General features: G+C 41.1%; 45 protein-coding genes, 8 tRNA genes, 3 rRNA genes and 1 pseudogene (2 of these 57 running past the window's edge). 14 read left to right on the forward strand and 43 right to left on the reverse strand.

Annotation, left to right across the window (positions count from 1 at the left end; genetic code table 11):
* The 14 genes and pseudogenes from KG708_RS06040 to KG708_RS06105 form a co-directional block, all read right to left on the reverse strand.
* On the reverse strand, window positions 1–181 hold the 5' portion of the coding sequence (locus tag KG708_RS06040) for a DUF1315 family protein (RefSeq protein ID WP_013464607.1). 101 nt of this gene lie to the left of the window's left edge; 181 of the gene's 282 nt are visible here — the first part of the coding sequence; the start codon lies at window positions 179–181; its stop codon lies beyond the left edge, outside the window.
* A 1-nt stretch (window position 182) separates the two neighbouring features.
* Window positions 183–509, reverse strand: a complete 327-nt coding sequence (locus tag KG708_RS06045; RefSeq protein WP_013464606.1) for a hypothetical protein — start codon at window positions 507–509, stop codon at window positions 183–185.
* A 123-nt stretch (window positions 510–632) separates the two neighbouring features.
* The gene (locus KG708_RS06050) at window positions 633–2135 is read right to left on the reverse strand and encodes an alanine/glycine:cation symporter family protein (protein WP_138563219.1); all 1503 of its coding nucleotides are present in this window, start codon (window positions 2133–2135) and stop codon (window positions 633–635) included.
* A 375-nt stretch (window positions 2136–2510) separates the two neighbouring features.
* The gene (locus KG708_RS06055; RefSeq protein ID WP_213608569.1) at window positions 2511–3638 is read right to left on the reverse strand and encodes a M14-type cytosolic carboxypeptidase; all 1128 of its coding nucleotides are present in this window, start codon (window positions 3636–3638) and stop codon (window positions 2511–2513) included.
* 192 nt (window positions 3639–3830) lie between these two features.
* Window positions 3831–5273 (reverse strand): glyceraldehyde-3-phosphate dehydrogenase, encoded by a 1443-nt coding sequence (locus tag KG708_RS06060; RefSeq protein WP_013464603.1) that lies wholly within the window; start codon window positions 5271–5273, stop codon window positions 3831–3833.
* A 330-nt stretch (window positions 5274–5603) separates the two neighbouring features.
* The gene (gene ihfA, locus KG708_RS06065; RefSeq protein WP_213608570.1) at window positions 5604–5900 is read right to left on the reverse strand and encodes an integration host factor subunit alpha; all 297 of its coding nucleotides are present in this window, start codon (window positions 5898–5900) and stop codon (window positions 5604–5606) included.
* Window positions 5901–5902: 2 nt separating this feature from the next.
* A complete protein-coding gene (pheT, locus tag KG708_RS06070; protein ID WP_213608571.1) occupies window positions 5903–8290 on the reverse strand; it encodes a phenylalanine--tRNA ligase subunit beta in 2388 nt (795 codons plus the stop codon).
* 15 nt (window positions 8291–8305) lie between these two features.
* On the reverse strand, window positions 8306–9286 hold the full coding sequence (gene pheS / locus KG708_RS06075) for a phenylalanine--tRNA ligase subunit alpha (protein WP_013464600.1): 981 nt from the start codon (window positions 9284–9286) through the stop codon (window positions 8306–8308).
* A gap of 82 nt (window positions 9287–9368) precedes the next feature.
* Complete coding sequence (gene hda, locus KG708_RS06080) at window positions 9369–10079, reverse strand: DnaA inactivator Hda (protein ID WP_213609312.1); 711 nt, start codon at window positions 10077–10079, stop codon at window positions 9369–9371.
* The gene (locus tag KG708_RS06085) at window positions 10079–11134 is read right to left on the reverse strand and encodes a DUF2066 domain-containing protein (RefSeq protein WP_213608572.1); all 1056 of its coding nucleotides are present in this window, start codon (window positions 11132–11134) and stop codon (window positions 10079–10081) included. The genes hda and KG708_RS06085 overlap by 1 nt, the downstream gene beginning before the upstream one ends.
* 570 nt (window positions 11135–11704) lie before the next feature.
* Window positions 11705–12862, reverse strand: a pseudogene (locus KG708_RS06090) (IS3 family transposase).
* Window positions 12863–13075: 213 nt separating this feature from the next.
* A 5S ribosomal RNA gene (gene rrf / locus KG708_RS06095) occupies window positions 13076–13190 on the reverse strand.
* A gap of 136 nt (window positions 13191–13326) precedes the next feature.
* Window positions 13327–16214, reverse strand: a 23S ribosomal RNA gene (locus KG708_RS06100).
* 295 nt (window positions 16215–16509) lie between these two features.
* Window positions 16510–18044 (reverse strand): 16S ribosomal RNA (locus tag KG708_RS06105).
* The 16S, 23S and 5S rRNA genes sit together here, the layout of an rRNA operon.
* 665 nt (window positions 18045–18709) lie before the next feature.
* On the opposite strand from KG708_RS06105, the gene KG708_RS06110 reads away from it, so the two are divergent.
* Window positions 18710–20128, forward strand: a complete 1419-nt coding sequence (locus KG708_RS06110; protein WP_213608573.1) for a sodium:alanine symporter family protein — start codon at window positions 18710–18712, stop codon at window positions 20126–20128.
* A gap of 511 nt (window positions 20129–20639) precedes the next feature.
* On the opposite strand, the gene KG708_RS06115 is transcribed toward KG708_RS06110, so the two are convergent.
* The 7 genes from KG708_RS06115 to KG708_RS06145 all read right to left on the reverse strand — a co-directional run bounded on the left by KG708_RS06115 (window position 20640) and on the right by KG708_RS06145 (window position 25470).
* Window positions 20640–20726: transfer RNA gene (locus KG708_RS06115), tRNA-Leu, on the reverse strand.
* A 36-nt stretch (window positions 20727–20762) separates the two neighbouring features.
* Window positions 20763–20836: transfer RNA gene (locus KG708_RS06120), tRNA-Cys, on the reverse strand.
* A 28-nt stretch (window positions 20837–20864) separates the two neighbouring features.
* Window positions 20865–20940 (reverse strand) — tRNA-Gly (locus tag KG708_RS06125).
* 139 nt (window positions 20941–21079) lie between these two features.
* The gene (pgsA, locus tag KG708_RS06130; protein WP_033103909.1) at window positions 21080–21625 is read right to left on the reverse strand and encodes a CDP-diacylglycerol--glycerol-3-phosphate 3-phosphatidyltransferase; all 546 of its coding nucleotides are present in this window, start codon (window positions 21623–21625) and stop codon (window positions 21080–21082) included.
* 42 nt (window positions 21626–21667) lie between these two features.
* On the reverse strand, window positions 21668–23491 hold the full coding sequence (gene uvrC / locus KG708_RS06135; protein ID WP_213608574.1) for an excinuclease ABC subunit UvrC: 1824 nt from the start codon (window positions 23489–23491) through the stop codon (window positions 21668–21670).
* A gap of 9 nt (window positions 23492–23500) precedes the next feature.
* Entirely contained in the window at window positions 23501–24151 is a 651-nt protein-coding gene (gene uvrY / locus KG708_RS06140; protein WP_213608575.1) for a UvrY/SirA/GacA family response regulator transcription factor, read from the reverse strand.
* A 167-nt stretch (window positions 24152–24318) separates the two neighbouring features.
* On the reverse strand, window positions 24319–25470 hold the full coding sequence (locus KG708_RS06145; RefSeq protein ID WP_213608576.1) for a dicarboxylate/amino acid:cation symporter: 1152 nt from the start codon (window positions 25468–25470) through the stop codon (window positions 24319–24321).
* 376 nt (window positions 25471–25846) lie between these two features.
* Here KG708_RS06145 and cysK point away from each other — a divergent pair, with 376 nt between their 5' ends.
* Window positions 25847–26815, forward strand: a complete 969-nt coding sequence (cysK, locus tag KG708_RS06150; RefSeq protein ID WP_213608577.1) for a cysteine synthase A — start codon at window positions 25847–25849, stop codon at window positions 26813–26815.
* 146 nt (window positions 26816–26961) lie between these two features.
* Window positions 26962–27411 carry a hypothetical protein gene (locus tag KG708_RS06155; RefSeq protein WP_213608578.1) on the forward strand — a complete coding sequence of 150 codons (450 nt, stop codon included), beginning with the start codon at window positions 26962–26964 and terminating at the stop codon, window positions 27409–27411.
* Window positions 27412–27532: 121 nt separating this feature from the next.
* Here the strand turns inward: KG708_RS06155 and KG708_RS06160 are convergent, their stop codons facing one another.
* The 8 genes from KG708_RS06160 to KG708_RS06195 form a co-directional block, all read right to left on the reverse strand.
* Window positions 27533–29809, reverse strand: a complete 2277-nt coding sequence (locus KG708_RS06160) for an acyl-CoA dehydrogenase (protein ID WP_213608579.1) — start codon at window positions 29807–29809, stop codon at window positions 27533–27535.
* 226 nt (window positions 29810–30035) lie between these two features.
* Window positions 30036–30824 carry a putative porin gene (locus tag KG708_RS06165; protein ID WP_213608580.1) on the reverse strand — a complete coding sequence of 263 codons (789 nt, stop codon included), beginning with the start codon at window positions 30822–30824 and terminating at the stop codon, window positions 30036–30038.
* Between the two features lie 209 nt (window positions 30825–31033).
* Window positions 31034–31408, reverse strand: a complete 375-nt coding sequence (locus tag KG708_RS06170; RefSeq protein ID WP_013464587.1) for a PH domain-containing protein — start codon at window positions 31406–31408, stop codon at window positions 31034–31036.
* Window positions 31408–32316: an ABC transporter ATP-binding protein gene (locus KG708_RS06175; RefSeq protein ID WP_213608581.1), complete on the reverse strand. Its 909-nt coding sequence runs from the start codon at window positions 32314–32316 to the stop codon at window positions 31408–31410. The genes KG708_RS06170 and KG708_RS06175 overlap by 1 nt, the downstream gene beginning before the upstream one ends.
* Complete coding sequence (locus tag KG708_RS06180) at window positions 32313–33140, reverse strand: ABC transporter permease subunit (RefSeq protein ID WP_213608582.1); 828 nt, start codon at window positions 33138–33140, stop codon at window positions 32313–32315. The genes KG708_RS06175 and KG708_RS06180 overlap by 4 nt, the downstream gene beginning before the upstream one ends.
* 143 nt (window positions 33141–33283) lie before the next feature.
* Window positions 33284–34462 carry a cystathionine beta-lyase gene (locus KG708_RS06185; protein WP_213608583.1) on the reverse strand — a complete coding sequence of 393 codons (1179 nt, stop codon included), beginning with the start codon at window positions 34460–34462 and terminating at the stop codon, window positions 33284–33286.
* A gap of 3 nt (window positions 34463–34465) precedes the next feature.
* On the reverse strand, window positions 34466–35392 hold the full coding sequence (gene nudC / locus KG708_RS06190; RefSeq protein WP_213608584.1) for an NAD(+) diphosphatase: 927 nt from the start codon (window positions 35390–35392) through the stop codon (window positions 34466–34468).
* 184 nt (window positions 35393–35576) lie between these two features.
* The gene (locus KG708_RS06195) at window positions 35577–36071 is read right to left on the reverse strand and encodes an NYN domain-containing protein (RefSeq protein ID WP_213608585.1); all 495 of its coding nucleotides are present in this window, start codon (window positions 36069–36071) and stop codon (window positions 35577–35579) included.
* Window positions 36072–36210: 139 nt separating this feature from the next.
* On the opposite strand from KG708_RS06195, the gene KG708_RS06200 reads away from it, so the two are divergent.
* A complete protein-coding gene (locus KG708_RS06200; RefSeq protein WP_213608586.1) occupies window positions 36211–36834 on the forward strand; it encodes a hypothetical protein in 624 nt (207 codons plus the stop codon).
* Complete coding sequence (locus KG708_RS06205) at window positions 36834–37580, forward strand: DUF3307 domain-containing protein (RefSeq protein WP_213608587.1); 747 nt, start codon at window positions 36834–36836, stop codon at window positions 37578–37580. Before KG708_RS06200 ends, KG708_RS06205 begins: the two co-directional genes overlap by 1 nt.
* A 56-nt stretch (window positions 37581–37636) precedes the next feature.
* Here the strand turns inward: KG708_RS06205 and KG708_RS06210 are convergent, their stop codons facing one another.
* Window positions 37637–39034, reverse strand: coding sequence for a DEAD/DEAH box helicase (locus KG708_RS06210; protein ID WP_213608588.1), 1398 nt, complete (start codon window positions 39032–39034; stop codon window positions 37637–37639).
* Between the two features lie 159 nt (window positions 39035–39193).
* On the reverse strand, window positions 39194–40033 hold the full coding sequence (locus KG708_RS06215; protein WP_213608589.1) for a 2OG-Fe(II) oxygenase family protein: 840 nt from the start codon (window positions 40031–40033) through the stop codon (window positions 39194–39196).
* Between the two features lie 312 nt (window positions 40034–40345).
* Here KG708_RS06215 and KG708_RS06220 point away from each other — a divergent pair, with 312 nt between their 5' ends.
* On the forward strand, window positions 40346–40669 hold the full coding sequence (locus KG708_RS06220) for a hypothetical protein (protein WP_213608590.1): 324 nt from the start codon (window positions 40346–40348) through the stop codon (window positions 40667–40669).
* 38 nt (window positions 40670–40707) lie between these two features.
* Here the strand turns inward: KG708_RS06220 and KG708_RS06225 are convergent, their stop codons facing one another.
* Complete coding sequence (locus KG708_RS06225) at window positions 40708–41307, reverse strand: pentapeptide repeat-containing protein (protein WP_213608591.1); 600 nt, start codon at window positions 41305–41307, stop codon at window positions 40708–40710.
* Window positions 41308–41396: 89 nt separating this feature from the next.
* On the reverse strand, window positions 41397–43175 hold the full coding sequence (gene aspS / locus KG708_RS06230) for an aspartate--tRNA ligase (RefSeq protein ID WP_213608592.1): 1779 nt from the start codon (window positions 43173–43175) through the stop codon (window positions 41397–41399).
* 237 nt (window positions 43176–43412) lie between these two features.
* Between aspS and KG708_RS06235 the strand changes: the two genes are divergently transcribed.
* A complete protein-coding gene (locus KG708_RS06235; protein ID WP_213608593.1) occupies window positions 43413–44261 on the forward strand; it encodes a DUF72 domain-containing protein in 849 nt (282 codons plus the stop codon).
* A 27-nt stretch (window positions 44262–44288) separates the two neighbouring features.
* Window positions 44289–44786 (forward strand): YgjP-like metallopeptidase domain-containing protein, encoded by a 498-nt coding sequence (locus KG708_RS06240; RefSeq protein ID WP_213608594.1) that lies wholly within the window; start codon window positions 44289–44291, stop codon window positions 44784–44786.
* A 208-nt stretch (window positions 44787–44994) separates the two neighbouring features.
* Here the strand turns inward: KG708_RS06240 and KG708_RS06245 are convergent, their stop codons facing one another.
* Entirely contained in the window at window positions 44995–45678 is a 684-nt protein-coding gene (locus KG708_RS06245; RefSeq protein ID WP_213608595.1) for a DUF3334 family protein, read from the reverse strand.
* 116 nt (window positions 45679–45794) lie between these two features.
* Here KG708_RS06245 and cmoA point away from each other — a divergent pair, with 116 nt between their 5' ends.
* The 5 genes from cmoA (at window position 45795) to KG708_RS06270 (ending at window position 50151) form a co-directional block, all read left to right on the forward strand.
* The gene (gene cmoA, locus KG708_RS06250; RefSeq protein ID WP_213608596.1) at window positions 45795–46520 is read left to right on the forward strand and encodes a carboxy-S-adenosyl-L-methionine synthase CmoA; all 726 of its coding nucleotides are present in this window, start codon (window positions 45795–45797) and stop codon (window positions 46518–46520) included.
* A 15-nt stretch (window positions 46521–46535) separates the two neighbouring features.
* On the forward strand, window positions 46536–47504 hold the full coding sequence (cmoB, locus tag KG708_RS06255) for a tRNA 5-methoxyuridine(34)/uridine 5-oxyacetic acid(34) synthase CmoB (RefSeq protein ID WP_213608597.1): 969 nt from the start codon (window positions 46536–46538) through the stop codon (window positions 47502–47504).
* A 196-nt stretch (window positions 47505–47700) separates the two neighbouring features.
* Window positions 47701–48753, forward strand: coding sequence for a phosphoribosylformylglycinamidine cyclo-ligase (purM, locus tag KG708_RS06260; RefSeq protein WP_213608598.1), 1053 nt, complete (start codon window positions 47701–47703; stop codon window positions 48751–48753).
* On the forward strand, window positions 48753–49400 hold the full coding sequence (gene purN, locus KG708_RS06265; RefSeq protein ID WP_213608599.1) for a phosphoribosylglycinamide formyltransferase: 648 nt from the start codon (window positions 48753–48755) through the stop codon (window positions 49398–49400). The genes purM and purN overlap by 1 nt, the downstream gene beginning before the upstream one ends.
* Window positions 49354–50151, forward strand: coding sequence for a DUF3108 domain-containing protein (locus KG708_RS06270; protein ID WP_301003350.1), 798 nt, complete (start codon window positions 49354–49356; stop codon window positions 50149–50151). The genes purN and KG708_RS06270 overlap by 47 nt, the downstream gene beginning before the upstream one ends.
* A gap of 125 nt (window positions 50152–50276) precedes the next feature.
* On the opposite strand, the gene KG708_RS06275 is transcribed toward KG708_RS06270, so the two are convergent.
* On the reverse strand, window positions 50277–51041 hold the full coding sequence (locus KG708_RS06275) for a class II glutamine amidotransferase (RefSeq protein WP_013464565.1): 765 nt from the start codon (window positions 51039–51041) through the stop codon (window positions 50277–50279).
* A gap of 309 nt (window positions 51042–51350) precedes the next feature.
* Here KG708_RS06275 and fadE point away from each other — a divergent pair, with 309 nt between their 5' ends.
* Entirely contained in the window at window positions 51351–53807 is a 2457-nt protein-coding gene (fadE, locus tag KG708_RS06280; protein ID WP_213608600.1) for an acyl-CoA dehydrogenase FadE, read from the forward strand.
* A gap of 39 nt (window positions 53808–53846) precedes the next feature.
* Here fadE and KG708_RS06285 read toward each other — a convergent pair whose 3' ends face one another.
* The 8 genes from KG708_RS06285 to KG708_RS06320 form a co-directional block, all read right to left on the reverse strand.
* Entirely contained in the window at window positions 53847–54926 is a 1080-nt protein-coding gene (locus KG708_RS06285) for a DUF6136 family protein (RefSeq protein WP_301003324.1), read from the reverse strand.
* Complete coding sequence (locus KG708_RS06290; RefSeq protein ID WP_213608601.1) at window positions 54923–55513, reverse strand: ATP-binding cassette domain-containing protein; 591 nt, start codon at window positions 55511–55513, stop codon at window positions 54923–54925. The genes KG708_RS06285 and KG708_RS06290 overlap by 4 nt, the downstream gene beginning before the upstream one ends.
* 605 nt (window positions 55514–56118) lie before the next feature.
* Window positions 56119–56195, reverse strand: a tRNA-Asp gene (locus tag KG708_RS06295).
* Between the two features lie 37 nt (window positions 56196–56232).
* A tRNA-Asp gene (locus tag KG708_RS06300) sits at window positions 56233–56309 on the reverse strand.
* 30 nt (window positions 56310–56339) lie between these two features.
* Window positions 56340–56416: transfer RNA gene (locus tag KG708_RS06305), tRNA-Asp, on the reverse strand.
* 41 nt (window positions 56417–56457) lie between these two features.
* Window positions 56458–56534 (reverse strand) — tRNA-Asp (locus KG708_RS06310).
* 26 nt (window positions 56535–56560) lie between these two features.
* Window positions 56561–56637 (reverse strand) — tRNA-Asp (locus KG708_RS06315).
* A 98-nt stretch (window positions 56638–56735) separates the two neighbouring features.
* Window positions 56736–57671: the 3' portion of a TIGR03503 family protein gene (locus KG708_RS06320; protein WP_213608602.1), read on the reverse strand. Its footprint extends 435 nt past the window's final position; only the last 936 of its 1371 coding nucleotides appear in the window; its start codon lies off the right edge, out of view — the gene reads right to left on this strand; it ends in the stop codon at window positions 56736–56738.

Genomic DNA, 57671 nt, shown 5'->3' on the forward strand with positions numbered 1-57671 from the left:
TGGTAAACTGCTCGTTTGATTGTGCTACTTTTGCTTGGTACAACATCACTAGTTGCACTGTTTGTTGCTTTTGCTCATCTGATAAAGGCGTGCCATCTGGCCACTTTCCCGTTGCCGCGCCATACTGTAAGCGCTCAAATAATTCTGGAGTAATATTCTGTACTAGGTTGTCAATATTCATGTCATTTTTTCTTTTTCAGAGTCACTAAAATAATACGGTTAATAAGATACCAAATACAGCCAATCCCAATGGCCGAGGTATACGCATACCACTGAAGTGTTTTTTCTTGAGGTTGTAGGAAGTACAAACAAAAGAAGCCACCTAAAAATAAGATCAGCGCTAAAAAGGAGTGGTTCATAAACATTTGCTGCTTTTTAATTCGCTGTTCACGTTGAAGTTGTTGAACTTGCTCGGCATTTAATTCAGCAACGTTACTTTGGCAATGTGGACACTGCGAATGTTTATCTGAAATTGATTTTGCACATTTGGGGCAACGAATAATCGCCATACATCTCTCTCCATACTACGCATAAAAAAAGCGCCTTTCGGCGCTTTTCATTGTACTTGTTTTATTGCTCTTTGTCTTTTTTGAATTTAACCCAATAGATGATATTAGGTTATTGGGAACTGTTTATTCAGCGTCTTTTGATTGCTTTTCAAGGCGTTTTTCCCAGAAGGTAGCATTTTTAATCCCTAACTTAACGGGATCAAATATGATTTTGCCACCTTTTTTCTTTTGTTCTTCATAATCACTCAAACATGTTAAGGCCGGTTTAGCGACAAAGAAAATGGCTAATATACCCAATATGTTGATCCACGCCATTAAGCCAACGCCTATGTCGCCAATAGTCCATATATAACCAGAACTGTTAACCATGCCGTAGGCTACCATAAACATAATCATAAGTTTTACCACTACAAGCGGAATACTTCCTTTAAAGTAGCGATTTAAGTACGCGATATTCGTCTCAGCAATGAAGTAATAGGCCAGTATGGTGGTAAAAGCAAAGAAGAATAAAGCGATACCTACAAACGCTTCTCCAAAGCTACCAAATACACTAAACAACGCCATTTGGGTAAATGCTGCTGACCCCACTTCAGTTGCCGCATCCACATTTTGGATTATAAACTGCCCTTCTGGCAAAGTACCGACTACATTGTATTGCTGCGTCATTAAAATCATTAATGCCGTTGCTGTACATACAAAAAGCGTATCAACATAAACAGAAAAAGCTTGCACTAAACCTTGCTGTGCAGGGTGATCAACTTCTGCCGCCGCCGCCGCATGAGGACCTGTACCTTGACCGGCTTCATTAGAATAGATACCACGCTTAACACCCCAGCCAATTGCAGCGCCAAAGCCTGCTTGAGCTGTAAATGCATCACCAATAATGAGCGAGAAAATGCCTGGTACTTTGTCTATATTTAAAAATACGATAATTAAGGCCAATACGATGTAACCAAGCGCCATAAATGGCACTACAATTTGCGTAAAATTAGCAATGCGCTTTATACCACCAAAGATAATAAACGCTAAAACGATTAGAATAATGGCCAACGCAACCAGTTTAAAACTGCCTACGTCACCAAAACTTGTAGACACCATAGTGCCATCACCAAATACTTGAGTGAATGCATTGCCCACAGCATTTGCTTGCACGCCCGGCAGGAAAACCCCACACGCTATAATTGCCGACACAGCAAATAATACAGCTAGCCACTTTTGCCCTAAACAACGATCAAAATAATAGGCTGGGCCACCGCGGTATTGGCCGTCTTCTTCTAACTTATAAATTTGACCTAATGTTGACTCCGCGTATGCAGTACTTGCACCTAAAAAAGCAACAACCCACATCCAAAAAATAGCGCCAGGGCCACCAAAACCAATTGCGGCTGCCACACCGGCAATATTACCAACCCCTACTCGGCCAGATAATGAAACAGCAAGAGCTTGAAAAGATGAGATCCCTTTTTCTGAGGTGTTAGGGCTAAATAATAGCTTACACATTTCTTTAAAATGTCTAACTTGAGCAAATCGAGTTAGTACGGAGTAAAATAAGCCTGCGCCTAGGCATAAATAGATGAGTGCATCACTCCAAACAACATCATTAACGGCGCTTACAAAAGCTTCCATGAACATCCTCACAGTTATATTTATTATTATTAATTACCATACTCTGCCACTCAGAATACCTGTCATAAGCTTTACGAAATAAAGGGTTAATCTTTTCCGTTTTTCTTATTGCTCAATCGATATTAACTTAAGTACCCAATGTTGTTAACAGTTAATTTTCAAAACAACTCATTGTTGATTTATATTGAGCCTGCTAAGACAACGTTTAACTAAGTGCAAATTGATTTAGACTATATGGTATTAAATCTGTCGAGAAGGTGTATTGAAACGTTTTAGTACTGTGGTGGGTAAATGATTTTTATTTTTTGGTACGGTTGGTTTAGCTAAAAGTAAAAAGGGTATCAATATTTATTGATACCCTTTGAAACAAACGTTTTATCTTAAGTTGTCAACTACATTAACAATGGCTGCTAAAGTATCTTGACCAAATTGATATGAACGACGATCTGACCAACCATAATCTGGATCGGGTAAGTCATTATTATCTTTAAATGGCATTTCTACTGTGTAAGTAAGTGCTTTAAATTCTTCCGCTGTCGCTGATGAACCTACTGTTAAATTAGCTTGACCTGGTTCGTCTTTATCGTAGCCATGGGTATCTTGAAACTCTGGAGTAATAGTTAAAAGCGCGGCTTTAAAGCTATCTTCTAGGCCTTTTAGGCGTGCATCATAGCTTGGTATGCCTTCGCTACCGGCAACAAAATTATATGGAATGGCTTCATCACCATGAATGTCTAGGTGCATGTCTAAGCCGGCTTCGCGCATTTTATTAAGCACTAAGTAAACTTCTGGGCTGTTTTCCATGCTGGGTGTTTGCCATTCACGGTTTAAATTAACCCCTTTAGCATTAGTACGTAGGTGACCGCGCGCACTGCCATCAGGATTCATGTTTGGCACGATATAAAATACCGCTTTTGATAGTAACGCTGCTGCATGAGGGTCTTCATCATCAAGTAGCTTGTGTAATAAGCCTTCTACGAACCACTCGGCCATTGTTTCACCTGGGTGTTGACGAGCAGTGATCCAAATTACTTTTTTATCGGCGCTTGGCTGACCAATTTTAAGCACGCTCATGTCACGCCCATCAAGCGTTTGACCTAGTGTTTCTAGTTGGCAAATTTCTTGGCTTTGCGCCCATGCTAATAAGTCTAAATGACGATCGTAGCTGTAAGGTGCAAAGTAGGCGAAGTAAACGCTACTGCACTCAGGCTCAAGCTCAAATGTTAATGTGCCATTTTCATACGAAGACGGTACACGGAACCATGTTTGACGGTCGTATGAAGCGACAGCTTGGTAGTCTACCCAACCATCAGGGTATGCAGACTTATCAAGATTATTAATATTTAACTGATGAAGTTGATAAGGCGTTGTCTCAAGACGAAAGTGAAACCACTGATAAAACTCAGACTGATGATCTTTATTAATTTCTAGCTGAATATTTAACGGATCGGTGGCTTCAATAACTTTAATATTACCACTGTCGAAATTGCTACTGATTTTCATTACAACAAACCTATTAGTTAACTGTGTGTCTTGACCAAAGGATTTAGCCAAGAGGTAAATACGCATTAATGTACTTTAAAAGTGTATAAGCACGTACCCAATTTAATAAAGCGTACCATAACCGCTTCACTTTAAAAATATTCAGACCTAAAAAAGCCAGCGAGTGCTGGCTTTTCTTAATTGCTCATGTGTTTATCGAGGTAAACTTGGGAATGAGACTTCTGCCATGTCGCGCATACAGCGAACAACCTGACAGCTATACCCAAACTCATTGTCGTACCATACGTAAAGTACTACGCGGTTATCATCAACAATCGTTGCTTGAGAATCAACAACACCTGCGTAACGGCTACCCACTAAATCGGTAGATACGATTTCAGTTGATGCTGTGTAATCAATTTGATCACGTAGGTCTGAGTGAAGTGCTGTTTCACGTAAAAACGCATTAAGCTCTTCAACCGTCGTGCTCTTTTCAAGGTTCAAGTTTAAGATAGCTAACGATACGTTCGGTGTAGGTACACGGATTGCGTTACCTGTTAGTTTACCTTCAAGCTCTGGTAATGCTTTAGAAACCGCTTTCGCTGCACCTGTTTCAGTGATAACCATGTTTAGTGCCGCAGCACGACCACGACGTTCCGCTTTATGGTAGTTATCAATTAAGTTTTGGTCATTGGTGTACGAGTGAACCGTTTCAACATGGCCATTCTTAATACCAAACTGATCGTTTAATGCTTTAAGTGTTGGCGTAATCGCATTGGTTGTACAACTTGCTGCACAGACAATTTTGTCTTCTGGTAAGATATCTTGGTTGTTTACACCGTAAACGATATTTTTAATGTTGCCTTTAGCTGGCGCTGTCAATAATACTTTTGCAGCCCCTTTAGATTCTAAATGCTGACCAAGGCCGGCTTCATCTTTCCAGATACCTGTGTTATCAACAACAAGTGCGTTTTCGATACCGTAGGCGCTGTAATCAACTTCACTTGGCGAGTTAGCGTAGATAACTTGAATGTAGCTACCGTTCGCTTTAATTGCATTACGCTCTTTATCGATGGTGATAGAACCATTAAATGGACCATGGATAGAATCACGACGTAATAAGCTTGCACGTTTTTCTAAATCGCCATCTTTTCCGCCACGCACTACAATAGCGCGAAGATTTAAATCGGCATACGGGCCTGACTTTTCAATTAATAAACGCGCTAATAAGCGACCAATACGACCAAAACCATAAAGTACAACGTCACGTGGTGCTTTTGGTTTAGAGTCAACAATTTCAGCTAGTTCATCTTTAACAAACTCTTCTACTGAACGACCATTCGCTGCATCTGTGTATAAATAGCTGTATGCTAATTTACCAATATCGATACGGGCAGAATTTAATTCCATTTTGCTGATAGCTTCTAAGAATGGGAAGCTTTCACGTAGGCGCAGTTTAGTCCCTTCAAATTGCGCGACTGATTTGTGAGACTTGATAATATCAATAGTGCTTGAATTTACTAATGGACGGCCGTAAACAGCGATTTCGATACCACGATTACGGTACAATTTACCAATAATTGGTTGCATGCTTTCTGCGTAATCTTGGCGTTCTTGCCAGCTACTTGTGTATTCTAACTCGTGAGATGAGGTCATTTTTTTTACCTAATTAAACAATTTTGAACGGATAGCCTAAGAATGCATCGAGTTTTGAGAGCAACACATTCCTTCGGGCAAGCCTATTCTAATTTAATCTCACTTTATTCTCTACTGTTAGGAGCTAAAGTTTATGTCAGAATGTTAATATATTAAGACAAGACAACCTTTGCTGTTCAAAATCTCCCCCACCGCTCCCTGTTTAATAGCAATACTGAAAAAGCATTTAGAAAGTTAAGATAAGTTAGTTGAAGCTGCATTACTTCAAATTTATTTTCTCTTAACATAATGATACAGATACAAAAAAGGCAGCTTTCGCCGCCTTTTCGATTATTTTTTGCTTGTCCCTACTTCAACACGGGCCTTTAACTTTTGCCCCGGTCTAAAAGTAACTACGCGACGTGCTGAAATTGGAATATCTTCTCCCGTTTTCGGGTTACGTCCCGGTCTTTCTTTTTTATCTCGCAGATCAAAGTTACCAAATCCAGAGAGCTTAATCTGCTCGCCTTTTTCAAGCGCTGAGCGGATTTCTTCAAAAAACGCTTCAACTAAATCTTTGGCATCTTTTTTATTGATCCCGAGCTTTTCAAATAGGTGTTCAGCTATGTCGGCTTTAGTAAGCGCCATATCTAGTCCCTCAACGATGCATTAAACTGTTCGGCCAGTGCGGCCACCACGTTATCAACTACTTGATTGATATCTTTCTCTTCGAGTGTTCTATCAACCGCTTGCAGTGTTAGAGCAATCGCCAAACTCTTATAATTTGGCTCAATACCTTTGCCCTTATACACATCGAATAAGTTTAGGTCAACCAATTGATTTCCGCCAACTTTTCCGATGACGTTTAAAATATCACCTATTTTAACGCTGTCTTGTACTAAAATCGCGATGTCGCGGCGATTTGATGGGAATTTAGACACCCCTACAGCTTGCGGTAAATTTCTTTTTTTCAATGCTGACATTTCAATTTCAAACACAAAAGTAGCATGATTGATATCTAACGATTTTTGCGCTTGCGGGTGCAATGCACCAAAGAAACCTACTTTTTTGCCATCAACATAAATCACAGCAGACTGACCAGGATGAAGACCATCTGATTGCTCAGCTTTAATTTCAAAACGGCTAACATCATTAGTAATTGCAAGTAATGCTTCAACATCCCCTTTTAGGTCATAAAAGTCGACGTGACGTTTTTCTTCAATCCAATGTTCACCATGTACAAGCCCGGTAATAACACCACCAATAACCGGCACTTGGTAAACGCCATTTTCTGCGCTTTCATCGCTGATAAACTTAAGGCCGTGTTCAAATAAGCGAATACGTGGTTGCTGGCGGTTTTGGTTATACGCAACAGATGCCAATAAGCCAGGCATTAAACTTACACGCATCGCTGACATTTCAATTGAAATTGGGTGCGGCAATACCAATGCATCACACTCTGGATGCAAAATAGCTTGCGCTTTAGGATCAACAAAACTGTAAGTAATGGCTTCTTGATAGCCACGGGTAACTAGCGCATTACGAAAACGGCTCAGTGCAACAGTTGACTCATCATGCGTGGTCATTTTAAGTTTTGCAGTTGGTGCCACATTAGGAATACTGTTATAACCGTAAACACGTGCTACTTCTTCAATTAAATCTTCTTCAATACGAATATCAAAACGGTAGCTTGGTACATCAGCGCTCCAGCTATCATTGTCAAATTTAACATCAAGCCCTAAACGCGTAAGAATATCGGTTACTTTTGCATCGTCAATATGATGACCAATAACGCGGTCTAAACGTGAGCGACGTAAACGCACTTCAGTTACTTTTGGTAGTTTATCTGCAGCAACCGCTTCAACAATTGGACCTGCATTACCACCTACAATTTCCAGAAGTAACCCTGTAGCGCGCTCCATTGCATCGTGTTGTAGCGCAAAGTCTACGCCACGCTCATAGCGATGAGATGCATCAGTGTGCAAACCATAGCTGCGTGCTTGTCCTGCAATAGCTACAGGGTTAAAGAATGCGCTTTCTAATAAAATATCAGCTGTTTTTTCAGTAACACCCGATTGCTCACCGCCAAAAATACCTGCAATGGCTAGTGCTTTATGATGATCGGCAATCACTAATGTCGATTCATTTAATTTAGCGGTATTAACGTCTAATAAAACTAATTCTTCACCTGCGTTTGCATTACGTACTTTAATTCCACCTTCAATCGCATTTAAATCAAATGCATGCATTGGGTGGCCAAGCTCTAATAATACAAAGTTAGTCACATCAACAACCGGATCGATTGAACGTACACCACTACGGCGTAGCTTTTCAACCATCCATAAAGGAGTTTCAGCATTAAGGTTAATGCCTTTAATAACACGCCCTAAATAGCGAGGACAGGCATCATCGTTAACCAACTCAATTGATACTTTATCTTCAATTGTCGGCGCTACTGCTGGAATGCTTAATGTATTAACATCAATGCTATTCAGTACGCCAACTTCGCGGGCAAGACCTTTAATACCTAAACAGTCACCACGGTTAGGCGTTAAATCTACGTCAATAATGTTGTCATCAAGCGCTAAATATTCGCGTAAATCTGTACCAATAGGCGCATCAAGTGGCAATTCCATAATGCCATCGCCTTCTTCACTAATACCTAGCTCATCAAACGCACATAACATGCCGTGTGAAGGCTGACCACGAAGTTTAGCTTTTTTAATTTTGAAATCACCTGGTAACACTGCGCCAACAGTGGCAACTGCAACTTTAATACCTTGGCGGCAATTTGGTGCACCACAAACAATATCAAGCAGTTCATCACCACCAACATTAATTTTTGTTACACGTAGTTTATCTGCATCAGGGTGCTGGCCACACTCAACCACTTCACCTACTACAACGCCATTAAATTTGGCTGCTGCCGGCTCAACGCCATCTACTTCTAAACCAGCCATTGAAAGCTGTTCCGAAAGAGCTTGCGTATCAATTGCAGGATTTACCCACTCTCTTAACCACTTTTCACTAAATTTCATTTTATCTCTTCACTCTTAACGGAACTGGTTTAGGAATTTTAAGTCATTTTCGAAAAATGCACGTAAATCGTTTACGCCGTAACGCAACATGGTTAAGCGCTCAACACCCATACCAAAAGCGAAACCTGTGTATTTTTCAGGATCGATGCCTACAGACTTAAGTACGTTAGGATGAACCATGCCGCAGCCTAATACTTCTAACCATTTACCGTCTTTACCCATCACGTCCACTTCTGCTGAAGGCTCTGTAAACGGGAAGAATGAAGGACGAAAACGAATTTCCATGTCTTCTTCAAAAAAGTTACGTAAAAAGTCATGTAAAATACCTTTAAGCTCAGTGAAGCTTACATCAGTATCAACCATTAACCCTTCCACCTGATGGAACATAGGCGTGTGTGTTTGGTCGTAATCGTTACGGTAAACACGCCCTGGCGAAATAATACGAAGTGGCGGTTGCTCAGTTTCCATAGTACGAATTTGTACACCACTGGTTTGAGTACGTAAAACCAGCTTAGGATTAAAGTAAAAGGTATCGTGATCGGCGCGAGCTGGGTGATGCTCTGGAATATTTAACGCATCAAAGTTATGAAAATCATCTTCAACTTCAGGGCCTGACTTAACAGCAAAGCCAAGCTCACCAAAAAAGCTTTCTATACGCTCAATGGTGCGAGTTACTGGGTGCAAACCACCTGATGGCATAACACGCCCAGGTAAAGTTACATCGATTGTTTCTGCGGCTAATTTTTCTTCTAATGCTTTACTTGCTAACAATTCACGCTTGTCATTAATCGCAACTTGCACGTCTTGCTTAGCTTGGTTAATTACTTGGCCTGCTTCTTTACGTTCTTCAGGGGCAATTTTACCTAACGTTTTAAGTAAGCTGGTAATTTCGCCTTTTTTACCAAGATAGTTAACCCTGATCTCTTCTAGCTGCGCGATTTCACTGGCACTGGCTACCGCCTCAAGTGCTTGCGCTAATATGTTTTCTAAGTTCATTCGATACCTGATCTTTCACAGAAGGTGATTACAATTTAGTTAGCTAATGATAACTGAAAGCAGGGTCTAGATTCTAGACCTACTACAGCTTTAGCGTTGATTTTATAAAAGGAATTGTCAATTTTCGCTGTGCAGCCATGGAAGCATGATCTAATTTATCCAATACATCCAATAATGCGCGCATATCGCGGCTCAAACGCGTTAATAAAAATCGCGCACATTCATCACTCAGTTCAAGCCCACGCATATTTGCCCGCTTAACCAGAGCTTGTGCTTTATCATCGTCACTCATAGAACGAATTTGAAACGTGGTGCCCCACTTTAAACGAGATTCTAAATCGGGCAAGCTAATATTAAGCATATTTGGCAGTAAATCGGCAGTCACTACCAGCATTTTATTGGGCTCATTGAAGCGATTAAAGAAATTAAATAATGCTTTCTCCCATGCATCGTTACCTGCAACTAAATGCACATCATCAATGCATAGTACATCTAACGCCTCAAGGCCATCCAAAACCATAGGGCCAAAATGAATGACCTCACGCATGGAAAGTAACATATTAGATAAGCCACGCTCTTGAGCTTGAATACACGTTGCGTATAACAGATGAGACTTTCCTGAATCACCTAAACCACACAAATAGGTATACTGAAAAGAGTGAGCAAATTGAGAAAAGCTGTCTTTAAGGTGATTAACTTCTAGCGAGTCCTCTCCACCAAAGTATGATGCGAACGTTTCATCATCCGGCAAAGTAACAGGTAACGCCATTTGCATTGGCTCTTGAGGTAGCATTAGTTTGCAACCCATTGGTACTCTAAACTTTGTTTATCGACGATATGATAAAACGCACGAGGATCAACGTAATCTCTAAAGGCATTATCAAGACCAAGAGCTTTTTTAAGATCGCTAACAGTCCCCGTATGATTAAGTTTAAATACAACTGAATCTGGTGTTTTTTTGAGAATAAAAGCTTCAGTAACAACACTTAGGTTTAGTAGTCTACGCTTTGCCATTTCTATATCCACAAAGTTATCTGTTCCCTTTAGGGTTAAATTGGCAGTACGTTGCTCATAATAAGCATTCGGATCAATGGCATATTCGCCTGCTAAACCTTGTGCTAAATCATCAATCATTTGCGCAACAATTTGTTGTCTGTAGCCAACAATACGATTAGATTCAAACATTTCATCATTAGTAAAGCGCCAATCTAATACCCAGTTATCAGAGTTAGGTTCTTGATACATTCTTGCAGTAATACTTCGCTCAGCACTGTAACGTTGAGATGCTTCTTCTACCGGCTCGGAAAAATTCCCCCAAACCTCGGGGACACCAACAAGACGCCGGTCTTGTAAATCGAGCAAAGGCACAACGACAGGTAAACCTCGTTGGCTTGCCTTATCATAAATAAGTTGTTCTAACTGAGGATAACTCTCTTGAGTGACCAGCTCACGCTGACGATTATTTTCAATACCTAACCAAATAGCAACAAGAGGACGCTGAACACCCCATAAAGGCAAATTAAGATCTTTTATTAATGCATTGATCTTTCGCGCTTCAAATTTTACTATTAACTTTAGTTTTCCTGGAATACGCTCATCGTATTCAAACTTAAGCATATAATCAGATATATCTTTAGTACGCTGCTTCGCCATCGCGTTTTCATTTGCACTTTTATCACCGCTTACTTTAACTAATACGTTAAGCAACGCTTCGCGACTGGCGTCTAAACGTGCATCACGAGATTTATCTTCTACGACCAAAATATCTTGATATAGATCAGTTACTTCAACTGCAGATACAGAAACACAAAAGAAAATGGATAAGGCGCTAATTAATAATCTATACACAGGCAAATCAATATTGGTTTTAAACTGTTTTGATCCTAAATCAAAGCCACTAACAAAGCAAAATTATATTTTTCTCAGAAACTAACACCGTTAAGCTCGCTTTGATGATCATAAAAAACCTCAAAGTAAATACCGGCTAATTTGAATTGGTGCGCTACCTTATAGTGATACCAATACTATTTAATAAGTGATCAAATGCATCTTCTTATAAAAATGACCTAGTTTCTTACAAGAATGATATAGAATCGTTTCAAGCTATTTTTATGAAAGAAACTCTCCTAGTTTAAATAGATCATGAATTAAATCAAAATGGTATGACAACGCAGTAGAATGTCATAGTGCCCATAGCGGTAAAAAGCCACATAGCAAATGGGACACTCTCTATGCGTTGGGAGTCGCTTCGCTCGCCCAACCTACGCGATAAATGCTGGGTGAGTGTGCGTATTTTGCTTTTTTGCAGACGTAAAAAAGCCCGACTCTTTCGAATCGGGCTTTCTTGTATTTGGAGTCGGTGCGCTACTTCGTAGCGACAACACAGTAGTGTAATGGTCAACTAATTTAGGAGAGATTCTAAGCGGCATTTTTTAATTCATTATATTTCTGATGCGGTGTCATATAATCAAGCGCTGAATGCCTACGTTTGTAATTATAAAACTGAATGTAATTATCTACTTCACTTATCACTGAATTATGATTTATAAATGAAAGACCATTTAAACGCTCTGTTTTTAAACTTCTAAAAAAACGTTCCATAACAGCATTATCCCAACAATTACCTCGGCGACTCATACTTTGCGTTATAGTCAGTTGTGATAACCGCTCTCTAAACGAGGTCGCTGAATACTGACAGCCTTGATCTGAATGAAACATCAGTTGACTAAGAACCGGCTGTTGGCGCTTAATTGCATTATTTAATGCTGTCTTAGCCAGTTCAGCATTAGGGCTTTTTGATAAAGCATAACCTACTATTTCCTTCGTTGATAAATCTAATACGCAAGCCAAATAACTCCATCCTTGCTGGTTCCTTATGTAAGTAATATCACCGACCCAATGTGTGTTATGTGTATCGGGGTTGAATTGTCGTTTTAAAAGGTTTTGTGCATAGTGATGCTCATCACCTGAATTGGGGTAATAATGTTTTTCTTCGGCACAATGGCTTGTATATTCAGCTTCTTCATCAGTGCGGCCGTTTTATATACCCCTATTGTGTGGTCACGCGCATTCAGTTCAGCGTGTATTCTACGCCTGCCATACGTATTACCAGAGTCCTCAACTATCGATTCAATTACATCTAAAAGCACCTGCTCTTGCTCATCAGGTTTGACAGGCTCATAGTAATAACTACTCATACTGACCTCTAAAATACGACACAATTCAGTGATAGTGTAATCTACGTTTGCTTTCTTCAATTCTTTTATTACTTTAAGTTTTGATTGTCGCGAATGAAGAAAGCGGTGGCTTTTTTAATATTTCATTATCCCTTAAAGCCCGCTGTAGCTGCTTCTCTAGCGACTGGATACGTTGCTGCTCAGGTGTGAGTGCTTGAACATTCTCCGGGCTTTTACCATCTAGCTCAGATAAATATTGTTGCTTCCAACGTGATACTGCTGACTTTCCTGCGCCAGAGATTTCTTCAATTTGCTTATTGGTATAGCCTTCTTCTACCATTAATTTGGCATATTCAAGTTTTTGCTGTGCACTGAGTGTAACTTTTGATTTTCTGGTCATGTTGATACCTTTTCGGTTTAGCTTATTTTACGCTATAAACCTCTCCAATTTCATTAGACCATTACATAGAATGTCATTGTGCCCACAGCGGTAAAAAGCCACATAGCAAATGCGACACTCTCATTGGCCTGTGCGGGCTTATGGCTTTGGGGTACTTTCCTGCAGATAGCAAAAAACCCGTCACATTGCTGTAACGGGTTTCTCTTATTTGAAGCCTGGTAATGTCCTACTTTCACATAGCAAATGCTACACTATCATCGGCGCTGTTTCGTTTCACTACTGAGTTCGGCATGGGGTCAGGTGGGTCCAAAACGCTATTGTCACCAAGCAAATATGGTGTAAGGTCGATTTAATCGAACTTACTAAAATTTGGAATTTCTGATAATAAAAGTCTTCAAGTATCTACTTTAGTCTATTAACTTCTTCGCTTGTTTCACTATCACATAAAACGCGTTTGGCGTTGTATGGTTAAGCCTCACGGGTAATTAGTACAAGTTAGCTTAATGGCTCACACCACTTCCACATCTTGCCTATCAACGTTGTAGTCTTCAACGGCCCTTCAGAGACTTTAAAAGTCTAGTGAGAACTCATCTCGAGGCCTGCTTCGCGCTTAGATGCTTTCAGCGCTTATCAGTTCCGAACGTAGCTACCGGGCAATGCCATTGGCATGACAACCCGAACACCAGCGGTTCGTTCACTCCGGTCCTCTCGTACTAGGAGCAACCCCTCTCAATTCTCAAACGCCCACGGCAGATAGGGACCGAACTGTCTCACGACGTTCTAAACCCAGCTCGCGTACCACTTTAAATGGCGAACAGCCATACCCTTGGGACCGACTTCAGCCCCAGGATGTGATGAGCCGACATCGAGGTGCCAAACACCGCCGTCGATATGAACTCTTGGGCGGTATCAGCCTGTTATCCCCGGAGTACCTTTTATCCGTTGAGCGATGGCCCTTCCATTCAGAACCACCGGATCACTATGACCTACTTTCGTACCTGCTCGACGTGTCTGTCTCGCAGTTAAGCTGGCTTCTACCATTACACTAACCGTACGATGTCCGACCGTACTTAGCCAACCTTCGTGCTCCTCCGTTACTCTTTGGGAGGAGACCGCCCCAGTCAAACTACCCACCAGGCACTGTCCGGGACCACGATTCAGCAGTCTCCGTTAGAACATCAAACGTACAAGGGTGGTATTTCAAGGTCGGCTCCACGCAAACTGGCGTTCACGCTTCAAAGCCTCCCACCTATCCTACACATGTAGGTTCAATGTTCAGTGCCAAGCTGTAGTAAAGGTTCACGGGGTCTTTCCGTCTAGCCGCGGGTACACAGCATCTTCACTGCGATTTCAATTTCACTGAGTCTCGGGTGGAGACAGCGTGGCCATGGTTACACCATTCGTGCAGGTCGGAACTTACCCGACAAGGAATTTCGCTACCTTAGGACCGTTATAGTTACGGCCGCCGTTTACCGGGGCTTCGATCAAGAGCTTCTCCGAAGATAACCCCATCAATTAACCTTCCGGCACCGGGCAGGTGTCACACCGTATACGTCATCTTGCGATTTTGCACAGTGCTGTGTTTTTAATAAACAGTCCCAGCCACCTGGTCACTGCGTGGCTCCAATCAGCTTAGGGAGCAAGTCCCATCACCAATCGGAGCGTACCTTCTCCCGAAGTTACGGTACGATTTTGCCTAGTTCCTTCACCCGAGTTCTCTCAAGCGCCTTAGTATTCTCTACCTGACCACCTGTGTCGGTTTGGGGTACGATTCGGTATAATCTGAAGCTTAGAGGCTTTTCCTGGAAGTATGGCATCAGCAACTTCATCACCTTGGTGACTCGTCTCGTGTCTCAGCCTAACAGTAACCCGGATTTACCTAAGTCACTAGCCTACACACTTTCACATGGACTACCATCGCCATGCTTGCTTAGCCTGCTCCGTCCCCCCATCGCAATTATACCAAGTACGGAAATATTAATCCGTTTCCCATCGACTACGCCTTTCGGCCTCGCCTTAGGGGTCGACTTACCCTACCCTGATTAACATGGGATAGGAACCCTTGGTCTTCCGGCGTGCGGGTTTTTCACCCGCATTATCGTTACTCATGTCAGCATTCGCACTTCTGATACGTCCAGCATACCTCCCGGTACACCTTCAACCGCTTACAGAACGCTCCCCTACCACTCAAAATAAATTCTGAATCCGCAGCTTCGGTGCATAGTTTAGCCCCGTTACATCTTCCGCGCAGACCGACTCGACCAGTGAGCTATTACGCTTCTTTAAAGGATGGCTGCTTCTAAGCCAACCTCCTGGCTGTCTGGGCCTTTCCACATCGTTTCCCACTTAACTATGACTTTGGGACCTTAGCTGGCGGTCTGGGTTGTTTCCCTCTTCACGACGGACGTTAGCACCCGCCGTGTGTCTCCCGGATAGTACTTTACGGTATTCGGAGTTTGCAAAGGGTTGGTAAGTCGGGATGACCCCCTAGCCTTAACAGTGCTCTACCCCCAATGGTATTCGTCCGAGGCTCTACCTAAATAGATTTCGGGGAGAACCAGCTATCTCCGGGCTTGATTAGCCTTTCACTCCTATCCACAGGTCATCCCCTAATTTTTCAACATTAGTGGGTTCGGTCCTCCAGTTGATGTTACTCAACCTTCAACCTGCCCATGGATAGATCGCCGGGTTTCGGGTCTATACCTTGCAACTATACGCCCAGTTAAGACTCGGTTTCGCTACGGCTACCCTATTCGGTTAACCTTGCTACAAAATATAAGTCGCTGACCCATTATACAAAAGGTACGCAGTCACCCAACAAGTAGGCTCCTACTGCTTGTACGTACACGGTTTCAGGTTCTATTTCACTCCCCTCACAGGGGTTCTTTTCGCCTTTCCCTCACGGTACTGGTTCACTATCGGTCAGTTGGGAGTATTTAGCCTTAGATGATGGTCCACCTATATTCAGTCAAAGTTTCACGTGCTCCGACCTACTCGATTTCACTTAAAATGCATTTTCATGTACGGGACTATCACCCTGTATCGTGGCGCTTTCCAGCGCCTTCCATTAACACATAATAAGCTTAAGGGCTGTTCCGATTTCGCTCGCCGCTACTTTCGGAATCTCGGTTGATTTCTTTTCCTACGGGTACTTAGATGTTTCAGTTCTCCGCGTTCGCCTCGTTAACCTATGTATTCAGTTAACGATACCTGCAAGCAGGTGGGTTTCCCCATTCGGAAATCCTAGTCTCAAGTGCTTTTTACTAGCTTGACTAGGCTTATCGCAAGTTAATACGTCCTTCATCGCCTCCAACTGCCAAGGCATCCACCGTGTACGCTTAGTCACTTAACCATACAACCCAAACGGGTCTTTGTTTTGTGACAGTTTAACTTCGCCAGAAGTTAATATTGAATACTAAAGTAGATACCAATCAACAAACGTAAACGTTCATTAAATGGCACTGAATGATACTGCTATCATTCTTTTTACTTTTGAAAACTCTGTATAAATAACACTGTTATTTATACGAATTTTATTATCAGCTTTTCCAAATTTTTAAAGAGCATATTAATTAGTTAACCCAGAGGGTAAAACTAACTAACAATCATCTGTGTGGACACTACGAACAAATAAGTTCTAAATCGTATAAGGAGGTGATCCAGCCCCAGGTTCCCCTAGGGCTACCTTGTTACGACTTCACCCCAGTCATGAATCACTCCGTGGTAAACGTCCTCCCGAGGGTTAGACTATCTACTTCTGGAGCAACCCACTCCCATGGTGTGACGGGCGGTGTGTACAAGGCCCGGGAACGTATTCACCGCGTCATTCTGATACGCGATTACTAGCGATTCCGACTTCATGGAGTCGAGTTGCAGACTCCAATCCGGACTACGACGCACTTTAAGTGATTCGCTTACTCTCGCGAGTTCGCAGCACTCTGTATGCGCCATTGTAGCACGTGTGTAGCCCTACACGTAAGGGCCATGATGACTTGACGTCGTCCCCACCTTCCTCCGGTTTATCACCGGCAGTCTCCTTAGAGTTCTCAGCATTACCTGCTAGCAACTAAGGATAGGGGTTGCGCTCGTTGCGGGACTTAACCCAACATCTCACAACACGAGCTGACGACAGCCATGCAGCACCTGTATCAGAGTTCCCGAAGGCACCAAACCATCTCTGGTAAGTTCTCTGTATGTCAAGTGTAGGTAAGGTTCTTCGCGTTGCATCGAATTAAACCACATGCTCCACCGCTTGTGCGGGCCCCGTCAATTCATTTGAGTTTTAACCTTGCGGCCGTACTCCCCAGGCGGTCTACTTAATGCGTTAGCTTTGAAAAACAGAACCGAGGTTCCGAGCTTCTAGTAGACATCGTTTACGGCGTGGACTACCAGGGTATCTAATCCTGTTTGCTCCCCACGCTTTCGTACATGAGCGTCAGTGTTGACCCAGGTGGCTGCCTTCGCCATCGGTATTCCTTCAGATCTCTACGCATTTCACCGCTACACCTGAAATTCTACCACACTCTATCACACTCTAGTTTGCCAGTTCGAAATGCAGTTCCCAGGTTGAGCCCGGGGCTTTCACATCTCGCTTAACAAACCGCCTGCGTACGCTTTACGCCCAGTAATTCCGATTAACGCTCGCACCCTCCGTATTACCGCGGCTGCTGGCACGGAGTTAGCCGGTGCTTCTTCTGTCAGTAACGTCACAGCTAGCCGGTATTAACGACTAACCTTTCCTCCTGACTGAAAGTGCTTTACAACCCGAAGGCCTTCTTCACACACGCGGCATGGCTGCATCAGGCTTGCGCCCATTGTGCAATATTCCCCACTGCTGCCTCCCGTAGGAGTCTGGGCCGTGTCTCAGTCCCAGTGTGGCTGATCATCCTCTCAAACCAGCTAGGGATCGTCGCCTTGGTGAGCCATTACCTCACCAACTAGCTAATCCCACTTGGGCCAATCTAAAGGCGAGAGCCGAAGCCCCCTTTGGTCCGTAGACATTATGCGGTATTAGCAGTCGTTTCCAACTGTTGTCCCCCACCTCAAGGCATGTTCCCAAGCATTACTCACCCGTCCGCCGCTCGTCAGCAAAGGTGCAAGCACCTCTCTGTTACCGCTCGACTTGCATGTGTTAGGCCTGCCGCCAGCGTTCAATCTGAGCCATGATCAAACTCTTCAATTAAAAGTTTTTTCTTCCCACTCTATTAAGAGATGAGACTGCTCAATGAATTCTGAATTATTTGTTTTTGTTACCAAAAACGAATTGACTGTGCTGAATAACTACCGAAGTAATTATTCTGTTGGTCACTCAGTTTCTCTTTCGAGAAATCACACTGAGACTCTAAATTTTTTGCCTCACTACTTGCTCAATAAAGAACGAAGTAGCTCGGCTGTTAGAACTCAATCTGTACGAGTGCCCACACAGATGATTGCTTTATATTGTTAAAGAACGTTGCGATTAAAGCGTTAAACTTTATCTCGCTAGGGCTGCGCATATTACGCTTTCCTGTTTTTTTGTCAACACTTAATTTTGTTAAACTTGAAAGTTTTCAGAACTAAGTTTTACTCAACTCTCTGATTAGCTCGTGCCTCGCTATGCGTTGCGCTGCTGCGCATGGCCCCTGCCGTCTCAGTGGGGTCGCATTATAGGGCGAATCGATTTTAACGCAAGCGTTTTTAAAGGCTTTTTTGCATTTAATTTTTACCCCAAAGATACCCAACCTAGACACACATATTACCCACAAAACCCTGTGGATAACTCATTTTTTTACGCTGTTTACTAAACTATTTACTGTGCTTGTGGTAAGTTGCGCCCGATATTTACAACTCGTTCACTAGGTAACGCACATGACAGATATAATAAATAGTATAAGTGGTCTCTTATGGGGTCATATTTTAGTGTACTTATTAATAGCAGCAGGGCTATTTTTTACAATACGTCTTGGTTTTATTCAATTTGTACAGTTTCCACATATGATTAAAGTCATGTTTCAAAGTCGTCAAGGCTCTGACGGCGGCATTTCTTCTTTCCAAGCATTTTGTACTTCTTTAGCAGCCCGTGTTGGTACTGGTAATATGGCAGGTGTTGCCGTTGCGCTTTATTTAGGTGGCGCAGGTGCTATTTTTTGGATGTGGTTAATTGCTTTAATTGGTATGGCTACTAGCTTTGCTGAAAGTACATTGGCACAAGCTTATAAAACTCGAGATGAAGAAGGTAACTTCCGTGGTGGTCCGGCCTATTATATGGAGTACGGACTTGGCAAGCGTTGGATGGGTGTTGTCTTTTCATTGTGCTTAATTTTAGCCTTTGGTTTAGTTTTTAACGCAGTACAGTCAAATTCTATTGCTGCGGCTTTTGAAGTCGCCTTTGGTATCCCTAACTATATAGTAGGTATCGCTCTTGTTATTGGGTCAGGTATTATTATATTTGGCGGTCTAAAAACCATTTCTCGATTTGCTGAATTAGCCGTTCCATTTATGGCTGCTGCTTACCTTGTGGTTGCACTATATATATGTGCTGTAAATTACACTGAGTTACCTGATGTATTTATGCATGTGATCAGAAGTGCTTTTGGTCTTGAACAAGCGGGTGCGGGGGCAATTGGTTATGGGGTAATGCAAGCGATGATCCAAGGGATCAAACGCGGCTTGTTCTCAAACGAAGCCGGTATGGGTAGTGCTGCGAATGCTGCAGCAACGGCAACGCCAAACCCACCTCACCCTGCTTCACAGGGGTATGTACAAATGCTGGGTGTATTTGTAGATACTATTATTATTTGTACTGCAACTGCTGCTCTTATTTTATTATCAGAGCAATTAGTGCCAGGCTCAGATGTAACGGGTATAGCGCTTACACAAGCCGCCCTTGAAGAACATGTAGGCAGCTGGGGTGCCATATTTGTAGCAGTCGCTATTTTGTTTTTTGCATTTACATCTATTGTGGCTAACTACTCGTATGCTGAAACGAACTTATTGTTCTTAGAGCATAACCACGCATCTGGCATGTTGATCTTCAGGTTATTAGTGTTAGGTATGGTAATGTTTGGTGCATTGGGCGAATTACCACTAGTGTGGACATTAGCTGATGTATCTATGGGCTTAATGGCAATAGTGAACGTAATCGCATTATTTATGCTCTCAGGTGTTGTCGTGTGGCTTGCTAAAGATTATAACGCTCAGCGACGCGCCGGAAAGTTACCGACGTTTGATCCAAATAAGAACGACAAACTCAATAAAACTATTCCAAAAGGTATTTGGCATAAATAATTAGTTTTATACTTCAAATTAAAAACCCGAAACGGCCATTGTCATTTCGGGTTTTTTATTGATTTAACTTTAATCTAAAAGTTACTGATAACAGTAGTCACTTATAAATTACTAGTGTGAAGATAGACGTTATTAAAGCCGCCCAACCTGCCTATAAGCTCACCTTATCCAAACATTATAAGCATCCTACAAGTAAATTTAATAACCTATGTAGTAGGTCTTAATGCTTATAACGGCATCCCTGCTTAAGTTTATATACATTACTAAGCAAAACCATCATAACTAATACCACTCTTATTAAAGAGCCCGGCTTATGATTTTATCTAACGACCTACACCCTGGGTTAATCTCTGGAGTGATCAGTGACAGTCTATTGATGAGCCAAGAGTATGTATCAGACCTTGCAACAAACCATTATTGCTAACAGCAGGGGTAGCAAATTAGTGTACTTAAAGGGATTTAGTAATAAAGATGTGATGATTTAATTAGATTTTACGGAAAGAATATAAAGTGGTGCCCGAGGCCGGACTTGAACCGGCACGACTTGTTAGTCGAGGGATTTTAAATCCCTTGTGTCTACCAATTCCACCACTCGGGCATCGAGTTTGCTAATTAAAGCGTGTGGAGTGTTGATTGGAGGCGGAACCCGGAGTCGAACCGGGGTAAACGGATTTGCAATCCGGTGCATGGCCACTCTGCCATTCCGCCTCAATACTAGGTTAGCTTTAAGATAAACTGGAGCGGCACACGAGGCTCGAACTCGTGACCTCGACCTTGGCAAGGTCGCGCTCTACCAACTGAGCTAGTGCCGCTTTGTTTATCTCGGGGGCTATGCCCTCTCAACACGGACGCATTCTACAGAGATTATTAAACGCGTCAACACAAAAAATGCTACTTTTGAACTGTTTGATTATTTTTTATCTAAAATGGTGCGTTATTAGACGTTTACAATCAATTTTTGGTCAATTCTGCCCATGCTGCAACTAAATATTGTACCATAGAACTGAGCGTTAAAAACGTAGCTATATAAAGTAGCCCATAGCTTAAATACATCATCCAGCTATCGTACTGCCAGATTAAACCGATAATGGCTAACATTTGAGCTGCAGTTTTTAGCTTACCCATATCGGATACAGCCACATTACCGCGCTTCCCCTGTTCAGCCATCCACTCACGTAGCGCCGATATAACAATTTCACGACTAATAATAATAAGCGCAGGGATAGTCATATACAAAGATTGATAATGCTCAGATAAAGCAACCAAGGCAGCACACACCATTACTTTATCAGCAACAGGGTCTAAGAACGCACCAAAAGGCGTTGATTGTTCAAGTTTACGGGCTAAATAGCCATCGAGTATATCTGTGATCGAAGCCAGCCAAAAAATAAAGGCAGCAACAAAGAATGCCCATGAATAAGGCATATAAAATATCACCAAAAAAATGGGGATAAGAAAGAGTCTAAACGTTGTGAGTGTGTTTGGAATATTCCACATAACTACTTGAATATGTCTTTTTTTCTATATTCGCACATAGGGCTAGCCCTTGTCATGCAAATGGTTAAATATCTTCTCAGCCATGTCAGGACTGATCCCAGGAACTTTCTTTAGCTGTTCTATATTAGCAGCTTTTACACCTTGCATGCCCCCTAAATATTTTAATAATGTTTGTCGACGCTTTGAACCAACGCCATCTATTTCCTCTAATAATGACTGAGTGCGTTGTTTTTGGCGCTTATTACGGTGCCCTGCAATTGCAAAACGATGGGATTCATCGCGTATATGCTGGATCAAATGTAGCGCTGGTGCATCAGAATCCATAGGAATTGTTTTACGCCCGCCATCTATAAGCAAGGTTTCAAGACCCGGCTTACGGCTAGTGCCTTTTGCAACACCGACTAATAGCGGCATTTTTGTATGCGGCCAGTTTTCAAAGTATTGTTCTGCCCTACCTAATTGGCCTTTACCACCATCAATAAAAATAACATCGGGAATTTTATCTTCATCCACTAACTTGTTATAACGTTTGTTTAGTGCAAATTCCATAGCGGCGTAATCATCGCCACCGGTGATACCGGTCACGTTGTAACGACGATATTCTTTATTATTAGGCCCTTGAGAATCAAAGACAACACAACTAGCCACGGTGTTTTCACCCATGGTGTGGCTGATATCAAAACATTCCATGCGATTAATGTCATCAAGACGCAAGGTAGCCTTTAATTGAGCATAACGCTTGTTTATCGAGTCTTGAGTGCTTTGCTTAACCGTAATACTATTTAATGCGTTTTTATTCGCTAATTGTAAGTATTGTGCTCGCTCACCACGGGTAACCACTTTAAGCGATACTTTACGTTCACTAACTTGAGTTAGTGCTTCGCTGAGCGCACCACTTTCTTCTATTTCAAATGGTAAGATGATTTCTTTGGCAATGCGTCCTGTTGATCCCGGCGCTAAGTAATATTGGCCTAAGAAAGAGGTTAAGATTTCCTGCTCCTGTGAGTCTTTAGGTACCTTTGGAAAATAAGTTTTACTACCTAGCACTTTATGATCGCGGATCATTAATAGATGAATTCCATTTAAACCATTTAAATGGGCAAAGCCTACTACATCCATTTCCGCAAAATTACCGGATATTGATTGTTGCTCCTGCATTTTACGCAATAGCATAATTTGGTCACGAACTTTAGCTGCGAGTTCAAAATTAAGCTGCTCACTGGCTTTTTCCATTTTAGCGATAAGATCAGCTATCACTTCATGGGATTTACCGGTTAAAAATTTACGCACATAATCAACTTGCTGCGCGTATTCATCTTCAGAGACTTTATTAACACACGGTGCAGAGCAACGTTTTAGTTGGTATTGCAAACATGGCCGACTGCGCGCACGATAATAGGCATCTTCACATTGACGTACCGGAAATATTTTTTGCATTAAGCGCAAACTTTCTGATACGGCTCCAGCACTTGGAAACGGGCCAAAGTATTCGCCTTTTACTTTTCTGCTGCCACGATGAAAGGCTAAACGAGGATGCTTATGATTAGTGAGTAATATGTAAGGGTACGATTTATCATCACGTAACAAAATATTGTAACGTGGCTGGTATTTTTTTATGAGGTTATTTTCAAGCAGTAATGCTTCTGTTTCTGTATTAGTGAGTGTCACCTCAATATTACAAATATTACTGACTAATACGCGGGTTTTGCTGTCGGTAATGTTGCTACGAAAGTAACTACTTACCCGCTTTTTTAAACTTTTAGCTTTACCGACATAGATAACTTGGTTGTCATTATCGAGCATACGATAAACGCCTGGCTCACCCGATAATGTTTTTAAAAACTGGATATGATCAAATTCAGACATAAATACCGGCTAGTAAGATATATCTATATCAATCATTTTGTAACGTATGGCTAAATGAGTAAGCTCTACATCGCCCCCTACGTTAAGCTTTTCAAACATACGATAGCGATAACTGTTTACTGTTTTAGAGCTTAAATTTAAACGCTCAGCAATATCCTGTGCTTTTTCACCTTTGGTGATCATCAACATAATTTGCAGTTCACGCTCAGATAAACTTTGAAATGGGTTTTCATCAGTTCTACCGGTTACCTGCGCAAGTGCAATTTGTTGTGCTATTTCTGGAGCAATATAGCGTTGTCCTGTATGAACGCAACGGATAGCACGGACCATTTCATCAGATCCTGCACCTTTGGTTAAAAAACCATGAGCACCAATTTGCATAACCTTGCTCGGAAATGGGTCTTCGCAATTAACTGTAAGCACAATAATTTTTACATCAGGACAATAACGGCAAATCTTTTTAGTTGCCTCAAGTCCGCCCATACCAGGCATGTTCATATCCATTAACACTATATTTGGCGCATGTTGACGACAAAACTGCACAGCCTCTTCGCCTGTTTTAGCTTCACCTATTACTTTAAAACCACGTATGTCATCAAGAATACGTCTGATCCCTGTGCGTACAAGTTCATGGTCATCAACTAAAAGTACGTTAATCAATGGAACACCCTCACTAGCCTAATAAGATGCAAGTTAACAAAATTAATTTTCAACATTAGCATAGATACGACGAAACCATAACTAATATTATTTTTTCGCCGTCGGTCGTTATGACCCAATATGAACAAAGCGCATTTACCTGCAATAGATTAATACGCTACTAAGATTTAAGCTGACGCTTTTTCACTAAAACGGTCTACCCACAAAGCAATGATACCGTCGCCAGTTACATTACACGCGGTACCGAAGCTATCTTGTGCTAGGTAAAGTGCAATCATTAGTGCCACCGCACCTTCGTTGAACCCAAGCATACTAGTTAATAAACCTAACGCCGACATTACCGCACCACCTGGGGCACCTGGGGCAGCAATCATAACCACACCTAACATCATAATGAATGGCAACATTGAAATTAGTGAGGGCACTTCCATGCTAGGCGATAAAAACATTACCGCCATGGCACACGTCACAATCGTAATTGTTGAACCTGATAAATGAATAGTGGCACATAATGGGACTGAAAAATTAGCAACATCTTCATTCACTTTGTTTGCCTTACTTGATTTAAGAGAAACAGGAATAGTAGCAGCGCTGGACATAGTTCCTAGTGCAGTAAAATAAGCAGGTAGCATGTTTTTAATTAGCTCGATAGGATTTCGCTTAAGTAATAAGCCTGAAATAATATATAAAACACTCAACCATAACCAATGCATCACTACTGAGGCAATAAGTACCACACCAAATGCTTGCAATGTATCAACAACCGTTCCCGCTACTGTCATTTCAGCGAATACACCGGCAATGTAAAACGGTAGCGCTGGAATAATCACTTTAGATAGTAATCCATCAATAATATCGCGGCCCTGATCAGAGACTATTTTTAATGTGTCTAAGCCAAGCTGGCTCATACCAATACCAAATACAAACGCAGTCATTAAAGCCGTCATAACACCCATTAATGGTGGGATTTCTAAGTCAATAAAACTACTTATTTCTGTGACGGCCTCGGCTTCAAATGAAATACCGCCGCTTAAAAACGGAATAACTGCTGTGACTAATAAAAATGCTAAGGTACCGGCAATAATTGTTGAGCCGTAAGCAAAACCAACCGTTTTTCCCAGTAAATGCCCTGATCCTTTTGGAAGCCCGGCAATACCTGAAGCAATAAAAAACAAAATAATCAGTGGAATTGTAAAACTAATAAGCTGGCCAATAAGCTCTTTCACTGTGTATAAAAGCTCAACGCCAGTTAAGGGAATATAGAGTCCGACTAAAATACCGGCCACAATACCGGCAATTAATTTTAAGATTAACTTCATGGTGATTACTTTATTGAATTTAGATAATGTGTTTTTATCATGTTTTGAATAGTTTGTGTCATAAAACTGTTCAACCGCAGTTCATTTGCACAATTAACCAACAAAATATAAGTGAGTACCGTTGATTTGTTTAAATAACGACTAAATAAACAAGAAATAACGTATAAAGTTAAAAGCGAGCAAATGGCATATGTTCGCCTTTTTAATAACTAAAAAATTAACAGGTTGGATTTTTAGTTCAATCCGTTATAAGCGTAATTAATATATGTTATAGCCAAAGCTTACTTTAACTTTTTTTATCTCACAGTAAAGTAGGGTTATAAAGTTAACAGGATAGCTGTTAACGTGTTGATCAGATTGTACCTAAAGGAACATTATGTCTACTATTTTTGAAGATAACTCACTCAGCATCGGTAACACACCGTTGGTAAAACTTAACCGTGTTACAGGTGGGAATGTATACGCTAAAGTTGAATCACGTAACCCTAGCTTTAGTATTAAATGCCGTATTGGTGCATCAATGATTTGGGAAGCTGAAAAATCAGGTCAACTTACCAAAGACAAAGAGTTAATAGAGCCGACATCGGGTAACACAGGTATTGCACTTGCATTTGTTGCGGCATCACGTGGATACAAATTAACACTCACAATGCCTAACACTATGAGCTTAGAACGTCGTAAATTACTAAAAGCACTTGGGGCTAATTTAGTGCTTACTGATGGCGCAAAAGGCATGAATGGCGCCATTGCTAAAGCCAAAGAAATTCAAGCATCAGCACCTGAAAAGTTTATTTTATTACAACAATTTGAAAACCCTGCAAACCCTAAAATTCACTTTGAAACAACAGGCCCAGAAATCTTTGATGCACTTGATGGCAAAATCGATTTCTTTGTTGCAGGTGTTGGTACTGGTGGAACTATCACAGGTGTAAGCCGTTATCTTAAAAAAGAAAAAGACTTAAATGTAAAATCAATCGCTGTAGAGCCAAGCCACTCTCCGGTAATTAGCCAAACGCTTGCTGGTGAAGAAGTAAAACCAGGGCCACATAAGATTCAAGGTATTGGTGCAGGCTTTATTCCTGGTAACTTAGACCTATCAATAATTGATGGTGTAGAGCAAGTTTCTAATGAAGAATGTATAGCAATGTGTCACGAGCTAATGAAAAAAGAAGGGATTTTAGTTGGTATTTCATCAGGGGCAGCGGTGGTTGCAGCAAAACGTATTGCTGAACGTCCTGAAAATGCAGATAAAAATATTGTGGTTATTTTACCAAGTGCAACAGAACGTTATTTATCAAGCCCAATGTTTGACGAAGAGTTTAGCGAACAAGAGCTTGTGCAATAATCAAGCAACCTGATTTATAAAGGATGTTTTTTAACATCCTTTTTTATTGTTTTTTTTAATAAGTTAACATTTATTTAGTGCAGTCCTCTTTACATCTTCTCCATTCCATCACACACTTTATGTATAAATAATCAACCTGACCAAATATGAAAATAATTTTAACTACTTTTGTGCTCATTTTTAGTATTTTGATCGTAGGCTGTGATGAAAATACTAAACCTAAAGAGCAGTACATTGACAATGATCGCCCAGGCGACACTGCCACTGTGTATTTTGATGCACTTTATAACCAGCATAACTTGCAAAAAGCCAGCGATTTCGCAACACCTAAATTAGCCCGCATAATGAAATCGTATGGGACGGCAAAACAATTTGCACGTAATCTTATTAATCTACAGTACGATGAAGTTGTGATTGAAATTGATATGTCAAATTCAAGCCTGCGAGAACAGTATGGCAATCAGGCTAAAATAAACATTGTATTTACCGGTTATTTTAATGGTAAAAAAATCGATGATTTCCGCAGCATTGAAATGCTTAAAATAAAAGGTAAGTGGTACGTAGATAAAATCATCGCCGATCCTTACGGACGCTGATCAGTCATTCAGAGCCTTAATAACAACAACCGTATATTCGAGCTTAAAAAATACAAAACATAAAAAAGCCTTAAATCATAAATTTAAGGCTTTTTATTATCTTCTTTATTATAACCCAGCGTTAGATGTCTTCTGGTTTAAAGTTATCAACCGCAATAGCCTGCATTCTTAGCTTATTAGCATGATGCATTGCCTCACCATCAACCTTCGTTACGAGCTCGTGTTCAAGTGCGTAATCAATCGCTTGTTCAATATCATAGGTGGCAGGCACCTTGCCTTTTCGTTGCCACTGTTTTAACTGCTTAAATTGATTGTGCATATCGTGCATTGCTAAGAAAGCATTTTCCATAACACCTGTTCCGGCATTTTCATCCACATAACACAAATGGGTGAGTCTATTTCTAAATACCCCTGGTTGAGTCATGTGCTCGCATATACGCTGGGCAATCGCATCACTTGGTTTGTGATAATGATTACCTAATGGAAACACTATACGTTTGAGCACAAAGTTAACCAACGGGTTAGAAAAGTTTTTAAAGAAACCATTAAATGCTTGGCCTATTTCATATAACGATGTCTCTATAGCATATTTTACAAAGGGCAAATCAGCTTGTTGACGCCCTTCATCTTCAAAACGCTTTAATACTGTAGATGCAATATATAAATGACTTAACACATCACCTAAACGTGCCGATATCATTTCTTTGCGCTTGAGCTCACCACCTAACATCAACATTGCAACATCCGTTGTGAACGCCAATCCTCGGCTCATTCTACCTAATTGTTTATAATAGACTGCCGTCTCTCCACATACAGGCGCTTTAGCAAAGTAGCTGCGAGTTAAACCATGCACCAAGGCCATACTTGCATTACTCAGTGCAAATACAATGTGCTTCATTAACAAGCCATCAAATTGCTCAAGTGCAGCATCATCGTCATCCATTGCTGCAACTTCCATTTCTTTTAACACGAAAGGATGACAACGGGTTGCACCTTGGCCAAATATCATAAGGTTACGGGTAAGAATATTGGCGCCCTCTACGGTAATAGAGACAGGAATACCCATATAACCGTGTGCTAAATAGTTATTAGGCCCAACCTGAATCCCTTTACCTGCATGAATGTCCATTGCATCATTCATTACCGTTCGACCCATTTCGGTCATGTGGTACTTTGCAATTGCAGTCACTACTGACGGGCTTAGCTTTAAATCAATAGCGCCCGCGGTCATTAGCCGACACGATTCAAGTGCATAAGTAAGGCCTCCAATACGAGCAAGTGACTCTTGAACTCCTTCAAATTGACCAATTGACACACCAAACTGTTGGCGCACAACGGTATAAGCCGAGGTCATCTTAGCTGCCAAGTGCCCTGTTGCAGTACTTAATGCCGGTAGTGAAATACCACGTCCCGCGCTTAAACACTCTACTAGCATTCGCCAACCACGCCCAGCACCTTGCTGGCCACCAATAATCCAATCAAGCGGAATAAATACATCTTTACCGTACGTTGTGCCATTCATAAACGCCATATTAAGTGGGTAATGACGCTCTCCTGTTTTAACACCTGGGTGATCGGTTGGAATGAGTGCACACGTTATTCCGAGCTCTTTTTCATCACCTAACAACCCATCTGGATCGTACATTTTAAATGCAAGACCTAACACAGTCGCAACTGGCGCAAGTGTGATATATCGTTTTGACCAATTTAAACGCAGCCCCAATACTTCCTTACCATCATGCTCGCCTTTGCACACCACGCCAGAATCAGGAATACTACCGGCATCTGAGCCAGCCTCAGGGCCCGTTAATGCAAAACAAGGCACATCGTCGCCTTTTGCAAGGCTAGGTAACCAACGATTTTGTTGCTCAGTTGTTCCGTAATGCAGTAATAACTCACCAGGGCCTAAGCTATTCGGTACCATGACCGTCACGGCGGCAGTTAAGCTTTTAGTTGCAATTTTTGACACTATTGTAGAGTTAGCAATAGCAGAGAATTCAAGACCGCCAAACTTTTCTGGGATGATCATCGCAAAAAAACCTTCGGTTTTTAAAAAATCCCAAACCTCTTTAGGTAAATCTTTGTCTCTTTGTACAATTTTATAGTCATCTAGCATAGCTAGTAGAGTTTCAACTTGATTATCTATAAATGCAGTTTCTTTTTCACTTAACTTAGGCCGCGGATAATTATGCAATTTTTGCCAATCAGGCTCACCACTAAATAACTCGCCATCCCACCAAACATCGCCCGCTTCCATGGCTTCTCGCTCAGTTTGCGATAATGGCGGCAATACCTTTTTGAACATCTTAAAAGTAGGTCGAGTAATTAAATTCAGACGAATATCTTTAATCGCAAACACCACGACCACCACAACCAGTAATATAATAAAAACTGACATAAGCACATTCCTTTTACCGTTATAAAAACATTGGATTAATTATGACCGATCTTAATTTAAATACAATGGGCTGTCAGACGAGTACTACTAAATGATGAAGTTATTCTATTGCGATTAAAAGATAACGATGAGTAAAGTCACTAATTTATTACACACAGCAAAAAGCCCACAAAATGTGGGCTTTTTAATACTTAACTGGTTTTAATTTATGCGATTAAACGCTTAATTAAAACTGAAAACGCATGTTAGCAAAGTAAGCATCGTTATCTGAGTCATCTGCGTTGTTGCCGTAACCCACTTTTAAACCAATGTTTTTATTGATGAAGTGTTGAGCACCAAAGCTGTAGTTGTCTTCTTTATCGTAAGCTGCAAATACAGAAGTCGCTTTAGAGAAGTAGTAGTTTGTTTCTACGTTCCATTGGTCATCTGCTTCGTCAAGGCTTACAAATGTACCTTCTACTGTTAAGTAGTTACCTTGTTGTAAATCAACAAAGTATTTAGCAGCTACTGAACGAGAATCAAAATCATCATCTGATTCTACAGTGATACCTACGTAATCTGTATCGTTTAACATGTGGTTGTATGCTAAAGAAAAGAATGTAACGTTATCACCGTCTTTTTGATCAACAAATCTTACTTTTGCAAGTAGGTCAGGGTTGAAGAAGTAACCAGCAGAAAGTGTGTATGACTCGTTGTTAGAGTTGTAATCAGCATTTTGGTAAGACGCACGGACAACAAAATCTTCAACGAAGTATTCACCACCAATAGCAGTCACATCGCCAAAATCGTCATCAGCGTAGCCACCAAATACGTTGCTTTGCTTGTTAATGTATTCGAATTGGTCGTATGGACCTAGTGTGCTCTTTGGAGAGAAGTAGTAAGTAGAGTCTACGCTGATAGTATCGTTGTTATCAGTATCTGTGTAGTTTAAGTTACTGATTGATTGATAGCTATCTGCAGCGTGTGCAGCACTTGATAATAAAAGACCTGAAATAATAATTGCTAACTTTTTCATAATGAAACATCCCTATGTACATTGTTTTTGTACTTTAACTACATTGCTAAAGTGGTGGTATGCTAACGCCGCGAAACTGAACGAAAACTGAATTAAGCAATTGTATTTGTTAGGGAATTTGTAAGAAAGTGTTGGAGAAATTTATGTTAAAGTAATCGCAACAAGCTGTAAACAATTACTTTAATTTTACAACCGATTTTTGTTTGTTTCTATAATGAATACTGGCTGATTATCCTATAAACATCATTTATGTTATCACCTGCTTTAAAGTCCTTGCTAATAGGCGTTGGATCTGAACCTACCCATATTTTTAACTCGGCGTCTAAATCAAAGTGCCCCGCACTCTCTTTACTGAATTTAGTAATTTTAGAATAGGCAATACTGATCATTTCCATTTTAGACCCTGTCACGCCTTGCTTATCGATTAAAATAAGTCGCTTATTAGTAAAGATAAACATATCACGGACAACTTTATACGCTTTTTCAACTTGCTCACCTTCAATAAGGGTATTTGCCAACACTTTCTCTAAATCAGCGTCATCCACTTCACTGGCATTACCCATTAAACCACTAAATAGTCCCATTATAGTTTCTCCTGTTTAAATATTTGATTTTCTAATGTATGGCCATTTACTAACTGCCGATACTGCCAATTATGTTGGCGACAAAATTGCAATAGTGCTATATCGAGCGGATCACCGGTTGGTTGATACTCAATCACGTACTCTTTGTGCTGGCTCATATAAACACGACTCACCCCCTCAAGTGCTTGGAGTTGTTGCTCCACATTTTGATACACGTCGCTAAGCATTAAGGTGTAAAAGTGCTTATCGGTGTTCACTGCTTTAGTTTGGTGCTCGCTTAATACGCCTTTATCCAAATGGAGTACTTGGGAACACAGTCGTTCTAATTCAGTTAAATCATGTGAACTTAAAATAAACGTCGCTTGGTCACTTAACTGAGATACCAACTCGCGCACTTCTCTGGCATGAATAGGATCAAGCCCTGCCGTGGCTTCATCTAACATTACAATTTGTGGTGAGCCAATTAATGCTTGCGCTATGGTTACACGCTTGCGCATACCGTGGGATAAATCCCCAGCGCGGTTTTTTGCAATTTCGCTAAGGCCCACTAAATCAAGCACACGAAGTGCCTCTACGTGGCTTTGCTTAGTACTCATGCCTTGTAGCTTGGCATAAAAACTAAGTTGTTTATCTATATTAAAACGCGGATCAAGCTGGGCATCTTGCGGTAATGCACTCACTTTATTAAATAAAGCAGCGCTGCCTGGTTTATGGCCGAGTATTTCAAGCTCTCCCATGCTAGGGGCTATATAGCCGCACAGCAAACTAAATAAAGTAGTTTTTCCTGCGCCATTAGGGCCAACAAGCGCAACGGGAGCACCTTTTTGAATCTCAAAATTCACATTATTAAGAGCCAGTTTTGAGCCGTACGATTTACTTAAATTACGCCCTGTGATTAATGATTTCATAGTGAGCTCCTTGCAAAAACACGTTGCGCAACCACAAGTAACACCGCTGTTTGCACAAGCGGAATAGCCAATGCACTCAATAATGGTAAGTTTTGCCCAGCTAATTGTTCTATTTGCACACCCGGGAATAAATAATCAAGCGTACTTAACGCAGGTATTTGCCACTCAAGCAAACCAACAATAATGCCACCTGCTGTAAAATATAAAATGGCTAACACAATAGATAAGCGAGATGAGCTCGCAAAAGTATTAATCAAACTCATTAACGCAACAAACGGCGCAAAAGTAACAATGAGAATTAAAAATATTGAAACTGCCCGTCCAACGCCACCAGCAAGTAAGCTCGGATCGCGAAACCCAAGCACCGCTAATGTCGCTATAAGCGTGATGCCAACTAAACAAGTTAATACCGCTAATTGCCCTAAAAATCGACCAAAGAGAATTTCAAAACGGGTTGAGCGCAGTGATAAAAACCTCAAAGTACCGCGTTCTCTGTCGCCTACTGTTTGGTCACTACAAATAAATAAGCTAAAAACAGGAAAACTATACAAGGCAATTAGCCAATACATAGCAAATTCGGCTTCAGGCCAATCAAGTAACTTGCTTAACCCAATAGAACCGGAAATATCACGGGCTATTTGTTCAAAATCCGGCGAGCTGATTATGCCCACAGCTTGCCCTATGGGGTAACGTAAAATAACAAGCCACACTAGCGCGAAAGCCGCCAGTGCAATAAGTCCTCGTTTAGTTAAAAACATACGTACAAGCTCAAAACCCGCGATTTGAGTTAAGCGCCCTATGTTTATTGTTAATGGTGTTGCCATTGATTATCCTTAATGACGTTGTTCATGCTCTACAATAAGCGTTATTTAACAACACTAAGTGTAATTACGTTGAATTACCAGCAAAATAAAGCCTGCACAGAGGCAGGCTTTGTAACAAATAATGTAATTTAAACAATGAGTAATTATAAATGTTGCTCATAAATTGCTAATGCTTGCTGCAGATCGGCAATTAAATCTTCAACATCTTCTAAACCAATGTGCAAACGAATAACAGGGCCATGTTCCCAGCCTGTTTGCGAGCGAAGCCCTTTCATTGATAGGTTTGCCGTTACTAAACTCTCAAACCCGCCCCACGAAAAGCCCATTTTAAAATGCTGCAAACTATCTAAAAAAGCATCAATGGCCTTTTGGTTACCGGTTTTCATTACAAACGAAAACAAGCCATTACTGCCGTCAAAATCGCGTTTAAAAAATTCATGCCCTGGGCACGTTGCAAACGCTGGGTGGCGAATATGATCAACTAACTTATGCTGCTCTAACCATTTAGCAACCTCTATAGCCGCTTTTTCATGCTGATTCAAACGCACCGCCATCGTCCGCAGCCCTCTTAATGCTAAATAGGCATCATCTGCACTGGTACATTGACCGAGTAAATAAGAGTGCTCGCGTAACGTTGGCCAATACTTTTTATTAGCGACGGCAACCCCCATCATCACATCTGAATGGCCAACAATGTATTTGGTGGCGGCTTGAATACTAATATCAACACCGTGTTCTAGCGGTCGATAGTGCAAACCATTACCATAGGTGTTATCGAGCACCGTTATTACATTATGATCATGTGCTACTTTTACCATAGCGGGAACATCTTGAATTTCCATGGTAATTGAACCTGGAGACTCTAAAAACAGTATTTTGGTATTGTCTTGAATGTACTCTTTTATATCTGCGCCAATCATTGGTGGATAATAGGTAGTCGTAATACCCAACCCTGCTAATATTTTGTCGCAAAAATCACGGGTTGGCTCGTAAACAGTGTCCACCATTAAAATATGATCGCCAGATTTTAAAAACGATAACAATGTTTGGCTTATCGCCGCTGCACCGCATGGGTATAATGCACAGCCTTCACCGCCTTCGAGTTCAGTAATTGCCTCTTGCAGAGCAAAGTGAGTGGTCGTCCCTCTGCGGCCATAAAACAAGGTTTTGTCGCCACGTGTTTTAGCCGCTTCTTTAAGCTCACTCACCGAATCAAACACAATCGTTGAAGCGCGCTGTACCACAGGGTTAACTACGCCATGGGTGTACGCTTTTTTGCGCCCTGATGACACTAACTGGGTATTTTTATTTTTGCTCGACATGATTCATCCTTCTATCTGAGTACGCCAATATTCAATTAAATAACGCGAAATCGAATCCGCTCTAGGTAGCTTTAAATGCTCCCCTTGATGGTGCCAATCTTTAAATTGCGCAAGTTCTTCGCGAGAAAACCACTTTGCATCTTCAAGTTCATCTTGCTCTGTGCTTATTTCATCACTGCTTGCTGTAGCAATAAAACCCAGCATAATTGACGAAGGAAACGGCCAAGGTTGAGAAGCAATATATTCTGCTTTTTCAACATCAATACCGGCCTCTTCTTTTACTTCTCGGATCACGGTTTGTTCAAGGGTTTCGCCAGGGTCGACAAACCCTGCAAGCGACGAATACAGCCCTTTTGGCCAAGAAGCCTGACGACCCAATAAGCAACGTTCAACCCCATCACTAAATGTTTTCGTCACTACCATAATTACCGCAGGATCGGTACGCGGAAATGTTTGATGCAAACACGCAGCGTTGTCGCATAAGCGCGAGTGCCCCGCTTCAACTAAGTGGTTTTTAGTGCCACAACGGCCACAAAAACGATGAGTGGCATGCCAGTAACACAATCCACGGGCAAGCGCTGCATTTGAGCCATCTTCAAGTGCCACCTGTGTACCAAACTGGCGAATATCTGCAAACTGGGCGTCATCAATAATCGTTGCTAATAACGACTCCTCAAGTGCGCTTACATCGAGCGCAAATACGGCATTATCCTGCTCATTTGAACCTAAAAAAATAGCCTGCGTTAAATCTAAATGTGCCACCTGTTGGTAAGCTAAATACACTACCTCAGGGCTATTTTTTGCAAATAAGGTATGATTACCTTTAACTAAAAGCCATAAACTGTATGCTGTTTTTTTTGCATTTACCCAAGCGGGATCTTTGCGCGCATTTGAGCCTCTGTTTAACGGCATATTGCTGTAGTTAAGCATGTAATTCCTTGATACTAATTGAGTCTTAAAATTACCATAATCATCCACTAAACCCAATTTATTACCATCACAAAAAAAAGCCTAAAATAGGCTTAATTGATCTATGTACCCGCGGTATTAAAAACGCACATGCTCAAGGCAATGATTTACTCAAAAAAATCAATAGCATATCGCGCACATACGTTTAAAGCAGCAGTTGGTCATCAATTAAATGAAATTGTTCAGCACTTTGTTTTAATACCTCTGCGGTTAATCTATCGGCTCCGTACACATCACACGGCACATTGTATTGATTTTTTAAATGGCCCACTAATAGAGCAAAATCACCATCACCTGAGAGTAAAATAACTTTATCAAGGTCTTTCCCCTGCTCTAACATATCTATAGTGATCCCCACATCCCAATCGCCTTTAGCACTGCCATCTCGACGCTGAATGAAAGGTTTGAGTTTTACCTCAAAACCAATCGCACGCAAAATATTTTGAAACTGACTTTGTTTTTCATCACCTCGGTATATTGCATAGGCAAATGCACACTCAATAGCGTATTGTTGTTCCATGATTCGCCAAAAGGCGTTGTAATCAAAGTTTTTTCCGTAGCTTTCGCGACAGGTGTAATAAATATTTTGTACATCGACAAAAATACCTACACGAGGTTTGTTGCTTTGTTGTGAGGTCATTATTATGTCCTAATAAGTAGTACTTGCAATTGCGTGTTAAGTAACCTAAATTAGTTACCAAACCCAATGTAACCATTTTTGGTTACATTTAATAATGTAACCTAAATTAGTTACATATAAATAATCTATCAGGATTTTTATGATTGGTGTGATCAGCGGCGATATTATTAAATCGCAAAAAATACCTAAACAACAATACGATGACATGCTTTATCAATTAGAGCAAAGTTTACGTGCAAATTGCGATAAAACAACATCTTGGGATATTTACCGAGGGGATGCATTTCAGCTGCAAATAGAAAAAAGTGAACGGTTAGTTACCATCGCTATTTTCATCTATTTACAGTTAAAATCTGCCGGCTATGAACTGCGACAAAGCATGGCATTGGGCCACATAGATAACCCGCGCCACAGTATAAAAACCGCGACCGGCTCTGCGCTTACGCTCTCTGGGCAAGGGTTAGATAAAATGGCAAACCAACGTTTTACCTTTGCTATTGCAAATCAAGCTGTTGATGAGAGTTTTAAGCTTAACTTAGCATTTGTGGATGTACTACTGTGTAAAATAACCCAAAAACAAGCAAACGCTTTGTATGTGTATTTAACCCATACTAATAACAGCCATGCAGCCTTAGCTAAAGAGCTCAACACCAGCCGCGAAAACGTGACTAAGCTACTAAATCTTGCTAACTACCAGCTGATAGAACGATTTATTTTACACACACAACAATGGCTTAAAAGCATACAGCAAGGACATGACTAATGGAATTTTCAATATTGCTCGTCGCACTGATTATTGGCCACTTACTCGCTGATTTTTATTGGCAACCCATGAGTTGGGTAAACGACAGAAATACCCGTCACTTTAAAGCTAAAAAACTCTACTTCCATGTCTTAATTCACGGGCTGATCAGTGCAATCGTTATTGCGTTTTGGGAATACACATTTGGCTGGCAACAACTGAGCAGTGTATTGCTTGCCACCAGTATTATCGTAATTAGCCACTACTTTATTGATATTGCAAAATCGTATTCAAATAAAGGGGTCGTGCCTTTTTTACTCGACCAAATTGCGCATATCATTGTTATTATAGCGATAAGTATTTGGCTCACTGACAATCAGCAGTTTACTAATAATCTAATGGCATTATTAACTAACTCAAACGCGCTGTGGGTTATAGCGGGTTACCTTATTATTTTAAATCCCAGTGCTGTATTTATAAGAATGATGCTAGAGCGTTTAACTAACCATTTTTCAAGTGATGGCAGCCTCCCTTTAGCAGGACAAAGTATTGGCATGCTTGAACGAGTGCTAATGTTGACGTTTATTTTATTAGATCAGTTTGCTGGGCTTGGGTTTTTAATTGCCGCCAAATCCGTGTTTAGGTTTGGCGATTTAAGTGCCAGCAAAGATAAACAACTCACAGAATATGTGATGCTCGGAACGCTACTTAGCGTTAGTGTTACTTTATTTGTAGGATTAGCCGTTAATTATTTACTGATAAATTAAAAAACGCGCTACCAGTAAAAGTAAGCGCGTTTTTTATTAAAGCGAACTAAACCTAATTAATCGTTATTTGCTGGACGACGACGGCGCTGACCACTGCCCCCTACCGATTGACGTTTTGCCCACGGGTTTTGTGCATTATCATCGGTTTTAGCTGCTGGCTTTTTAGAACCACCACGACGCGGGCCAGTACCATTACCGCCATTGTTTGGCTTTTTACTGTTTGGTTTACTGCTATCCGACTTAGGCTTATTAAATGGCTGTTTTTTCTTTGGCTTTTTAGCAGGCAGTGGGCGGGCATCGAGTGCACGCTCAGCAACTGGATTAGCCGGTTCAAAGCCTTCTTCTTCAGCACGAGGAATAAGCTCGCCAATAAAGCGTTCAATACCGTATAAATCCACTGCATCTTCCGTGGTTACAAATGAAATGGCATGCCCTGATGCTCCTGCACGGCCAGTACGACCAATACGGTGCACATAATCTTCATACACGTTAGGTAGGTCGTAGTTAACTACGTGTGGAAGCTCAACAATATCTAAGCCACGGGCAACAATATCAGTTGCCACTAATACCCGTACTTCACCGCTTTTAAAGCCCTCAAGTGCTTTAACACGCGCGCCTTGTGATTTATTGCCATGAATAGCCGCGCCCATTATATCGTCGCGTTCGAGTTGTTTCACTAAACGATTAGCCCCATGTTTAGTACGGCTAAATACTAATACTTGTTGCCAATCGTTGCTACGAATTAAATGGCTAAGTAAAGCTGTTTTACGCGCTTTATCTACTGCGTACACGCATTGAGTTACGCTTTTAGCAGTGGTGTTTTTGGCAGCGACTGAAATTTCTACGGGGTCGTTAATTAAGCCTTTGGCTAATGCACGAATGTCGTCAGAAAAGGTTGCTGAAAACATCAAGTTCTGACGTTTTTCAGGCATTTTTGCAATTAAGCGTTTAATGTCGTGGATAAAGCCCATGTCTAACATGCGATCGGCTTCATCTAAAACCAGTACTTCAACACTATCAAACTTAATCGCGTTTTGATTGTGTAAATCAATTAAACGCCCAGGTGTGGCCACTAGAATATCAACCCCTTTACGCAGGCGCTGCATTTGTGGGTTAATTTTAACACCGCCGTAAACCACAAACGAGCTCACATCAGAATGTTTAGCGTACTCTTCAACGTTTTCACTTACTTGCAACGCAAGCTCACGGGTAGGCGTTAAAATAAGCGCACGCACATGATTACTTTTTGCTTTAGTACCCGACGATAAACGCTCAATAAGTGGCAGTGTAAAACCTGCGGTTTTACCTGTACCTGTTTGTGCTGCAGCCATTACATCACGACGCGCAATAATTGCTGGGATAGCTTGAGCCTGAATAGGCGTTGGCGTTTCATAGCCCTTTTCTAAAACCGCATTAACTAAAGACTGTGATAAACCTAAACCATCAAAACTCATATAAACTCTCTATTTTAATAAGGCCAAAGTGGCCAGTTGCGCGCATTATACCTTTAGTAGCTCAGAATGCATGCCATTATTTACTTTGCGCGTACTGATTAAGCGTAAATACTAAAAAAGCGGCTAAACAGCCGCTTTTTTAGTATTTGTAAATGAGTGTTATTTTACACCTAACTCACGTAAACGCTCTTGTAAGTAACTATCCGCCGTATAGCGATCAGATAACACCACATCAGGACGAGGATGTAAAAACAACGGTAATGAAATACGTGATTTGGTTGTTGCTTTGCCCGATGGATTAATTACACGGTGAATTGTAGATGGGAAATAGCCACCCGATGCTTCTTGCAGCATGTCGCCAATGTTAATAATTAAACTACCAAAATCACACGGCACGTCTAACCAACCGCCATCTGTTTTTTGAACTTGTAAACCTGGCTCATTTGACGCTGGTAATACAGTTAATAAGTTAATATCACCGTGTGCCGCCGCGCGAATAGCGCCTGGTTCTTCGTCACCCGTCATTGGTGGGTAATGTAAAATACGTAACAACGTTTGCTCAGACTGGGCAATCATATCTTTTAAATCAATAGAGAACTTAGCACGGACTTCTTCAGGCGCTTCAGCCTGAACCCAGCTTAATAATGTTGCCGCAAATTCATTAGCTAAACGATAATACTCACGCACATCAGCTTCTAGTTGTGCAGGAACACGGCCTTTAGGATAAACATGAAAGTATTCTTTAATGTCTTTTACTGTGTGACCTTTAGCAACTTCTGATACCGACGGTGGAAAATAGCCATCTTGCGTTTCTTTAGAGAATAAAAACTCATGCTTTTGCTCTGAATTAAAAAACTCCTGCCAATTCTCATAGATTGATTCAACTAAAGATTGCGGAATAGGATGGTTTTTTAATACGCCAAAACCAGTATTTCTTAACGATTCAACAAATTGCGCAGCCGCATCGTCCGCTTTATAATCAACTGTAGGTAATTGCATGGTACATTCCAGTAAGTAGGTTGTTAGAAGGCGTCTACTTAAACATAAAGCTAAACAACTTTATTCAAATAATTAGGCCACATTTTTGTGCGTATGAGCATAGACAACCCACCCAAAAACTATAAGGACATATGTCCGCAATTAAATGGCGTAATGTATGCTTCTTGATCAAAATCAAATCTATGAAATTTCCAGCACACCTACTATAACTAAAAGCATACATTGTTTTAATGTTAAATAATTACTTAACCTAAATTTGTGCGATAATAGATAGCAATTATTGTTTTACTATTATTGCAAAAGAATCCATTCATGAAATCATACAGCAGCATTGAACAACGCATCAACATTCTCCAAAGCAGAATTGAAGCCTACCAAGAAGAAATTAAAGTGTTACAAGCCGAGCCGAAAAGTAACAACGAACGCATTATTTTTAAATTTATTGAAACCGGCAGCACAGGCAAAACCAAAGATTTTGTGCGTGAACTTGGTATTAAGTCACCGCGTGACAGCTTATATTCATCAGGTGATGTAACTAAACTGATTAAAGATGGCGCGGATGATATTTCGCCTGAGCTACTGAGCATAGCCCGCGCACTTGCCAGCGCGCGTAATAAAAATGGCCCTAGCTGTTAGAACAACGCTTTATTATAAAATTAGCCGTGCAATAACGGCTAATTAATCAACTCGATATCAAGTCCAGCTAATAAATTTAACGCTTCAAGCCGTTCAAACTTAGCACCACTGACATTATTGTTTTTTATATCTATTTTAAACTGCGAAGCGCCTACAAAGTTTGCTTTACTCAAATTAGTTTGATGAAACAGACTGTCTCTAAAGTCAGTGTCCGAGAAGTTGCTCTGTGCTAAGTTAGCATGCCTAAAATCAACATCTTTAGCAAAACAGTTCGTCATTGTTAAGGCTTTTAACTGTAATTCAAAAAACGAACTATGACTCAGCTCACACTGTTTAAAACTCACCGGTGACGTTAGCGCTAATTGCGGCCAATTCACTTGCCCCCACACTATGCTATTGAGTTTACACTTTGCAAAGCTCACCTCTTCTAGCGAGCTGTAATGCCAGTTAAGCTCACTCAAATTACAGTTTATAAACTCACACTCTATAAACCGACAGGCACTAAACTGGCTGTGACTAAAATCGCATTCGATAAACTGACATTGTTCAAACTCAATATCGCTAAAGCGCTTTGCATTTGCTGTAAAGTTTGAAAATGGCTGATCAAAATAATGACTATCTTTAAATAGTTCACTCATAAATATAAGGCACCTAAATTGGGCTATGCCAAATAAAAAACCCCTTAGGTGTTAGCCTAAGGGGTTTTGTTCTAACTAAACACTAGGGTTTATTCTGCGCTTGGTAATTCTTTCTCAACTACGCTAATAGCAAGCTCTGTCAACGAATCGCTGTTAGCTTTGCTAGGTGCATCGGTTAATAAACACGATGCCTGTGTGGTTTTAGGGAAAGCAATCACGTCACGAATGTTATCAGTACCACATAGCAACATAACTAAACGGTCTAAGCCGAACGCTAAACCTGCATGTGGCGGTGTGCCGTATTTAAGTGCGTCAAGTAAGAAACCAAATTTATCTTGCTGCTCTTGTGCTTCAATACCTAAAATTCTAAATGCTGCTTCTTGCATATCTGCATTGTGAATACGTACCGAGCCACCGCCTACTTCGTAGCCGTTTAATACCATATCGTAAGCATCTGAAATAGCCGCTGCTGGGTTTGCTTCAAGCTCACTGGCACTAATATCTTTTGGTGCAGTAAATGGATGGTGTACCGCGTGTAATGTGCCTTCATCATCTTCTTCAAACATTGGGAAGTCAACAACCCAAAGTGGTGCCCAGCTATCTAGGTTAGTGATTTCTAAATCAACACCAATTTTTAAGCGAAGTGCGCCCATGGCTTCATTTACGGTGTTGCGTTTATCCGCACCAAATAAAATGATATCGCCTGTTTGTGCATTAGTACGTTCAAGTAGCTGCGTGATCACGTCTTCATTTAAGAATTTAGCGATTGGCGATTGCACGCCCTCAACGCCTGCATCGCGGTCATTTACTTTCATCCATGCTAAGCCTTTAGCACCGTAAATACCAATAAATTTTGTGTAATCATCTAGTTGCTTACGAGAAAGCGATGCACCACCTGGAACAGTTAGCACTGCAACACGGCCTTTTTCATCGTTTGCTGGGCCTGAGAATACGTTAAATTCTACGTCTTTTACTAAATCAGCAACATCAATAAGCTTCATTGGGTTACGTAAGTCTGGCTTATCAGAACCATATAAGCTCATTGCCTCAGAGTAAGGCATAATTGGGAACTCACCTAAATCCACATTTAGTAATGACTGCCACATTTCACGAATCATTTTTTCAGTTATACCACGTACTTGATCAGAGCTCATGAACGAGGTTTCTAAATCTATTTGCGTAAATTCAGGTTGACGGTCTGCACGTAAGTCTTCATCACGGAAACATTTAACAATTTGGTAGTAACGGTCAAAACCCGACATCATCAATAATTGCTTAAATAACTGTGGCGACTGCGGTAATGCGTAAAAGCTACCTTTATGAACACGACTCGGTACTAAGTAATCGCGCGCACCTTCAGGCGTTGCTTTAGTTAGCACTGGCGTTTCGATATCTAAAAAGCCATTTTCATCTAAAAAGCGACGTACAAAGCTGCTTGCTTTAGCACGTAATTTAATACGATCGCTCATTTCTAAACGACGTAAATCTAAGTAACGGTATTTTAAACGACGCTCTTCTGAGTTCACTTGGTTAAAATCAAGTGGCATAGGCTCAGAGCGGTTAATAATCGTTAAACCCGTGCCTAAAATCTCTACTTCACCGGTAGCCATGTCTTTATTCACTTGGCTTTCTGGGCGAGCGCGTACAATCCCTTTTAACTGAACACAAAATTCTTGACGAAGTTTGTTAGCTGTTTCCATTAATCCTTCAACTTCTGGATCGAATACAACTTGTACTAGCCCTTCTCTATCGCGTAAATCGACAAAGATAAGTCCACCAAGGTCACGTCGTTTGTTGATCCAGCCACATAGTTCAACTTCCTGATCTACGTGAGTTTTATTTAGCTGTCCGCAGTATATAGAGCGCATAGTTTTCCTGTCAGATAAAAGGCATATAGCGGTTAAACACCGTTGTTTTAAAAGTTTTTATAAACACCAAAATGAAAATAAAACCGCTAGCAATCCAAAATAATCAAATTAAGCCCTGCATTATACCCAAGTAGGTTGAAGATGCTAGGGCGTGTTTACCTTTCGAGGTTGAATTTACAGCGCACCGTTTTGTTATTTGTTACACTACAAGCACTTTATAACAAGGCTTTTGTTTGTATGCTATATATTGGATGCCCGCAGTGGTCGAGCAACGTATGGAAAGGAAATTTATTTTCACGCCAGTGTAAAAATGCCGATATGCTTAGCGAGTATGCGCAGCATTTTAATTCGGTAGAAGGTAATACTAGTTTTTACGCCGATCCCTCGCCTGACACTGTATTACGCTGGGCTGCCAGTGTACCTGATGAGTTTAAATTTACCTTTAAATTTCATCGGCGCTTTAGTCACGAACTCCAGCTTACTAACGTACAACGTGAGCTAACCGATTGGCTTAATTTATTCGCCCCGCTATTTGAAAAAACAGGGCAAATAATGCTGCAATTACCTAAAGCGTTTGCCCCACAGCATTTAGCTAAGCTTGCCGCTTTTATAGATTTACTTCCTAAAAAGCTAAACTATGGGGTTGAAGTACGCCACCCTGAATTTTTTAAAAAAGGCGATGCTGAAGTTTCGTTAAACCAATTATTAATGGCCAATAATATAAACCGTATTGCCATGGATACCCGCGCATTATTTGCGGTAAAACCTACAAACGAAGCGCTAATCGATGCACAACAAAAGAAACCTTACTTACCTGTGCATGCTATCGCTACAGGCGAGCAACCCATGGCGAGGTTTGTGATTGCCAGTTTAGAGTATGACTATAAACGTTATTACCAGCCGTGGCTGAAAAAAGTACAGCAATGGCTCGATGAAGGTAAAACACCTTATGTGTTTTTTCATACCGCTGATAACCGCGAAGCACCCTTGCTGGCTCGCCAGTTTTGCCAAGATTTGGGGTATAATCACAGCGTGCTAAATCCGTTTAGTGGCGAAAAAGAAGCCCACCAGCAAGCGCTTTTTTAAAAATAAATTCAAAATACAGAGACAATAATGAGTGAATACGCACGTTACTTTACCGGCTACCCTGCCAATATCGTTGAGCAAGTATTAAGCCTAATAGAAACAGGAAAGGTAAGTGAGTATTTACTTAAAAAATACCCACAGGCACATCGTATTACCAGCGATAAGTTATTGTATAGCTACGCCACTGAGCTTAAAAAGCAGTATTTAAAAAACGCTCCGCCGTTTGGCCGCGCAGCCTTTAAAAAACAAGGCGATATGGTCACCAATGCGCTCGGGACTCACACGTACCGTATGCAAGGTAAAACCCGTAAGCACGATTTAGCTATAAATAGCGATTTACTGCGCGCGCCAGAGCCATTATTAAAAGCATTAGTGGTGCACGAACTCGCGCATTTTAAAGAAAAAGACCACAATAAAGGCTTTTATAAACTTTGCTGCCATATGGAGCCAGAGTACCATCAGCTAGAGCTAGATTTACGGATTTTTTGTGTGGCTATTGCGATGGGTGAGAATCCGTATAATTGAGCGGTCAGCGGTCAGCGGTCAGCGGTCAGCGGTCAGCGGTCAGCGGTCAGCCAAAATTCAATGACACACGAGTTCATAATGAAAGCCCTCGTTAACAAAAAACGCGATACTAAATCGCGTTTTTTATTATTGTCACTTTCTAATCTGACAGCTAAGAACTTAAAAGCTCGTTGGGTTTCGTTTCACTCAACCCAACCTACATAAAACATTAAAGCCCTAGCTCGGCCATAAAGTCGTCGTCGCTATCATCTTGCTTTGGCTGTTTCGCTTTTTCTTTCTCTGCTTTTTGCTTTGCTTCATTCTCAATAATGTCATCTGGGTCTACGGCTTCTACAATGTCAAAATCGTGAAGTTTAATAAACTCAGTTTTATCCATCGCTAATTCTAAATAAAAGATATTTTGGTTGCGAGTGGTAAACGTTACGCGACGTGCTTGCGGCCGATCCATAGTGGTATCAACCGAAATTTGCACTTGCTTGTTAATAGCCATCATTTTTGGTTGGTTTTGAGTAATAGAGGTATGCAGTTGATCACGCACCTTTGACGTAAAGTCGCCTACTATTTGGTTCATCAACTCACCCATCACGTTTGAAACATCATCAGATAAGTGGCTGTGCGCGATTTCATCTTCTGGCATGCCCATGTTACGCATATAGTCGCCATAAATTTCCATGGCCGCTTGCGCCGTAAAGTTGGTAACAACTAAGCCGGTAAAGCCCCCGTCAAATAAAACAAAACAGCCTATATCTGGTCGCATACATGTGCGGGTAATTTTTTGTACCATGGCTGAATAGCTGATCTCGTTGCCGCTGGCTGATGAAAGTACACCCGTTACTGAGTGGCATAATGTCGCTAATATATCGTCGGTACTAATAACCTTGCTTCTGCTCATTTAATAATCTCTTTTATACTTATTCTTCATAATTCTAGTCAAGCTACTGAATTTATCACTGACTATCCAGCATAAAATGTTAAAATAGCACTATTATTTTCAAAGAGACTGCCTTCGTGAGTATAAAAGACAGTATTTATGCCTCTGAGCAACAAGTAAAAGACTTTAGTTTTGATCAAAACGTGGTTGAAGTATTTCCCGACATGATCCAGCGCTCGGTACCCGGTTACGCCACCATTGTGAGTACCATGGGGAAATTAGCTGGTGAGTATGCTCAGCCAAATTCAAATTTGTATGACCTAGGCTGCTCGTTAGGGGCGGTTACTCTAAGTATGCGCCGTAATATTCAAACAGATAGCTGCCACATTATTGCTGTAGATAACTCACAAGCCATGGTGGAGCGTTGTAAGGTACATTTACAAGGGTTTAGATCAGATGTTCCTGTAACGGTTACATTAGGTGATATTAACGAACTTGATATTCAAAATGCCTCAGTAATAGCGATGAATTTCACCCTGCAGTTTATTCCACCTGCGCAGCGCAAAGCGGTGCTTGAAAAAATATACGCTAATTTAAAGCTCGGTGGCGTTTTGCTATTAAGTGAAAAAATTAAAGCTGAAAACGAGCAATGCGATAACCTGCTTATTGAGTTGCATCACGATTTTAAACGCCATAATGGCTACTCTGAGCTTGAAATCAGCCAAAAGCGTACTGCGATAGAAAACGTGATGCGCCCCGATACACTCAGTACACATACACAACGTTTAAGCGATATTGGCTTTAGCCAAACGCAAGTGTGGTATCAGTGTTTTAATTTTTGCTCAATGGTAGCAATTAAATAATTTAGAGAGTGACACATGTCTGCATGGTTTAACCAATTTTACGCCGCAATTGCACAAAGCCCACTTAGCCACTGGCTCGAAACTTTGCCAGCACAATTAAAGCATTGGCAACAAGAGGCAAGCCATGGCGATTTGCCGCAATGGCAAAAAGTGCTGAAAAACTTACCTGACGTATCTACAAATCAGGTTGATATTGTCAGCAAAGTAGCTATCGGCGCGCCTGGCGAAATGACTGAAGGCGAGCAAAAACAAACTACGCATTTATTAAAACGGATGATGCCTTGGCGTAAAGGCCCGTTTAACGTTCACGGTATTGAAATAAATACCGAATGGCGCAGTGACTGGAAATGGGATCGACTCCTGCCGCATATTGAGCCATTAAAAGGCCGTACTGTATTAGATATTGGTTGTGGCTCGGGGTATCACCTATGGCGTATGCGCGGTGAAGGTGCTCAGTTTGTAGTGGGTATTGACCCATCTGACTTATTTTTATGTCAGTTTCAGGCAATTAAACACTTTAACCCAGATGAAAACGTGCATTTGTTACCATTAGGTGTAGAAGCCCTGCCAGAGCTCAAAGCGTTTGATACGGTATTTTCAATGGGGGTGCTTTATCATCGTCGTTCCCCTATCGACTTTTTAGCGCAATTAAAAGCACAGCTTCGCCCAGGCGGAGAACTCGTGCTTGAAACATTAGTTATTGAAGGCGATGAAAACACCGTATTAGTACCGACCGACCGCTACGCGAAAATGCGTAATGTATGGTTTATTCCAAGCACTGCGGCATTAAAATTGTGGATGGAACGTGTTGGCTTTAAAGATGTGCAAATTAAAGATTGTGCTATTACAACGCTCGACGAGCAGCGTAAAACTGACTGGATGGAAAACGAATCTTTAGTTGACTTTTTAGACCCCGCTGACACCAGTAAAACCATTGAAGGCTACCCTGCACCACTTAGAGCGATACTTACAGCTAAAGCCTAATTTGTAGTATTAATTTTTATTTCCATATTAAAAAGCGCCATTGGGCGCTTTTTTTGTTTACTAATACAGCAACTAGCGGACAAGTGTCCTTGTCTTTAAAATCAAATCTAGATTTCAACTAGCCGCGACCTTGCAATTGTTGTAAAATACGCGCGTTTCTAAGTAAGCATCAAAGCAACTATTTTGAGGAAAATCTGTGAGTGAACAAAAACAGTCTCTAAGCTATAAAGACGCGGGCGTAGATATCGACGCTGGTAATGCACTTGTTGAGCGTATTAAAGGCGTAGTTAAAAAAACGCGTCGTCCTGAAGTGATGGGCGGAATTGGTGGTTTTGGCGCACTGTGCGAAATTCCTGAAGGTTATAAGCAACCCGTACTTGTGGCAGGCACCGATGGTGTAGGCACAAAATTGCGTTTAGCGATTGACCTCAAAAAACACGATACAGTAGGTATTGATTTAGTTGCTATGTGTGTAAACGACTTAATAGTACAAGGCGCTGAACCCCTGTTTTTTCTTGATTACTATGCAACGGGTAAACTAGATGTAGACACAGCAGCCGACGTAGTAACCGGTATTGGTAAAGGTTGTGAAATTTCAGGTTGTGCCCTAATTGGTGGCGAAACAGCTGAAATGCCAGGTATGTATGATGGTGAAGACTACGACATGGCAGGTTTTTGCACCGGTGTGGTAGAAAAATCTAAAATTATTGATGGCACTAAAGTGGCTGCAGGCGATCAACTAATCGCGCTTGCTTCTAGCGGCCCTCACTCAAATGGTTTCTCTTTAATTCGTAAAGTTTTAGAAATCTCTAACGCTGATACTAATCAAGTGATTGATGGCAAAACCTTAGGTGAACACCTTTTAGAGCCAACACGCATTTACGTTAAACCCTTACTTGAGTTGTTCAAGCAAGTAGACGTGCATGCCCTTTCGCACATTACTGGTGGCGGCTTTTGGGAAAATATTCCACGCGTATTACCTGAATCGGCTAAAGCAGTTGTGAAAGGTGATAGCTGGCAGTGGCCAACTGTATTTAATTGGCTACAAGAAAACGGCAATATTACCACTCACGAAATGTACCGCACATTTAACTGTGGCGTAGGCATGGTGCTAGTTGTCCCTGCGGACCAACTTAATAACAGCTTAAATATTTTAAAAGACCTTGGCGAAAATGCATGGCACCTTGGTGAGATTCAAGATGCGGTTGCAGGTCAAGAGCAAGTTGAAATTGTAGGTGGTGCTGCGTAATGGCACCCACTCGTCTAGTAGTTTTGATTTCAGGCAGTGGCTCTAATTTACAAGCCATTATTGATGCCTGTGAAAGCGGCGAGATAAACGCTCATATTGCGGCTGTTATTAGTAATAAAGCAGACGCATATGGGTTAGAGCGTGCAAAAAATGCTGGTATTGCCACACACGTGCTGAGTCATAAAGAGTTTGACTCACGCGAAGCGTACGATGCCCAGTTAATGCATATAATTGACTCTTTTGAACCAAATCTAGTTGTATTAGCTGGGTTTATGCGTATTCTAACCCCAAGCTTAGTGCAAAAATATGTTGGAAAAATGTTGAACATTCATCCATCTTTGTTGCCTAAGTACCAAGGGCTGAATACCCACCAAAGAGCAATTGATGCAAAAGACGACGTTCACGGCGTTAGTGTTCACTTTGTTACTGAAGAATTAGACGGCGGACCCGTTATTCTTCAAGCTAAAGTGCCTGTATTAGCAGACGATACAGCAGAGACGCTCGCGAAACGTGTGCATGCGCAAGAGCACATAATTTATCCTTTGGTGGTCAAATGGTTCAGTGAACAACGACTTACGATGGAAGCAGATTATGCAGTTCTTGACGAAAAACAACTTCCTGCACACGGCGCGCACTACCCAAAATAAAAAATTAGGTGCCTGGCTAGTATGTGCAGGCACTTTATTACTGCCTACCAGCCTGATTGCAGGTGAGTTAACTCAATTCCAAGCTAGCTATGATATTTTGCGCAAAGGCAGCACCCATGGTAAAGCTGAGCGTACGCTTAAAAAGCTTAACAATGATAACTACCAAGTAACCTACCGCAGCGATATTGAATGGATGATTTTTTCTGATTCACGTCAGGAGTCATCAACCTTTCGCTTTGCTAATAATAAAGTTGAGCCTATTAAATACGCTATGATCCGCACAGGCACAGGGCCTGACAAAGAGTACGAAATTAACTTTGACCGTCAAACAAAAACCGTCACCAGCAACTCCAGTGATTACCCGTTAAAATGCCAATGGCATGATAATTTTCAAGACGGGATCTCTTATCAAGTGCAAGTTCGAGAGGGTCTAAAACAAGGTAAAACCCGTTTCTCGTTTCCGTTAGTTGATAAAAAAGGTAATTGCCGTGACTACGACTTTGAAGTAGTAGAAACCGAAATGATTTCCTTACCGATTGGTAACGTAGAAGCCATTAAAGTAAAACGTTTATACGACAATGACAAACGCCAAGCCTTAGCGTGGTTTGCACCTGAAATGGATTTCATGTTGGTACGTATGTGGAAAGGCGAAAAAGGGGTAGAGCAATTTGAAGTGCAGATGAACTCATTTACCGTGATCAATCCACCTGTTTTACCTGCAGAAATTAAACACGACCTAACACCCGAATAATTTGTTTACAATAAGCAAACGAAAGGCCCAAGTGTGATAATCATCATTTGGGCCTTTCATTTTTAATACTTATACATTTTATTAATTTGAAACTTTAAGTTGGGTTTCGTTTCTTTTTACCCAAACTACATTAATTCACCCATTTTAAATAATGCAAATTCTCCTGGTTGCATTTTTTGCCAGCGCTCATCATTTGTCAGCGGTCTGGTTGCTATAACCGTTACTACATCGTTTGGTGTGGTTTCTTGTTGAAAATCTACCACCATATCGGCATCAATAAGCGTCGCTTTACCAAAGGGCGCCCTGCGCGTAATGTAATGCAAGTTGTTAGTACAATACGCCAGTACAAATACCCCATCAGTTAATAGCATATTAAACACACCTTTTTCTCGTAACGTATGCGAAAGCTTAGCGGCGTATCTAAATACAGAGGCCATATTACTTGGTCGCTGCGGGTACTTTTCACGAATTTTGTCAAGCAACCAGCAAAATGCCAGCTCGCTATCAGTATTACCCACTGGCCGATAATATTCGGGTTTTAAATCATGATAATTTGAAAGCTGCCCGTTATGGGCATACGTTATTTCACGCCCCCACAACTCCCGAGTAAACGGATGAGTATTTTCAAGACACACTCGCCCACGGTTGCCTTGGCGAATATGACTTATGACCGATACGCTTTTAATCGGGTACGCTTTTACCAACTTTGCTATTTCTGACTGATAACTTGGCTCGGGATCTTTAAAGGTTCTGCAACCTTTACCTTCATAAAAAGTAATGCCCCAACCATCTTTGTGCGGCCCCGTATTGCCACCGCGCTCCAACAACCCTGAAAAACTAAAACAAATATCCGTTGGTACATTGGCCGACATGCCAAGTAATTCACACATAAAATAAATAAACCTTTAAAAGCTGAACATAGATATCGTTCTATTTTTATTAAGCGTACACTGATTATCATAAGTATATTTACTTAATTAAACCTATATTACTACTAGATTAATTGATTTTTTAATACCTTTTGTCTTTAGTGATATAACTCGATTTAAACCACCACGGCTCTATACAACGTATAAAGGAAAGTACATTGTACTAATCGCAGCAGTAACTACACTTTTATCTATGTAATTGTACTTGAAACTTAGCGTTACTAGCGCTACTCTAAACGAGGTGGTCTGACCTCTATTAAGGAATTAGCAATGACACTCATATTCACACTCGGTTTAATCGCACTGCTTAGCATTGCGCTTTACCACAGAGCGAGTTGGAACACAGCACTTGGTGTTTCTGCCGCAACATTATTAATTGGTACCTTTGCAGGTGCTTTTGGTTTAATAAGCTGGTTGATTTTTTTAATCATCGCAGTGCCTCTTTCCGTTACTGGCGTTCGTCAGCAGTATATTATCAAGCCTATCTTTAAGGTATTCAAAAAAGTAACGCCAACTATGTCTGACACAGAAAAGTCAGCTATTGATGCCGGCACAACTTGGTGGGAAGCCGATTTATTTTGTGGTAACCCAGACTGGAAAAAACTGCACCAGTACCCAGTACCTAAATTAACTATTGAAGAACAAGCGTTTATAGACGGCCCTGTTGAGGTTGTATGTAGCATGCTGGACGATTGGGAAGCGACTCATGAGCTAACTGATCTTCCTCAAGATGTATGGCAATACCTAAAAGATAACAAATTCTTTGCCATGATCATTAAAAAGGAATATGGCGGCTTAGAATTTTCTGCATTTGCACAATCATGTGTACTGCAAAAGCTAACCAGTAAATCAACATTGCTGTCGTCTATTGTTGGTGTACCTAACTCGTTAGGCCCAGGTGAATTATTACAGCACTACGGTACTGAAGATCAAAAAAATCATTACCTGCCTCGTTTAGCGAGTGGCCAAGAAATCCCGTGTTTTGCACTTACTTCTCCAGAAGCAGGTTCTGATGCAAGCGCAATTCCAGACTACGGTGTAGTGTGTAAAGGCCAATGGAATGGTGAAGAGGTTGTGGGTGTCAGCCTTACATGGAACAAACGTTATATTACACTTGCACCAGTGGCGACGGTTCTTGGTTTAGCCTTCAAACTACAAGACCCTGATGGCCTATTGAGCGATGTTAAAGAGCCAGGCATTACCTGTGCGCTTATTCCAACAGATACCCCTGGGGTAGAAATTGGTCGTCGTCACTTTCCGCTTAATGTGCCGTTCCAAAATGGCCCTACTCGCGGTAAAGATATTTTCGTCCCCCTTGATTACATTATTGGAGGTCCAGAAATGGCTGGCCAAGGCTGGCGTATGCTGGTTGAATGTTTATCAGTGGGTCGTGCAATCACATTGCCGTCAAACTCAGCCGGTGGTATTAAAATGATTGCCACTGCAACGGGTGCTTATAGCCGTATTCGTCGTCAATTCCGTTTACCTATTGGTAAAATGGAAGGGGTTGAAGAGTCAATGGCAAAACTTGCTGGTTATGCATATAGCTCTGATGCAGCTGTTAGCATGTCTACAGGCGCGGTTGATTTAGGTGAAAAGCCTTCGGTTATTTCTGCCATCGTTAAATACCACCTAACAGAGCAAATGCGCGATGCAACCATTCATGCAATGGATGTACTTGGCGGTAAAGGGATCATGCTTGGGCCAAATAACTATTTGGGTCGTGGCTATCAAGGTGCACCTATTGCCATTACTGTTGAAGGTGCAAACATCTTGACCCGTAATATGATTATTTATGGTCAAGGTGCAATTCGTTGTCATCCATTTGTACTTACCGAGCTAGGTGCGTGTGAAATTGAAGACCGCGAAGAAGCGCTGAATGTATTTGATAAAGCGCTCATGGGCCACATTGGCTTTACTATGTCTAACTTAGTACGCACTAAATGGCTTGCACTTACTGGCGCTCGCTTTACTAGCGTGCCATACAAAGACGAAACAGCTGAGTTTTACCGTATAGCTTCACGCTTTAGTGCATCACTTGCGCTGATGTCAGATATTAGCATGGCAGTATTTGGTGGTTCTCTTAAACGTAAAGAACGTATTTCAGCACGTTTAGGCGACTTATTAAGTTACCTTTATTTAGTATCTGCAACGCTAAAACGTTACAACGACGAAGGCCGTAAAAAAGAAGATTTTGCATTGGTTCAATGGAGCTGTCAGGATCACCTTTACCACTGCCAGCGTGCACTTGCTGATTTAATCAATAACATGCCGTCGGCTCCACTACGTGGTGTTTTAAAAGTATTGTTATTCCCGTTTGGTCGTCCGGTTCGTAAACCTACTGACAAACTAGAACATAAATTAGCGCAAATTTTACAAGTGCCCAGTGAAACGCGTAATCGTTTAGCTAGTTACGTATACCTAACTAATGAGCCGCTTAACCTTGTAGGGCGTCAAGAGCAAACGCTTAAAGACGTACTAGAAGTAGAGCCATTGTTTGAGCGTGTATGTAAAGAGAAAGGCGTTAAATTGCCATTCTTCCAACTAGATAAAGTGGCGCAAATGGGGCTAGAAGCGGGCATTTTAAGCCAAGCTGAAGCTGATAAGTTAGCAGCTGTTGAACAAGCTCGCTTAGACGTTATTAACGTTGACGACTTTGACCCTGCCGATTTACTTGCCGGCAAGGCAGCGCGTAACAGCGTTTCTAAAAAGGCCAATGCTGCTTAATTCATGTTTTGTAAAGTGAGAGCAGCAACCCTGTTGTAATTAGCCAAACCAGCGCATAATGCGCTGGTTTTTTTGTGCAAGGTAAACCTGTAATACACACCACATATTTCCAATGACAAATAATACAATATGAGTGTAACCAAAAATAACGCTATAACTTATTGTGGCGACTAAAAACAGCAATATGCTAGATAAAAACTGGCTGATATAAAAGGCGCGTTCTTGCTCGCATGTTTTAAAAAATAATCGATACTGCTCATACACCCTACCGCAATCAAATTGCAATGAGCTACTAAAAAGCACAATAAAAGCCATGGCCAATACCGCAAATATGGGCACTAAATCAGCACGTTCGTTTATTAGCGTAGCATATGCCATAAATACAGATAAAAGTAGCGACACACGCCAAACAAGTACCCAGCTATGGTTTAGTAAATAACAACACCAAAAGCCAAATAATGAACTTACTGCAATTCGCCCGTTGATATTAACCACGGGAACAAAAAGACTCAGCGCAAACAATAAAGCAAAGCCCATATGATAAGTGAGCGATTGTATATGAATAGGAACACACACTAATATCGCGCTAAACAAAAAGCCATAACCCAACGCGCTGGGTTTGTATAAACACAAAATGCCCAAGCTAAACTGCAGCAACATAAATACAATAAAATGCGGTACTTCAACCCATTGTGACAGCGATAAATCCAGTGCAATTAATACACTGGCTATTAGCCATGCATTACTGAGCGTTAATAATTTAATATCGATTAAATATAACCAAACTGATCGCGCAATAGTGCGCTGAAATAACCGCTGGTAACTATTTTTAATCGCTGATTTCATTGCGCTAAGCATCACACTTTGTAGTAACAAATAAAACAACGCCATTTGTGCGCTGTATTGAGATGCTGCGCTACTGTCTATAATTTTCCCTAAACCTAAAAAAAGTAGCAATATCAACCCCAATACTGACGAGCCTAACACCACTAAAAATAACAACCCGAAGCTTTTTAGTTGTAACAATAATTGCTTAAGCTCTAGCTGATAAGCTAAATACCGGTAACCCATAAATACTCTATATTGGGTTAATAAGTGTTTACTAAAAGCAATATTCATAACGAGATGCACTCAAAGCCATGTTCAACAAATGGCGCAGGCTCGTGGCAAGTAATAATAATTTGCCCGTTTGGTTTATCTGCTAAGTAAGCGTCAAGTAAGGAGAGTAAATATTGGATACTTGCCTGATCAAGCGCTGCGCTAGGCTCATCAAGTAATAGATAAGGTGCTTTGCGCATTAATGCTAAAATTAACTGGCACTTTTTTTGATTGCCAGATGACAATGCATCAAAACGCGTATTAAGGAATTCACTAAAATTAAAACCGCTAATAATGGCATCAGGCCATGGGCAACCCAGTGTATTAACAGATAAATGCATAATTTGCTGGGCAGTTAAAAACTCGGGTAACGCAATACGGTCAGTAGCAATAGCGACCTGCTTACCTAACTCTTTAGGTATTTTCCCTGCAAATAAAAATGTGCCACTTTGCGGCTTTTCAAGCCCCGCTAGCATCATAAGTAACGTAGTTTTACCTTGACCATTAGGTGCATCAATACACACTTTTTGGCTGCTAAACACTTTGTTGTAATCGCGGTAAATTACGTTGTCAGAAAACTGCTTATTTAGGCCAATCACTTCAATCATAAAATATCCCTTTAAATTAGCATGGCATTATAAGTAATTTTTTATGCAGAATAAAACCATTGAAATCGCTTTTGAAACAACACTAAAGATAAAAATAGCCCCACTCCTTAATAGTAATAGATCTTTGTTATACCAATTGCATTAAATTAGTGATCTATTATAGCGACAAAGAAATAAGTCGATAACAAGGCGAAAATTATGATACATAGTTGTTCTATATAAATAATTTTTAACGCAGGTAACGGATTATTTAATACGCTAGAATGATCATGTTTTAATAAAATTGGTATTAGCAAAGGTGAAAAAGTTTAAGAAGCTCTGAAACCACCTCTGTCATCAACAGCAACTTACCCTACCGTTTTGACACTAAAGACAAGTTTTAACAGCTACGGTGTTATGGCTTAGCCTCAAGCCAATATAAACTGTTTTAAAAGATAATTTGAATTTTGATAACACGTAAAGCTGCGAACTTAACTAAAAATTAAACTATGAGTTTTTTAATTCAAGCCTATTGGGGTTTGCTTATTGACTGTGACCGACTAGCGAATAGCCAAAATATGTTTTATTCAAAGATTTGATAAGCTTGTTATTGAGGAAATAACAAGTGGCGGAGTGGACGGGACTCGAACCCGCGACCCCCGGCGTGACAGGCCGGTATTCTAACCAACTGAACTACCACTCCGCAGAGATATCTTTTTACTTGTCATTACTTAATTTGTTGGCGGAGTGGACGGGACTCGAACCCGCGACCCCCGGCGTGACAGGCCGGTATTCTAACCAACTGAACTACCACTCCAGCGTATATTTAAACTGTTATTTTTCTTATTGGCGGAGCGGACGGGACTCGAACCCGCGACCCCCGGCGTGACAGGCCGGTATTCTAACCAACTGAACTACCACTCCATAATAAGAATATGTTTTACAACCATATGTTGTGTAAGTGTTGGCGGAGTGGACGGGACTCGAACCCGCGACCCCCGGCGTGACAGGCCGGTATTCTAACCAACTGAACTACCACTCCAGCTTTACTTACAAATTGTCGAAAATTGGCGGAGTGGACGGGACTCGAACCCGCGACCCCCGGCGTGACAGGCCGGTATTCTAACCAACTGAACTACCACTCCACATTTTCGTTGCTATCTGAGTGTCCCCTGACAGCGGCGTGAATAATACGAACCAGCCCCTACTTCGTCAAGGGCTTTTTTGTTTTTTTACAGGTTTTTTAGTCATCTGACATCGAAAGGTTTAAAATTTCACCTGTTTTGTCATTTTTTGAGCCGTTTTCTGCATCAGCTGTTTTTTGCTGATCAGCTTTATTTGTATCGGTTACTGTTTTTTTCTTTAAAAAAGCAAAGTTTAATTTAAGTTTTATTGGCTTTCTCTGTACAAAAATACGAATACATAGCCAACCAATTAATAAAATGGCCAAGTTTCCACCGATAATTAAACTTACCATTACACCGGTTGACATTGTTTTTGGCTTAGTAACAGGAGGTGTGATATTTTCTAGCTTGGTTACACTGACTACGGGAATTTCTGGAATAACTTCAATCGGTCTTTCTATTTCAAATAAATAAGTGGGCAACGTAGCCACAAACTCTCTGTCATTCACTGTTGAGCCAAACACAGAAATTTCAATATTATAACGTCCCCAGCCGTGATCTTGTAAAGCCAGTTCTCTGGTTGCTGTGCTGTTAGTATCTAAATAAAATATTTGCTCTTCGTTATTGGGATAATAAATTTTCCCTTGCATGATCACGGTTTCAGGCTTTAATAACTTTTCATCAATATTTATAGTAATACGGTGATCATCTCCTTCCACTGTTGCTTCAAGTGGGGTGAAACTAAAAGGCGGTTCATGCACAACAATAGTGTCTTGAACGACACGCCTCTCCAATACATCAGTAGTAATATAAAGCTCTGGCCGCCACTCTCCAGGGGTAAAATTTAAGGTAAACTCTCCGGTAAATACACCATCGTTGGCACTTTCATCAAACCCATAGCCATCGTCTTTAAATTCAGCAACTTGTTGTATACCCGCACCAAAGTTTTCAAAATTTTCATTATTGGTGCTCACAAAACTCACATTGAGCGATACCGCATCGTTGAATAGATTGGCGTCAATAGGCTTGCCATCATTTAAAAGCTTACCGGTTAC

It is taken from the genome of Pseudoalteromonas sp. (assembly GCF_018402495.1).
Classification (GTDB): Bacteria; Pseudomonadota; Gammaproteobacteria; order Enterobacterales; family Alteromonadaceae; genus Pseudoalteromonas.

Bases quoted from the DNA above. Each gene is read 5' to 3' on its own strand.
- KG708_RS06045 (WP_013464606.1), bottom strand. From the start codon at position 509: ATGGCGATTATTCGTTGCCCCAAATGTGCAAAATCAATTTCAGATAAA.
- KG708_RS06050 (WP_138563219.1), bottom strand. From the start codon at position 2,135: ATGGAAGCTTTTGTAAGCGCCGTTAATGATGTTGTTTGGAGTGATGCA.
- KG708_RS06055 (WP_213608569.1), bottom strand. From the start codon at position 3,638: ATGAAAATCAGTAGCAATTTCGACAGTGGTAATATTAAAGTTATTGAA.
- KG708_RS06060 (WP_013464603.1), bottom strand. From the start codon at position 5,273: ATGACCTCATCTCACGAGTTAGAATACACAAGTAGCTGGCAAGAACGC.
- ihfA (WP_213608570.1), bottom strand. From the start codon at position 5,900: ATGGCGCTTACTAAAGCCGACATAGCTGAACACCTATTTGAAAAGCTC.
- pheT (WP_213608571.1), bottom strand. From the start codon at position 8,290: ATGAAATTTAGTGAAAAGTGGTTAAGAGAGTGGGTAAATCCTGCAATT.
- pheS (WP_013464600.1), bottom strand. From the start codon at position 9,286: ATGAACTTAGAAAACATATTAGCGCAAGCACTTGAGGCGGTAGCCAGT.
- hda (WP_213609312.1), bottom strand. From the start codon at position 10,079: ATGCTACCTCAAGAGCCAATGCAAATGGCGTTACCTGTTACTTTGCCG.
- KG708_RS06110 (WP_213608573.1), top strand. From the start codon at position 18,710: ATGACAGATATAATAAATAGTATAAGTGGTCTCTTATGGGGTCATATT.
- pgsA (WP_033103909.1), bottom strand. From the start codon at position 21,625: ATGTGGAATATTCCAAACACACTCACAACGTTTAGACTCTTTCTTATC.
- uvrC (WP_213608574.1), bottom strand. From the start codon at position 23,491: ATGTCTGAATTTGATCATATCCAGTTTTTAAAAACATTATCGGGTGAG.
- KG708_RS06145 (WP_213608576.1), bottom strand. From the start codon at position 25,470: ATGAAGTTAATCTTAAAATTAATTGCCGGTATTGTGGCCGGTATTTTA.
- cysK (WP_213608577.1), top strand. From the start codon at position 25,847: ATGTCTACTATTTTTGAAGATAACTCACTCAGCATCGGTAACACACCG.
- KG708_RS06155 (WP_213608578.1), top strand. From the start codon at position 26,962: ATGAAAATAATTTTAACTACTTTTGTGCTCATTTTTAGTATTTTGATC.
- KG708_RS06160 (WP_213608579.1), bottom strand. From the start codon at position 29,809: ATGTCAGTTTTTATTATATTACTGGTTGTGGTGGTCGTGGTGTTTGCG.
- KG708_RS06165 (WP_213608580.1), bottom strand. From the start codon at position 30,824: ATGAAAAAGTTAGCAATTATTATTTCAGGTCTTTTATTATCAAGTGCT.
- KG708_RS06170 (WP_013464587.1), bottom strand. From the start codon at position 31,408: ATGGGACTATTTAGTGGTTTAATGGGTAATGCCAGTGAAGTGGATGAC.
- KG708_RS06175 (WP_213608581.1), bottom strand. From the start codon at position 32,316: ATGAAATCATTAATCACAGGGCGTAATTTAAGTAAATCGTACGGCTCA.
- KG708_RS06180 (WP_213608582.1), bottom strand. From the start codon at position 33,140: ATGGCAACACCATTAACAATAAACATAGGGCGCTTAACTCAAATCGCG.
- KG708_RS06185 (WP_213608583.1), bottom strand. From the start codon at position 34,462: ATGTCGAGCAAAAATAAAAATACCCAGTTAGTGTCATCAGGGCGCAAA.
- nudC (WP_213608584.1), bottom strand. From the start codon at position 35,392: ATGCTTAACTACAGCAATATGCCGTTAAACAGAGGCTCAAATGCGCGC.
- KG708_RS06195 (WP_213608585.1), bottom strand. From the start codon at position 36,071: ATGACCTCACAACAAAGCAACAAACCTCGTGTAGGTATTTTTGTCGAT.
- KG708_RS06200 (WP_213608586.1), top strand. From the start codon at position 36,211: ATGATTGGTGTGATCAGCGGCGATATTATTAAATCGCAAAAAATACCT.
- KG708_RS06205 (WP_213608587.1), top strand. From the start codon at position 36,834: ATGGAATTTTCAATATTGCTCGTCGCACTGATTATTGGCCACTTACTC.
- KG708_RS06210 (WP_213608588.1), bottom strand. From the start codon at position 39,034: ATGAGTTTTGATGGTTTAGGTTTATCACAGTCTTTAGTTAATGCGGTT.
- KG708_RS06215 (WP_213608589.1), bottom strand. From the start codon at position 40,033: ATGCAATTACCTACAGTTGATTATAAAGCGGACGATGCGGCTGCGCAA.
- KG708_RS06220 (WP_213608590.1), top strand. From the start codon at position 40,346: ATGAAATCATACAGCAGCATTGAACAACGCATCAACATTCTCCAAAGC.
- KG708_RS06225 (WP_213608591.1), bottom strand. From the start codon at position 41,307: ATGAGTGAACTATTTAAAGATAGTCATTATTTTGATCAGCCATTTTCA.
- aspS (WP_213608592.1), bottom strand. From the start codon at position 43,175: ATGCGCTCTATATACTGCGGACAGCTAAATAAAACTCACGTAGATCAG.
- KG708_RS06235 (WP_213608593.1), top strand. From the start codon at position 43,413: ATGCTATATATTGGATGCCCGCAGTGGTCGAGCAACGTATGGAAAGGA.
- KG708_RS06240 (WP_213608594.1), top strand. From the start codon at position 44,289: ATGAGTGAATACGCACGTTACTTTACCGGCTACCCTGCCAATATCGTT.
- KG708_RS06245 (WP_213608595.1), bottom strand. From the start codon at position 45,678: ATGAGCAGAAGCAAGGTTATTAGTACCGACGATATATTAGCGACATTA.
- cmoB (WP_213608597.1), top strand. From the start codon at position 46,536: ATGTCTGCATGGTTTAACCAATTTTACGCCGCAATTGCACAAAGCCCA.
- purN (WP_213608599.1), top strand. From the start codon at position 48,753: ATGGCACCCACTCGTCTAGTAGTTTTGATTTCAGGCAGTGGCTCTAAT.
- KG708_RS06275 (WP_013464565.1), bottom strand. From the start codon at position 51,041: ATGTGTGAATTACTTGGCATGTCGGCCAATGTACCAACGGATATTTGT.
- fadE (WP_213608600.1), top strand. From the start codon at position 51,351: ATGACACTCATATTCACACTCGGTTTAATCGCACTGCTTAGCATTGCG.
- KG708_RS06285 (WP_301003324.1), bottom strand. From the start codon at position 54,926: ATGAATATTGCTTTTAGTAAACACTTATTAACCCAATATAGAGTATTT.
- KG708_RS06290 (WP_213608601.1), bottom strand. From the start codon at position 55,513: ATGATTGAAGTGATTGGCCTAAATAAGCAGTTTTCTGACAACGTAATT.